The organism is Caproicibacter sp. (genome assembly GCF_046707225.1).
Classification (GTDB): domain Bacteria; phylum Bacillota; class Clostridia; order Oscillospirales; family Acutalibacteraceae; genus Caproicibacter.
Genome location: NZ_JBJKOP010000029.1, coordinates 113,462 through 171,132, shown reverse-complemented (window position 1 = coordinate 171,132; position 57,671 = coordinate 113,462). Strand labels below are relative to the sequence as shown.

Genomic DNA, 57,671 nt, shown 5'->3' with positions numbered 1-57,671 from the left:
CCCGGAAATGAAATTTCCCATTGCGAAAATCACAGGACATTTTGCCCCATCCGACGCTCTCGTGAGCAAAGTGAGCTTTTGCACCACATGCGGGTGGTTTCCGAATATAATATCAGCGCCCCAGTCAACCATATCCTGCGCCAGCTTTTTCTGCTTGTCCGTCAGGGTATAAGTGTCTTCCGTTCCCCAATGGACGGATATTACGACAACATCGGCCATGCTTTTCGCTTTTTGAATCAGGCTTTTGATTAATTCCGTATCGCTCGCGTAAATGATCCTGTAATTTGATCCTTTCGGCAGGTACAAACCGTTGGTCATTTCCGTGATTCCGATATGGGCCGTTTTAATCCCTTTTGCTTCCACAATCCGTATATTCTGAAGGTCCTCATCATTTCGATAGGCCCCGACGACCTTGACCGGCTGGGTATCCCAGTAATCAAGCGTTGCCTTGATTCCTTTCTCGCCCATATCCAGCAGATGGTTGTTCGCCTGATTCACGACGTCGAACCCTAAATGGACCAACTCGTCCCCAACTTCGGTCGGTGAATTAAAAAGAGGATAACCTGAAATCGGCGCAACCTTTGACGCCAAAACAGATTCCTGATTAATCACCGCGACGTCGGCGTTTCGTATGGTGCCGGCGACACGTTGATACATCGGGTCAAAATCGTAACCTTTTCCTCCCGCCAGCTTTTTGGCATGGTTGTACACAGAGCTGTGAATCAAATCGTCCCCGGCACCCAGAATCGTAATGGAAACCGGCTTTTGAACCGGTTTGGAGGAAGAGACTTCTGATGCCGCTGAGGAGGATACGGATGATGATGGCACTGCGGAGGACGACGACCGGGCACGGTTGAAGCCCGGAACTTGTCCGGAATAAACCGCGGCTGCTACGGCAACCGCGGCGCACAATATTACTGCAACGGATATGACCGCCGTCCGCCGGGACGCGGAATGTTTTTTTCTACGCATAAATCAATATACCTTCTTTGTATCACTATGATTGGGAATGATAACAGTATAACATATTGCGTTGGCAAAAGTCATGCAATTTCTGCCGCTGGCAAACTTATATCTTGAAAACATCGAGAAAAAGGTAGAAAAACTCGATCAAACTTGTTATTCTTATAATATAGTATTCTATTGGTAAATCCGAAGGAAGGTGATTGATTGAACCGCAAAAAAAGCCCCAAACTTGCCGCTGTCCTCGACATAGACTCTAATGCTCTGAAGATGCGAATTTCTCAGCTGAAAAAAGGAAAAATTGATGATCTCGAGACTCTCGAATACCCGCTGCACCTTGGCCATGAAGTTTTTACGGACGGAAAGATCAGCTTTGAAAGCCTGCGCGAATTGTCCTCCCTGCTGCACGGTTATGAAGACGTTTTGAACGGGTATGGCGTAACGGACTACAGAGCGGTTGCAACGACGGCTCTGAGAGAAGCGGAAAACCGATCGTTCATTATCGACCAGCTTAAAATTCAAAACGGATTGCAAATTGAAGTTCTTGAGGATGATCAGGAAAAGACCCTGATTTATTGGGAAATTTTAAATTATTTGAATAAAATTGAAAACAAACGGGGCGAAAGCGCTCTGATTTGTTATATCGGGGCCGGCACCATCGGCTTTTCGGTGTATGACGGAAAGCAAATGATTTTTTCTCAGAACATCCCGATGGGGTCTTTAAAGCTGCACGATATGCTTGGAAATATCCAAAATATGACGGAGGATTTTTATACCGTCGTCGAAGAATACTTAGATTCCATCCTAGGGCATATCAACATTCCGCTGGAAAACGGCAAGGCTAATAATCTGATTTTGACCGGCAGCGGGATTCGACTGATTGCGAAGATCTGCGGAATTGAGCAGGCGGACGGGAGATATGAACTGGATTCCCTGAGAATCAAGGATTTATTCCAACAAATACGAAAGATGCCGCAGGAACGGATCGGCCGCAAATATAATCTTTCCGAAGAAACGGCGGAACTGCTGTATTCTTCTCTTTCAATCGCAATGAAACTTCTTCATTACACGAATTCCGCAACAATTCTGTCGCCGGAAGTGGAGCTTTGGGACGCTTTAATCCGGCAAATGCTGATTGCGAAAAGCTCGGGGCAATATCAGGACCATGTGCGCGTCAGCGCAATCTCCTGCGCAAAGAAAATTTCCGACTCCTATCATTGCAGCAGAGCGCATACGGAATGTGTCAGAGGGTTTTCCTGTAAAATTTTTGATAAAATGAAGGGCCTGCACGGTCTGGGCAGAAGAGAGCGCCTGCTTTTGGAACTGGCTTCCATCCTGCATGACTGCGGACATTATGTCACGGTAAAGCAGCACCTTCAAAGCTCATTCGATATTATCAAGGACACGGATATTTACGGGCTCACAGACGAAGAAATGCTGCTGACGGCTTTTGTTGCACGCTATAATGAATACGACGTTCCCAGCCACCGGAACCACACCTTTGCGCTGCTGAGTGAAAACAACAGGCTGATCGTTTCAAAGCTGGTGGCAATCTTCCGGTTATCCAACGCACTTGACAAATCGCAGAAACAAAAGCTCTCCGATATTAAGGTCCGGCTGGAAAAGGACCGGATGACGATTTCGTCCCAGAGCGACGCGAATCTTTTTTTGGAGCAATGGGCGTTTGATCAGTGTGCGCCGTATTTTAAAGAGGTTTTCGGTTACAATCCCGAACTTACCATAAAATCTAACCTGCTGTGAAAAGGTTGTGTGACCATTGAGTGAAAAAGAAGAAAAACATGTTATCCCGTACATCAATCGGGAATTAAGCTGGGTCGATTTTAATTATCGCGTGCTGGAAGAATCCTTCCGAAAAGAAAATCCGATTATGGAACGAATGCGTTTTCTCGGCATTACGGCCTCGAACCTGGACGAGTTTTTCATGGTGCGCGTCGCAGGTGTGGAAGACCAGGTCGATTCCCATTATTTCATCCGCGATCTTTCCGGATATTCGCCTGCTGAACTGCTTATGACTCTATCTCAAAAAATTCACAGCTTTATTGAGAAGCAGTATTCCTGCTTTACCCGCTCTGTTTTACCTGCTCTGAAGAAAAACGGAATACGGTTTTTGAAAGCTGACGAGTTGAGTGAAAGTCAGAAAAAATACATCTCCGAATATTTTGACAAGATTTTGTTCCCCGTTCTTACGCCTTTGGCCGTAGACAGAAGCCGGCCGTTTCCGCTGCTCGCGAACCGCAGCCTGAATATTGCCGTCCGCCTGAAAGGCGAAGACGAATCTTATTTTGCGGTGGTTCAGGTTCCCGGTATTTTAACGCGTTTTCTAAACATTCCGTCGGATGGCGGAAACGACTACATTCTTCTTGAGAATGTCATTATCTATCAATTGGGGGAACTGTTTGAACTGAATGAAATCCGTTCGGCCTGTGCCTTTCGCATAACCAGAAGCTCGGATCTTGATATTGATGAAGACTCGGACGACCTGCTGATTGAAGTACAGAAATTCCTGAAAAAGCGTAAACGCGGCAAACCCGTTCGACTTGAACTTTCTCGGGGACATGACTATGAAACGGAATTGTTTCTGAAAGAAATGCTGGAGATTGAAGATCATCAAATTTATGAGATACCGGGCCCGCTGGATTTGACTTTCTGCTCCTCCTTTGCCTCGACGCCGAAATATGAGCAATTCTGCTACCGTCCGCTGCAGCCGGCTTATCCGCCGGGTGATTTTGCCGGCTGCGACGACATTTTTAAAGCAATCCGCGAACGGGACCGCATGGTTCATCATCCGTATGAAAGCTTTGAAACGGTCATCGATTTTGTGCGAACGGCTGCGGAGGATGAAAACGTCCTCGCGATCAAGCAGACACTATACCGCGTCAGCGGACATTCCCCCATTGTTGGGGCGCTGATACGCGCGGCTGAGAACGGGAAGCAGGTCACCGTTTTGGTTGAGCTGAAAGCCCGTTTTGACGAAGAAAACAACATTATGTGGGCGAAAAAACTGGAAGAAGCCGGATGCCATGTCATTTACGGGCTTGTCGGATTAAAAACACACTGCAAAATTTTGCTTGTCGTTCGCCGCGACGAAGACGGAATCCGAAGGTATGTCCACATGGCTACGGGAAACTATAACGATTCAACGGCGAAAGTATATACGGATATCGGCATTTTCACCTGCCGGGAACCATACGGCGTTGACGCTTCTTCCCTTTTTAATGTCTTGACCGGCTATTCCCGTCCCCCTGAATATAATCGATTTATCGTTGCTCCGGCAACCCTTCGCCCTTTTTTTATCCACATGATCCGAAACGAGATTGAGAACGCAAAAAAATCACTGCCCTGCGGAATTACCGCCAAGGTCAACTCTCTTGTGGACCCGGAGATCATTGATCTTCTTTATCAGGCGTCGGAAGCGGGAGTTCCTGTTCACCTGATCGTGCGCGGGATTTGCTGCCTGATTCCCGGAAAAGCAGGATTCAGTGAAAATATTACGGTAAGAAGCATTGTAGGAAGATTGCTGGAACACAGCCGCATTTTTGTATTTGGAAACGCCGGAAATACAAAAGTATTTCTCGGGAGTGCCGACTGGATGCAGCGAAATCTGGACCGCCGTGTGGAACTTGTCTTCCCTGTTGAAGATGAACATCTTCGAGGCAGAATCATGAAGATAATCGACTTACTGCTCAACGACAACGAGAACGCACGCACCATGGAAACCGACGGCACTTATTCCAGAGTAGACAGAAGAGGAAAAACGCCTCTCAGCTGCCAGGATGAGTTCGTAAAAATCGCTCAGCAGTGTGCGCACTGCCGAATGGATCATGAGGTTTCAGCACCTGAGACTGCGTACTCAATAAAACGGAAAGGAATCACGGAACCATGAAAAAAATAGGACTACTGACAAGTGGAGGCGACTGTCAGGGACTGAATGCAGCCCTTCGCGGAATTGCGAAATCTCTTTACAACCGAATGGGCCGCAACATAGAATTATATGGCATTCAGGATGGTTACCGAGGCCTGATGGAGGGAATCTGCCGCCGCATGGACGCGGATGATTTTTCCGGAATTCTGACTTTGGGGGGAACCGTTCTAGGAACATCCAGGCAACCGTTCAAACAGATGCGGACGGAAAACGATGATAAAGTCAAGAAAATGAAATCAAATTACAAAAAATGGGGATTAGACTGTCTTATCATTCTGGGCGGCAACGGTACGCATAAGACAGCCAACCTCCTTCGGGAAGAGGGATTGAACATTATTACTCTTCCCAAGACGATCGATAACGATCTGTGGGGAACGGACATGAGCTTTGGATTCCAGAGCGCTGTCGAAAACGCGGCTCACGTCATCGACTGCATTCACACTACCGCGACCTCGCACAGCAGGGTCTTTATCGTGGAAATCATGGGCCATAAAGTAGGCTGGCTGACTCTGTATGCAGGCATCGCGGGCGGAGCCGATGTCATTCTGATGCCGGAAATGCCTTACAATATTGAAAGCGTCGCGGAATCTCTTCGCAAAAGGAATCAGCAGGGAAAACGCTTCTCCATACTGGCTGTTGCCGAAGGGGCAATCTCCATAGATGAGTCCGGACTCAGCAAAAAACAGTTTAAGGCGGAACGGGTGAAGATGCCTTATCCATCCATTTCTTACCGCCTTGCAGATGAAATTGAAAAAATGACGGAGCAGGAAACAAGAGTAACCGTTCCTGGCCATTTTCAGCGCGGTGGAAGCCCATGTCCGTATGACCGTGTCCTTGCCACACGGTTCGGTGCGGAAGCAGCAAAATTGGTCGTTGAAGAAAATTACGGAAGCATGGTGTCGCTTAAAAATGAACGTATTGTTGCCGTACCGCTGCAAGAGATCGCCGGAAAATTAAAGGCCGTACCGCTCGACAGTGAATTAATCCTGACTGCTCAGGATACCGGCATCAGCTTTGGAAATTGATGAATCAGCAAAAGAATGCCCCCGGCGCACCTTCTTTAAACTTGCCTTTCATACAAAGCTCTTGAGCCGACGAGGGTTATTAAAATACAAAAACATGGCCCGGTGGGGGATTTCCCTCACCGGGCCATGCTGATTAAACAGTCTAACGACCGCTAATTACTCAATGATTTTGGAAACGACGCCGGAGCCGACCGTGTGGCCGCCTTCACGAATAGCGAAACGAAGTCCCTCTTCCATAGCAATCGGCGTAATCAGTTCAACCGTCATCTGAACGTTATCGCCAGGCATGCACATCTCGGTTCCTTCCGGAAGATCGATGGTACCTGTAACGTCTGTTGTACGGAAATAGAACTGCGGACGGTAATTGTTGAAGAACGGAGTATGACGGCCGCCTTCATCCTTTGTCAGAATATAAACCTGACCGACAAACTTGGTATGCGGATGCACACTGCCCGGTTTTGCAATAACCTGACCGCGCTCAATTTCTTCTCTCTGAATACCGCGGAGAAGCATACCGATGTTATCGCCGGCTTCTGCGAAGTCAAGGGATTTACGGAACATCTCGAGGCCCGTGATAACAGACTTCTTCTTTTCCGGAGAAAGACCGACAATTTCAACTTCATCGCCGATTTTAGCCATACCGCGCTCAACTCTGCCCGTAGCAACTGTGCCGCGGCCGCTGATGGTCATAACGTCCTCGACAGGCATCAGGAACGGAAGATCGGATTTGCGTTCCGGTGTCGGAATGAAGCTGTCAACAGCATCCATCAGTTCCCAGATGGATTTGTATTCCGGCGCATCCGGATCCGTGGAAGTGCATTCCAGCGCTTTCAAAGCGGAACCGCGAACAATCGGGGTATCGTCGCCGGGGAATTCGTATTCATTCAGCAGATCACGAATTTCCATTTCAACGAGGTCGAGAAGTTCTTCATCGTCAACCTGGTCAACCTTGTTCATATAGACGACAATATAAGGCACGCCTACCTGACGGGCAAGCAGAATGTGCTCACGGGTCTGGGGCATCGGGCCGTCCGCAGCGGAGACGACAAGGATCGCGCCGTCCATCTGTGCAGCACCGGTAATCATGTTTTTAACATAGTCGGCATGGCCCGGGCAGTCAACGTGAGCGTAGTGACGGGCTTCCGTCTGATACTCAACGTGAGCCGTATTAATTGTAATACCACGTGCTCTTTCTTCCGGTGCCTTGTCGATGTTTGCGTAATCGACGAAGTCAGCTTCACCCTTGAAGTTAAGAACCTTCGTGATAGCCGCAGTCAAAGTGGTCTTACCATGGTCAACGTGACCGATGGTGCCAATGTTTACATGAGGTTTCGACCTGTCAAATTTTGCTTTTGCCATTGGAGATCCTCCTTTTTATTTATCCGAACTGGAATGATAGATTTTACATTATGCTTAACATTTTAACAACAAAAAGGGTAAAAAGCAAGCATATTTTACGAGGTTATTCCGATTTTTTACTGCGGGACGTAATAATCTTTTCGGAAATATTCTTCGGCACTTCCGTGTAGCTGCCGGGCTCCATAACATACTGACCACGGCCCTGCGTTTTAGACCGCAGATCGGTAGAATAGCCGAACATTTCCGAAAGCGGAACCATAGCGCGAATCTGCTGCGCACCCGGGATTGCGTCCATTCCTTCGATCATTCCACGGCGGGAGTTCAGGTCGCCCATCACGTCGCCCATGTAATCTTCCGGAACGGTAACACTAACCTTCATAATCGGTTCCAAAATAACCGGATCGGCTTTTGTCATAGCTTCCTTAAACGCCATTGAACCGGCAATTTTAAACGCGAGCTCCGAGGAGTCGACTTCGTGGAACGACCCATCGTAAAGCGTGACCTTGGCATCTACAACCGGATAGCCCGCCATAACGCCGGACAGCATCGCGCCCTGAATTCCCTGGTCAACAGCTGGAATAAATTCCTTCGGAATCGCACCGCCCGTAACGGCGTTGACAAATTCATAGCCCTTGCCCGGATTCGGTTCCAGTTTAATCTTAACATGACCGTACTGGCCATGGCCGCCCGACTGCCTTGCGTACTTGGTTTCGACGTCGGCAAGACGGCGTACCGTTTCTTTATAAGCAACCTGAGGCTTACCGACGTTTGCTTCCACATGGAATTCGCGCAGCAAACGGTCGACGATAATTTCCAGGTGCAGTTCGCCCATGCCGGCAATAATAGTCTGACCGGTTTCCTCATCCGTGTAAGCCTTGAATGTCGGGTCTTCTTCCGCCAGCTTGGCGAGAGCAATGCCCATTTTTTCCTGCCCAGCCTTGGTTTTAGGCTCGATTGCAACACGGATAACCGGGTCCGGGAATTCCATGGATTCAAGCACGATTTTGCGCTTCGGATCGCACAGGGTATCGCCGGTCGTTGTGTTCTTCAGGCCGACCGCCGCCGCAATGTCGCCGGAATAAACCGTTTCAAGATCCTGACGGTGATTCGCGTGCATCTGCAGAATACGGCCCAGTCTTTCGTTATTGTCCTTGACGGAGTTATAAACGGTGGAACCGGCATCAACCTTACCGGAATATACGCGGAAAAATGCCAGCTTTCCAACAAACGGATCCGTGGCGATCTTAAACGCAAGCGCCGCGAAAGGCTCGTCATCGCTCGCGTGGCAGTCCTCTTCCTCCCCGGTGTCCGGATTGGTACCGCGGATTGCGGGAATGTCGGTAGGAGCCGGCATATACGCGATAATCGCGTCAAGCAGCTTCTGCACGCCTTTGTTTTTATACGAGGTTCCGCAGGTAACAGGTACAAATCTATTTGCAATCGTCGCCTTGCGAATCACCTTTTCAATTTCAGCTTTGGTCATTTCTTCGCCGTTCAGGTACTTCTCCATCAAGTCATCGTCCTGTTCGGCAACCGCCTCCAGGAGCTCGGCATGATATTTTTCGGCAAGTTCCTTCATGTCCTCCGGAATGTCTTCGACCTTCATGTCTTTGCCCATTTCGTCATAATAGACGTCGGCCTTCATGTCAATCAGGTCAATAATTCCTTTAAAGGTATCTTCGCTGCCGATCGGCAACTGAATGGGAACGGCGTTGCACTTCAGGCGGTCTTTCATCATCTGGACAGTGCGGAAAAAATCCGCACCCATAATGTCCATTTTGTTGACGTAAGCCATGCGCGGAACACCGAACTGTTCCGCCTGACGCCAAACGGTTTCAGACTGCGGCTCAACGCCGCCCTTTGCATCATAAACCGCTACGGCGCCATCAAGCACACGCAGAGCACGCTCAACTTCTACCGTGAAGTCAACGTGGCCCGGTGTGTCGATAATATTGATCCGGTGGCCCTTCCAAAAGCAGGTCGTGGCGGCGGAAGTGATGGTAATGCCCCGCTCCTGCTCCTGCACCATCCAGTCCATTGTTGCGGCTCCGTCGTGAACTTCACCGATTTTATGATTGATTCCAGTGTAATACAGGATGCGTTCGGTAGTGGTAGTCTTACCGGCATCGATGTGAGCCATAATGCCGATATTGCGGGTTAATTCAAGTGATACCTGCCTTGGCATAATTTCCTCCTAAATATACTGAAAATGTGCAGGCCGGCCATTACCAGCGGTAATGTGCAAATGCCCTGTTTGCCTCTGCCATCTTATGCGTTTCGTCACGCTTCTTGGCAGCGCCGCCAGCACCGTTCACAGCATCAAGGATTTCGCCGGCAAGTCTTTCCCTCATGGTCTTTTCGCTGCGCAGTCTAGAATAGTTGGTGACCCAGCGCAGGCCCAGAGTCTGCCGTCTTTCCGGACGGACCTCCATCGGGACCTGGTAGGTGGCGCCGCCGACACGGCGGGCCTTGACTTCCAGAGAAGGCATTACATTTTCCATGGCCTGCTCAAAAACATCCAACGGTTCTTTTCCCGTTTTGTCCCTGATAATATCAAATGCACCATAAACGATTTTCTGGGCAACGCCCTTTTTTCCGTCGTACATGATATTATTAATCAGTCGTGTTACAATTTTGGAATTATAAAGTGGATCCGGCAAAACATCGCGTTTCGCGGTTGAACCTCTTCTTGGCACTTTACTTCCCTCCTTCACAGAAATGAATTCATCGGTACTCGAAAGCGACATAACTCCCGTGGCCAGTACAGAGGCGCTCTATATGGTCAAACGCCGCTGCATTTCAGTTTTTCAACATGCAGCCGTCAGGTTTCTGTCATCGTTAAAATTGGCGTGCTGTTTATTTTTTAGCAGCACCGGCCTTCGGCCGTTTCGCACCATACTTGGAACGGGCCTGCATACGCTGAGCAACGCCCTGCGCGTCCAGAGTTCCGCGAATGATATGGTAACGCACACCAGGAAGGTCCTTGACACGTCCGCCGCGGATCATCACGACGCTGTGTTCCTGCAGGTTGTGACCAACGCCGGGAATATAGGCGCTGACTTCGATTCCGTTAGAAAGCCTGACTCTTGCGATTTTTCTCAAAGCAGAATTCGGCTTTTTCGGGGTCGCGGTTTTTACAACCGTGCAGACACCACGTTTTTGCGGAGAATCCTGATCGATGGAAACACGTTTCTTCGAGTTCCAGCCCTTCAAAAGTGCGGGGGCCTTCGCTTTCTTTTCGGATACTTCCCTGCCGGTATTGACCAATTGGTTAAAGGTTGGCATATGACACCTCCTAACAAAAATATTTATGTCAAGCCGCCCTTTTTTGGGCGGCGTGAACAACAAACTTTCAATCGGCTCTATTTTTAGCTGATGCCAAAAATTGCAGCCATCACAATTTTAAATTATAAGCCTAAACCGCATCATTTGTCAAGTTTTCTCCGGTCGGCTCGATTTCCACGTCACTATAGCATTTCATGCCGGTTCCTGCCGGGATCAGCTTCCCGATAATAACGTTTTCCTTGAGGCCCAGTAAAGGATCGACCTTACCCTTGATCGCGGCATCGGTCAGCACGCGGGTCGTTTCCTGGAAGGACGCCGCGGAAAGGAATGAATCCGTCGCGAGAGACGCCTTTGTAATACCCAAAAGAACCGGGGTCGCGGTTGCCTCCTGCAGATCGGTTTCCCCTGCGGCGATGCGATCGCGTACAATCTGATTTTCCGCTTCCAGTTCGCTCTTTTCAACCAGAGCGCTGGGCAGCAGGGTTGTGTCGCCCGCCTCGTCGACGCGAACTTTCTTCAGCATCTGGCGTACAATAACCTCGATATGCTTGTCGTTGATATCAACGCCCTGCATCCGGTAAACCTTCTGAACCTCTTCAATCAGGTAATCCTGGACGGCCTGAGTTCCGGTGATTGCCAAAACGTCGTGCGGATTGACCGAACCTTCCGTCAGACGGGTACCTGCCTTGATCTCATCGCCTTCACTGACGATAATGCGGGAACCAAACGGAATTAAATACGATTTGCTGTCTCCGGTTTCGGAGTTCGTCACAACGACGTGACGGCTCTTTTTGATTTCGTCAAATGAAACCGTACCGGCAATCTCGCTGATAATGGCAAGATGTTTCGGTTTTCTGCCTTCGAACAGCTCTTCAACGCGGGGCAGACCCTGTGTGATATCTTCCGCACTGGCAACACCACCGGTGTGGAAGGTTCTCATGGTCAGCTGCGTGCCGGGCTCGCCGATCGACTGCGCGGCGATAATTCCGACCGCTTCGCCGACCATAACAGGCATCCTTGTCGCAAGGTTTGCGCCGTAACATTTTTTGCAGACGCCGTGTTTCGCGCGGCATTCCAGGATCGAGCGGATTTTGATTCTCTTAACGCCCCTTGAGACGATGATATCGGCGTCATTCTCATCCATCAGTTTATCCTTGGAAACCAGCACTTCTCCGCTTTCTTTATCCACGAAGTCTTCCAGCAGATAACGTCCGATCAGGCGTTCGTGCATGGTCTCGATAATTTCCTTGCCCTCCTTGATATCAAAAATCTCAAGGCCCTCAGTTGCTCCGCAGTCTTCTTCACGAATAATGACATCCTGCGAAACATCGACCAGACGACGGGTCAGGTAACCGGAGTCCGCCGTACGCAAAGCCGTGTCGGCAAGGCCTTTCCGGGCGCCGCGCGAAGAAATAAAGTATTCCAGAATATTCAGGCCTTCGCGGTAATTCGCACGGATCGGAATTTCGATTGTTTTACCGGACGTATTTGCAATCAGGCCGCGCATACCGGCCAACTGGCGAATCTGGCTCATAGAACCGCGGGCGCCGGAGTCAGCCATCATGAAAATCGGATTGTAACGGTTCAGGTTCTTTTGCAGCGCGACAGACACGTCTTCCGTTGCTTTAGTCCAGGTTTTCAGAACTGCGTCATAACGCTCGCCGTTGGACAGCAAGCCCATTTTATATTGCTCGGAAACTTCGTCAATCTTCTTCTCCGCTTCCGCAATGATATCCTTTTTCTGCGGCGGAATCGTGGCGTCGCTGACGGAAACGGTGATTCCGCTGCGGGTGGAATACCGGTACCCCTGCGCCTTGATTGCGTCGAGAACCTCCGATGTTTTCGGCACGCCATGAACCTCTATGCAGCGGTCAATGATCTGACCCAACTGCTTTTTCCCAACCAGAAATTCAATTTCCAGCTTAAAACGATTTTCCGGCTTGGAACGGTCCACATAGCCCAGATCCTGAGGAACCGGGCGATTGAAAATCATACGCCCGACAGTCGTTTCAACCAACTGGGTTTCAGGCTTGCCGTCAAACACCAAAGTCCTGCGGACTTTGATCTTTGCATGAAGGCCGATTACATGCTCGTTGTAAGCTATGATTGCCTCGTCAAAGTCACGGAAGCATTTGCCCTCTCCCGTCTCCCCGGCCTTATCCAGCGTCAGATAATACGAACCCAGAACCATATCCTGCGTCGGCACGGTAACGGGGCGCCCATCGGAAGGCTTTAACAGGTTGCCTGCCGCAAGCATCAGGAAACGGGCTTCCGCCTGCGCTTCTGAGGAAAGCGGAACGTGCACAGCCATCTGGTCGCCGTCGAAGTCCGCGTTATACGCGGTGCAGGCCAGCGGATGCAGCTTGAGCGCTCTTCCCTCGACCAGAACCGGCTCAAACGCCTGAATGCCCAAGCGGTGCAGAGTCGGCGCGCGGTTTAACAGCACCGGATGGTTTTTTATGACGATTTCAAGTGCATCCCAAACCTCCGGTTTGGCTCGTTCGACCGCTTTTCTGGCCGCCTTGATATTGCCGGCAGCCTGTGTCTCAACCAGACGTTTCATGACAAAAGGCTTGAAAAGTTCCAGCGCCATTTCTTTGGGAAGTCCGCACTGATACATTTTAAGATCAGGACCGACAACAATAACCGAACGGCCCGAATAGTCGACGCGTTTGCCAAGCAAGTTTTGGCGGAAACGGCCCTGTTTGCCCTTCAGCATATCGGAAAGAGACTTTAACGGGCGATTGTTCGGCCCGGTAACAGGGCGTCCGCGGCGGCCGTTGTCGATCAGCGCGTCCACAGCCTCCTGCAGCATCCGTTTTTCATTGCGGACAATAATATCCGGAGCACCAAGCTCCAAAAGTCTTTTTAAACGATTGTTACGATTGATTACACGGCGGTACAGGTCGTTCAGGTCAGACGTTGCAAACCGGCCGCCGTCCAGCTGCACCATCGGCCGCAGATCCGGCGGAATAACCGGAATGGCGTCCATAATCATCCATTCGGGGCGGTTGCCCGAAAGACGGAAAGCCTCCACCACTTCAAGGCGTTTCAGAATGCGGACCTTCTTCTGGCCCGTTGCATTGACAAGCTCAGTTTTCAGCTCCGTCGAAACTTCGTCCAGATCGATTTCGGAAAGCAGCTTTTGAACGGATTCCGCTCCCATGCCCGCTTCAAAATCGTCCTCGTACTTCTCACGCATGTCGCGGTATTCTTTTTCATTCAGAAGCTGTTTTTTCTGAAGCTCCCTGACATCGCCCGGGTCCGTTACGATATAAAGGGCAAAATAAAGCACCTTTTCCAGCATTCTGGGCGAAATGTCAAGCATCAGTCCCATGCGGGAAGGAATCCCTTTGAAATACCAGATGTGGGAAACAGGGGCCGCCAGCTCAATGTGGCCCATCCGCTCACGGCGAACCTTCGCGCGCGTCACTTCAACCCCGCAGCGTTCGCAGATTTTCCCTTTGTAACGAATTCTCTTATACTTACCGCAATGGCATTCCCAGTCCTTCGTAGGCCCGAAAATGCGCTCGCAGAACAAACCGTCACGCTCCGGCTTTAAAGTTCGGTAATTGATCGTTTCCGGCTTTTTTACCTCACCGTGCGACCACTCACGAATTTTTTCAGGTGAAGCAAGTCCAATCTTTATGGATTCAAAGGTGTTAAATTCCATATTTCGACCCCTTCCTGTCAAATTTTATCTTCATTGGAACTCATATCGAACAGATCGTCTTTCCCAAGATCTTCGGAATCACCGGAACTTTCGTCTGTAAAACCATCGGAATCATCAAACAGACTTCCGTCATCCTCCGCTTCTTCCATGGAGAAGCCTTCAAAGTCGCCCTCAGCAACCGTCGGTTCATCAAAGTTTTCTTCCGTAGGATTGAATCCAATGTCGTCATCATCGTCGAAATTCTGCTTCAGGTCGATTTCATCATCGTTCACATCCAGCACCTTAACGTCGAGCGCGAGGGACTGGAGTTCTTTGATCAAAACCTTAAACGATTCCGGAATTCCGGGCGTCGGAATATTCTGACCTTTGACAATTGCTTCATACGTCTTCACACGGCCGACCACGTCGTCGGACTTGACGGTGAGAATTTCCTGAAGCGTGTAGGCGGCGCCGTAAGCCTCAAGCGCCCACACCTCCATTTCACCAAAGCGCTGTCCGCCGAACTGCGCTTTGCCGCCCAGAGGCTGCTGCGTAACAAGCGAATACGGGCCGGTGGAACGGGCATGAATTTTATCGTCTACCAGGTGGTGGAGTTTCAGGTAATACATATAGCCAACGGTAACGGGGTTGTCAAAGTACTCCCCGGTGCGGCCGTCTTTCAAAAGGATCTTTCCGTCCGGGCTCAGTCCCGCCTGCGTCAGGCACTCCACAATATTGTCCTCGTGCGCGCCGTCAAAAACAGGAGTCATGATTTTCCAGCCGAGTGCTCTTGCAGCAAGGCCCAAGTGAACTTCCAGCACCTGCCCGATATTCATTCGGGAAGGTACGCCCAAAGGATTCAGCACAATGTCAAGCGGAGTCCCGTCCGGAAGGAACGGCATATCTTCAACCGGCAGAATGCGCGAGACAACGCCCTTGTTTCCGTGGCGGCCCGCCATTTTATCGCCGACTGAAATTTTTCTCTTCTGCGCCAGATAGCAGCGAACCACTTTATTGACACCCGGGCTCAACTCATCATGGCTGTTTTCACGGGTAAAGACCTTAACGTCGACAACAATGCCGCTTTCACCGTGCGGAACGCGAAGCGAGGTATCGCGAACCTCGCGTGCTTTTTCTCCGAAAATGGCACGGAGCAGACGCTCTTCCGCAGTCAGCTCGGTTTCGCCCTTTGGCGTTACCTTGCCGACAAGGATATCTCCCGCACGGACTTCCGCGCCGATGCGGATAATTCCGCCGTCGTCCAAGTCGCGGAGCAGGTCTTCGTTGACATTTGGAATATCCCGCGTGATTTCTTCCGGACCAAGTTTGGTATCGCGGGCTTCCGTCTCATATTCCTCAATGTGGATCGAGGTAAAAACATCGTCGCGCACAACTTTTTCATTGATCAGGACGGCGTCCTCGTAGTTGTAGCCTTCCCAGGTCATAAAGCCGATCAGGGCGTTTTTACCAAGGCTGATTTCCCCATCCTTTGTGGCCGGACCGTCCGCGATGACGTCTCCCTCTGCCACGCGCTGGTTCATGTCCACAATCGGAACCTGATTAATGCATGTTCCCTGATTGGAACGCATAAATTTAATAACATGATAGACGTCGGTTTCCCCGTTGTCCGTAGTAATCTTAATTTCGTCGGCAGAAACGCTGCTGACGACGCCGCTGCGCTTTGCAAGCACACAAACTCCGGAATCCACGCCCGCTTTATATTCCATGCCGGTACCGACAATCGGAGATTCCGTCTTCAGCAGCGGTACCGCCTGCCGCTGCATGTTGGAACCCATCAGCGCGCGGTTCGCGTCATCGTTTTCCAGAAAAGGAATCATCGCGGTCGCGACGGAAACAACCATCCGCGGCGAAACATCCATGAAATCAGCGCGTTCCCGCTCTATTTCAACAAATTCGTCGCGATAGCGGCCGTTTACCTTCGGGTTTACGAAGCGGCCTTCCTCATCGAGAGGTTCATTCGCCTGTGCCACAATATAATTATCTTCAACATCCGCCGTCATATAAATGACTTCTTTTGTTACAACACCGGTTTTCTTGTCAACGCGGCGAAACGGCGCTTCAATAAATCCGTAATCATTGATTTTCGCAAATGTGGCCAAATAGGAAATCAAACCGATATTCGGCCCTTCCGGCGTTTCAATCGGGCACATGCGTCCGTAGTGTGTATAATGAACGTCGCGAACCTCAAATCCTGCGCGATCTCTTGAAAGACCGCCGGGGCCCAGCGCGGAAAGACGTCTCTTATGGGTAAGCTCCGCAAGCGGGTTGGTCTGATCCATAAACTGAGACAGCGGAGAAGATCCGAAAAATTCACGGATTGCCGCAACCACAGGGCGGATATTGATTAAAGAATGCGGTGTAAGAACCTCCAGATCCTGTGCCTGAAGGGTCATGCGTTCACGAATCACGCGTTCCAGGCGCGAAAAGCCGATGCGGAACTGGTTCTGGAGCAGCTCGCCGACGGACCGAATTCGCCTGTTGCCCAAATGGTCGATATCGTCAATAGTACCCAGACCAACCGCCAGGCAATTCATATAATTGATAGAGGCAAAAATGTCATCGATAATAATGTGCTTTGGAATCAGCTCATCAATTCTGGCAATGATTTTTTCCTTGATCTCTTCATCCGTGGAACTGGACTCAAGAATTTCATTGAGGATGGTGAAACGGACTCTCTCGTTGATACCGCATTCTGTTTTGGCGTCAAAGTTTACGAAGTTCTGAATATTAACCATGCCGTTGGAAATCACTTTGATTTCGCGGTCCCCGTCCTGTACATACGCGATGGAGACACCGGCATTGTCAATTTGTTCCGCAAGCTCATGGGACACGGCCACGCCTGCCTCCGCAAGCAGTTCCCCCGTGCGGGGATCCGCAATCGGCTTGGAAAGCACCTGACCGGAGATACGGCCGGCAAGATTCAGCTTTTTATTGTATTTGTAACGGCCGACCCGTGAAAGGTCGTAACGGCGCGCGTCAAAAAACAGGCTGTTGATGTGAGCCTGGGCGCTTTCTATGGTTGGCGGTTCGCTCGGACGAAGCTTTCTGTAAATTTCAAACAGGGCTTCCTCCGTGTTTTTGCACGGATCTTTGGCAATCGTTGCTTCCATCCGCTCGTCAATGCCAAAATAATCGCGGATTTCCTCGTCCGAACCAAGGCCGAGGGAACGGATAAATACGGTAACGGGAATTTTGCGGTTTTTATCGATGCGGACATAGAAGACGTCGTTCGCGTCGTTTTCATATTCCAGCCATGCGCCGCGGTTCGGAATAACGGTGGAACTGTAAAGCTCCTTGCCGGTTTTATCGTATTCCATTTTGTAATAAACGCCGGGCGAACGAACTAACTGTGAAACGATGACACGCTCAGCGCCGTTGATTACAAAAGTTCCGCTGTCGGTCATCAGGGGGAAATCCCCCATGAAAACTTCGGATTCTTTAATTTCGCCGCTTTCTTTGTTAAGCAGCCGTGCCGTGACCCGTAATGCCGCGGAATAAGTAGCATCGCGTTCCTTGCATTCTTCCACACTGTAATTCGGCTTGTCGACATCCAGTTTGTAATCGACAAAATCAAGTACGAGATTGCCCGTGTAATCCGTGATGCCGGAGACTTCCTTGAATACTTCCTTGAGTCCTTCATCGAGGAACCACTGATAGGACTTTTTCTGTACTTCGATAAGATTCGGCATATCAAGGACTTCATCAATACGCGCAAAACTCATTCGAGTATTTTTGCCAACCTTAACCGGTTTGACATTCACCATTGGCTCAATCACTCCATTCATAGATTTGACATTCCGCGGCATAAATTAAGCACAAAAAGTTTTCAAATATCTCACGATTTTATCATACTCCAGATAAACTATTGCCTTTTGAAAGGACTTGTGATATGATAGTTACAAATCATTTTGCGTATAAGTTGCCATGATGATGCAGTATATTATTTTATTACAATATATGGTGGTTGTCAAGTAATTTTTTAAAATAGCTGAAATATTTATATGTTCAACACAAAAGCCGGAGTGAAAGCTCCGGCTTTTGTTCTTTATTTCTAACCCTGCTTTTTTTTACAGTCCAGGGTTCCAAATGTATAGGAGTCGAGTTTTTCCCTTACGATTGTAGAAATTTCGTCATAAATCTCATGGAATCTGCAACAGTGATCATGCGTACAGCTGTAAGCATCCTGCTGGCAGCGGCTCAGCATATAAGGCCCCTCCACCGATTCAATGACCTGACGAAGCGTGATGGAATCCGCCGGGCCGGCAAGCATGTAGCCTCCATGCGCGCCTTTATAAGATACAATCAGCCCGGAGGCAACCAGCTTTCTCAGAATTTTCAATGCGAACCTCAAGGGAACCCTCGTATGTTCCGAAAGGGTGCGGGCGTCTACTTTTCGGTCCGACTGCGCGAGGTCGTCGACGATTCGGACCGCGTAGTCGGCCTCGAGTGTCAATACCATAATATGAACGCTCCTTAATCCAAAAAATCTTTCAGCTTTTTGCTTCGGCTTGGATGACGCAGTTTTCGAAGCGCCTTTGCTTCGATTTGACGGATGCGTTCTCTTGTTACGTTAAATTCCTTGCCCACTTCTTCCAGTGTGCGGGAACGTCCGTCCTCTAGGCCGAACCGCAGCCGAAGAACTTTTTCTTCTCTTGGCGTCAGTGTGTCGAGCACATCTGCAAGCTGTTCTTTCAAAAGCGTGTGGGAAGCGGCATCTGCCGGGGCCGGAGCGTCATCGTCCGGAATAAAGTCGCCGAGGTGGCTGTCTTCCTCCTCGCCGATCGGCGTTTCCAGCGAAACGGGTTCCTGAGCGACACGCATGATTTCACGCACTTTTTCAACCGGCATATCCAGTTCGTAAGAAATTTCCTCCGCCGTGGGTTCATGGCCGTTGGTATGCAGCAGCTGGCTCGAAACCTTTTTTACTTTATTGATTGTCTCGACCATATGCACGGGAATTCGAATTGTTCTCGCCTGATCCGCAATCGCGCGTGTAATTGCCTGGCGAATCCACCAGGTGGCGTAAGTGGAAAACTTGAAGCCCTTGGTATAGTCAAATTTTTCCACCGCTTTGATGAGGCCCAGATTGCCCTCCTGAATCAGGTCCAGAAATTGCATTCCTCTGCCGAGGTAGCGTTTGGCAATACTGACAACCAAACGAAGGTTTGCTTCCGACAGCCTTTTTTTCGCCGCCTCGTCCCCGCTGGAAATGCGGATGGCAAGGTCAATTTCCTCTTCCGGACTCAATAGGGGCACCCGACCGATTTCCTTTAAATACACCTTAACCGGATCATCGATCGCGATTCCTTCCGTACTCAGAGTGGTTTCAAGGTCTTCGCTTTCAGCAATTTTCGGGTCGATCTCAAGGTCTTCCAGCGGTTCCTCGCCGAAATCCTCAACAATTTCAACTCCCTGCGACTCAAGCGTATCGTAAAATTTTTCGATCTGTTCCGGGTCAAAGTCCAATTCGCCGAGCGCGTCAAGGATTTCCTTTGTAGACAGCTGCCCTTTTGCTTTTCCCTGTTCTATCAGTTCCCTGATCACCGTTTTCTTGTCAGGCATTGCCATAATGCGTCCCCCTATTTCTTTTGCTGCCTTAATTTTTGCAGGTAATCTTCTATTTCCTCAGCTCGTACCGAATCGGCCCGGCTTATCGTTAATTTATCATTTTCCTGGGAAATAATATTGATATATTTCAGCACGTCCGGCCATGTCAGTGTAATTCCGTCCTGAGCCGCAAGAATTCGTGAGACGGATGAAATTTCATCCATGGTAAATTCTTCCGAGAGATCGGCAAGGCCGACTGCATTTCCTTTTGTAATTCTGCCCACAATTATCGCATATACACGGCGGTTAAATGCTGTAATAAATTTTTCAGGCGGTAAAATCGCCGCTATTTTTTCGGAGGATTCAGGAAATTTCAGCAAATGCGCAATCAGGGCTTCCTCCGCGACCGCCGCGCGAAGATTGCCGGCTTTTTCGGGGTTTACACGATCCCTCAGGCCCGCGGCTTGTTGCTGAACCGCCTGAAATTGCTTTTTCATCTGCTTTTTCCAATTCCTTTTACTGTACGCTGAAATCTGATTCATGACCGTGGCCGTCGCGATTCCGGCCTCCTGTGCCAGCCGCCCCGCATAAACCTCCTGTTCAATGCGGTTTTCCAGGGTGGCAAGAATGGACACAGCCGCATTCAGGTACTCGACCCGCTGTTCGGGATTTTGAAGATTGCGGCCCTGTTTCGCCTTTTGCAGACGATATTCCACATCGTTGCCGCAGGCGTCCAACAACTGCTTAAACTTAATCGGCCCGTTCGTTTTTATGTATTCATCCGGATCCTTTCCGCCGGTAACGGTCAGAACCCGAACGACCAATCCGGCATCCCGAAGAATTGGGATTGCCCGAGAGGCCGCTTTCTGTCCCGGCTCGTCGGAATCATAGCAAACGACTACTTCTTTTGCGTACCGGGCCATCAGCCGTGCCTGCGGCGCGGTCAGCGAAGTGCCGAGCGTGGCGACTGCTTCCTGAAAACCCGCCTGATGCAGAGCGATCACATCCATATATCCTTCGCATAAAATCAGTCTTTCCGAATTGCGGTTTTTTGCAAAATTGAGAGCAAAAAGCATATTGCCCTTATTGAAAACGGGCGTTTCCGAAGTGTTCAGATACTTCGGCTTGTCGTCTCCAAGGGTTCTTCCGCCGAATGCCAACACATTGCCCCGCAGGTCGATAATCGGAAACATGACCCGCCCGAAAAAGCGGTCGACCGCCCTTCCGCTTCTGCTTTTAAAAGCCACATTTGCAAGAATCATTTCATTCTGTGTGTAGCCTTTCTTTTCTAGCATATCGACCAGAGCGAAGCGGGAAGCAGGAGAATATCCCAGTCCGAAGTGTCGGACGGTCTCCGGCTTTAGCTCACGCCGGTTAAAATATTCTCTCCCCTCGCGCCCGGCATCCGAATTCAGCGCGGAATAAAAAAATCGGGCGGTTTCCCGGTTGATTTCAAGAATCCGGGTACGCAGTTTCGCCATGCCGTCATCGACCTGCGCCTCCGGCACCTGCATTCCGGCCCGCTGGGCAAGGAAACGAACCGCTTCCATATAATCGAGATTCTCAATTCGCCGGACAAATGTAATCACGTCGCCTCCCGTTCCGCATCCGAAGCAGTAAAACGAACCGTTTTCCGGATAGACATTAAACGACGGCGACTTTTCACTGTGAAATGGACAAAGCCCGACCAGATTCCTGCCGCTGCGTTTCAGGCTGACATAGTTCGCGGCGATTTCAGCAAGATCACTGCGCGCCTTCAGTTCCTGAAGGAACGATTCCGGCAAGGGCATAAGGCCGCCTCCCTTTCAGATTCAGTTGCCGGCGCCTTATATTTTCCAGGATGCCGGAACATAAATGGATTTAAACAATTCGACCGCATAATGGTCCGTCATGCCGGCAATATAATCGCAGGCGGCACGGGCGCAGCCGTCCTGCTCCGCGATCAGACGCATATCCTCCGGCAGATTCTCCGGCTTTTGCAGATAGTCAAACAAAGCGCCGATCAGATGAGGGACTTTGCGCTCCTCTCCCTTTGCATAGGGATTCTCATAAACGCTCTGAAACATGAAGTCCTTTAACAAATCAAATGCTGCCTTAACTTCCGGGCCCATGCCAACGGTTCCCTTTCGGCTGCCCTTAATCACGGACCGAACCAGAGTATCAATCCGTCTCGATTTGCTGTGACCCAGCACCGATGTAATGCTTTCCGGGATTTCACCCTCCGCCAGCACTCCCGCACGTTCCGCGTCGTCAATATCATGATTCAAATAAGCAATCCGGTCCGCGACCCGTACGATGCGGCCTTCCATCGTCAACGCTTCCGTCCCGGTCGTATGGCACAGGATTCCATCCCGTACCTCTTTGGTCAGATTCAATCCTTTTCCGTTTTTTTCAAGACGTTCCACAACCCGCACACTCTGTTCATAGTGCCGGAATCCGCCCGGGAAAATCTGATTCAGCGCACGTTCCCCCGCGTGCCCAAAAGGGGTATGTCCCAAGTCATGGCCCAGGGATATCGCTTCCGTCAGATCCTCGTTCAGCTGCAGCGCCCGGGCGATTGTCCGCGCGATCTGAGCAACTTCGAGCGTGTGAGTCAGCCGCGTGCGGTAATGGTCGCCTTCCGGAGAAAGGAACACCTGCGTTTTATGCTTCAGGCGGCGAAACGCCTTGCAGTGTATAATTCTGTCACGGTCCCTTTGGTAGGGCGTTCTCAAGTCACAATCCATCTCCTGCGTGTCACGCCCCGCCGAATTTCTTGAAAGCATGGCATAAGGTGAAAGCGTCTGTTCTTCCAGATTTTGTATCCTTTCACAAACAGTCATAAAGAAACCCCTTTCCGTGCATTTCACTGCATTATACGCGAATTCCTCTCCCTTTTCCTTTCCCGTAACAAAAAAAGTTAATTTAAGTCAAAATATTTTTCTGAAACAAGCTCCGCGCCGCACTCCCCGCAGGTTGCATCCGATAAGGCATTGCGAAAATCCTTGAGGCTTTTGCTTTCCATATGGAACCGGATTCCGACCGCATCGGTATAATCGGTATGATCAATCACGCCGCCATACCGGGGTATCAGCGCGGCAACCGCGGAGTAGCGCGCATATCCGCAGCTGATATCCAGTACGGAACAGGGCTTCATCACCGCAACTCCGGATTGCTCCAAAGCAATTGCGGCCGTATGGGAATATGCCCTGACCAGGCCTCCGGTGCCAAGCAGCGTTCCGCCAAAATAGCGGGTTACAACAATCACCGCGTCCGTTATTTCCGATTTCAGGAGAACATCCAGCACCGGCAACCCTGCGGTGCCCTGTGGCTCTCCGTCGTCGGAGTGCCGGCATGTTCCTCCCTGTCTCAGGCTATAAGCGTAAACATGATGGTTCGCCTCGCGGTAGAGGGCCCTTTCTCCCTGCAGAAAAGAAATTGCTTCCTCTTCGCTGGCAGCGGGCGCGGCGGCACCGATAAACCGGGAACGGCGGTCTGTAATTTCCACCCGGGCGGCCGCCCTCAGTGTTCGATATTCTTTCATCCCCTGTCTCCCCCGAAAAAAAAGATAGACGGCGCTTTTCTCGCCGTCTATCCGTACAAAATCGCTTTTACTTGCCGATGCCGTAACGTTTTTTAAACATGTCAACACGGCCGCTTGTATCAATCAGCTTCTGTTTTCCCGTGAAAAACGGGTGGCATTTGGAGCAAATTTCAACACGGATGTTTTCCTTCGTTGATCTTGTATGAATTACATTTCCGCATGCGCAGGTAATCGTCGTATCCTGATACTGCGGATGGATCTTTTCCTTCATTCCTGTCACCTCTTTATCAACCATACTCCATACTGCGAAGATTATAACATACACGGCGGATAATTGCAAGGACTATTTCCAGCGCATTTTAATTTTGCGGCTGTTGAGCCAAATAGGAGACATATTCTTCCATGCACATGGAATACTCCCTCATTTTAACCGAATTTTCCGTACCGACATATCGGTAATGTTCCGGCTGGAATCCTATTCCCGTCAGCGATTCCTTGTCGCTGGGATAACGCAGAATAAAACCGTAGTATACGCTGTTTTCGGAAAGCCAATGATATTGTTTGGTTGCCGCAAAATCGGATCCCTTTTTCCCGTCTGCGGAAAACGTCACGGCCAAACCGGTCTGATCCTCATTGTACCCGCCCTTGCCCACGGTATTCTGCGCCTGATTTTCCGCGCGAACGCGGGAAAGATGTTCTTTCTGCATCAGACGCTGAACCTCGGCTTCGTAAAGACGGTTCTGCTCATCAGAATCCACATATCCCCCCGATAATGTCAGAGGACAGCCATCCGATTCCGCCTGAGTCATCATTTTTTTCAGAGCGGGCAGAATTCTTTGATCCACCCGATACCCGCCGTAATCCGTCAATTCCGCCTTGTATCCGGATTCCAGGGGATGCGATAAGTTCACCAGCATCAGATTCAGAGAATCGTCGTAGACGGGCAGACTGTCAGCCTCGGACGATGCGGAACCGGAGGCCTGCGAAGCAGTACTGTGCGCCTTCTGTTCAAAAAAGTCCCGCATCTGGGACCACGCTAAAAGTCCTCCCGCCGCCACAGACAGCAAAAGCGCAGTCAGGATTACCGTCATCACAATCTTGATTTTTTTCATCTGATTCTGACTGCGCCACTGGGCGCGCGATTTCATAACTTTTTCCCTTCGTTTCAGCATTTGCTCCATCCATTCCGTCCAGTTCCGCTTACTCTTCTTTTCCATTGTATAACTTATCTGAAATGAATGCAACTGTTGGAGCATTTTCGGAATCTCTGCCAATTTATCGGCGCCGAATTGATTTTTTTTCGTAATCCTAGTATGATGTAATAGATAAAATAAGGTAAATAATACAAAATAAGCAGTAATGGAATGAGGCTGCAAGAAAATGAGAAAAACAAAAATTGTCTGTACACTGGGACCCGCAACAAAAGAGGAAGAGGTCGTCCGTCAGCTGATGCTGTCCGGTATGAATGTCGCGAGACTGAACTTCTCACACGGGACAGGAGCGGACCAGAAGCCCTATGTCGATCTGGTCAAAAAGCTGAGGCAGGAGCTGGACCTCCCGGTTGCTCTTCTTCTCGACACCAAAGGGCCTGAAATTCGGATCGGCAAATTTGAGAAACCGTCCGTCACCTTGAATACCGGAGACAGGTTCACGCTGACAACACGCGACGTTGCCGGTGACGAAAAGTGTGTTTCCGTCACCTTTGAACGGCTGCCCAAGGAAGTTCACCCCGGCACAACGATCCTGATTGACGACGGGCTGATCGCGCTGAAAGTTGAATCCTGCACGGAAACGGACGTGCTCTGCACCGTTGAAAACGGCGGAACCATCTCTTCTCACAAGGGAATCAACGTGCCCGGGGCGCATCTTTCGCTCCCGTTCATCAGCGAGAAGGACCGGCAGGACCTTGCTTTCGGCGTTGAGGAAAATTTTGATTTTATCGCCGCGTCCTTTACCCGCAGCGCGCAGGATATCATCGAACTTCGCTCTGAATTGCAGAAACTCGGGTGCCACAATATCCGCATAATCGCAAAAATTGAAAATTCAGACGGCGTCCAGAATATTGAGGACATCATCCGGGTTTCCGACGGCATTATGATTGCAAGGGGCGATCTGGGCGTTGAAATTCCGCTGGAAGAGATCCCGATTATTCAAAAAAAACTGATTAAAAAGGCCTCCAACGCAGGCCTTCAGGTAATCACCGCGACGCAAATGCTGGATTCCATGATGAAAAATCCGCGCCCGACCCGTGCGGAAGCGACCGATGTCGCAAACGCGATTTACGACGGCACCAGCGCGATCATGCTTTCCGGAGAAACCGCCGCGGGGCTGTACCCCGTTCTCGCCGTCAAGACCATGGCGAAGATTGCGGAGCGCACCGAAAACGACATCAATTATATTGAGCGGTTCAAAAAGCGCGATTTTTACGAACAGCCGAATGTTACCTCCGCCATTTCGCACGCAACGTGCACAACGGCATACGACCTGGGCGCCGTTGCGATTATTACGGTGACGAAAACCGGCCGCACGGCCAGAATGATCTCCAAATACCGCCCGTCCCACCCCATTATCAGCGGCACGACGGACCCGACGGTTCTTCGCCAGATGAACCTTTCCTGGGGAGTGGTCCCGGTTCTTGTGGAAGAGAAAGACACTACGGACGAACTGTTTGATCACGTGGTGGAAACCACGAGAAAGCGCGGCCTTGTTCGGGACGGCGACCTCGTCGTCATCACCGCCGGAGTTCCTCTCGGCGTTTCCGGAACAACGAACCTTCTCAAGGTTCAGCTGGTCGGGGACGTTCTGGTCTCCGGCAGAGGCGTGTCCAAAGGCAGCGTGTGCGGCAACCTTTGCGTGTGCAGAGATGAAAAGGAAGCTCATGAGCGTTTTAAAGACGGAGACATTCTCGTTATCCCGGAAACGTCCAACGATATTCTTTCCATTCTGAAATCCGCCTCCGCCATTATCACGGAACGGGGCGGAATGAATTCCCACGCGGCAATCGTCGGACTGACGCTTGGAAAGCCCGTCATTGTAGCCGCGCAGAATGCCACCCAGCTGCTGAAAAGCGGCACCGCCGTTACGGTTGACGCAGGGCGCGGAATTGTCTTCAGCGGACAAAAATGCAAAAAAGGCTAAAGAAACAAAGACCTTTTTCGCCTCTTTTCCTCTGGGAAAGAGGCTTTTTTGTTTTCTGTTCTTCTCAAAATTACTATTTTGCCCCGCTGACACATAGATGTATTTCGGAGGTGGAAATATGTATTATGTTAATGTGGAACGCGGAGTGAAACTTGCGGTTTATGATTTAAATCCCGCGGGCAAAAAAACTGTTTTTTTGGTTCATGGCTGGCCCTTAAATCACATGATGTTCGAATATCAGTTTGACCTTCTTCCAAAGCTCGGTTTCCGGTGTATCTCGATTGATCTTCGGGGGTTCGGAAGCTCGGACGCCCCATGGAACGGCTATGACTACGACCGCCTTGCGGATGACCTTTACGAAGTGATCCGAATGATCGGCGTTTCGGAAATGACGCTGGTCGGTTTTTCCATGGGCGGAGCGATTGTGATTCGTTACATGTCGCGGTATAAAGAATATAAGATTTCAAAGCTGGCGCTGCTTTCAGCGGCGGCCCCCTGTTTTGTCAGCCGAGAAGGCTGCCCGGGAGGATTGCCTCTTGAGCAGGTTAATTCATTAATTGCACAAATCAGTCGCAACCGGCCGCAGGCGATCTATGATTTCGGGCAGGATTTTTTTGCGCAGCCGGTTACGCCGCCGTTCGCCGAATGGTTCCGTTCCGTTAGCCTTTCCGGCCCGGGATACAGTACCCTGAAAACCGCGGAAACGCTGCGGGATGCGGATCTGCGCGCGGACTTTGAACAAATCACGGTGCCAACAGGCATTTTTTACGGTGTTTTGGACAAAATATGCCCGAAAGAACTTCCGCTTACCCTGAACCGGAAGATTCGAAATTCCAAATTGTTCCCGTTTGAACAAAGCGGGCATGCCGTATTTTACGATGAGTTGGAAAAGTTTAATCAGGAATTTTCCAGTTTTCTCACCAGCTGAGCTGCCCGCAGTTCAGCGAGCGGAGACGGAGGAAACCGTTTATGACTGCACTGCTGGACCGAAAAAACTGTATCGGCTGCGGTTTATGTGCATATACCTGTCCCGAAGTATTCCGTATGGCTGACGACGGTTACGCGAAAATTATACGGGAAAAGGTGCCAAGAGAAGCCGAACGCACCGTCTTGGTCGCGAGGGACGAATGTCCCGTAACTGTTATTTCAGTTTCGAAGAAAGAAAACGATTCCTGATCCGGTGCGGACCAGGAATCGTTTTCTCGTTTTTATCAGCGGGGAAGCTCCAGGACCGCTCCGCGGTTGCCCGAAGTAACAAGCGCCGCATATCTGGCCAGATATCCGCTCGTGATTTTCGGCTTTCTCGGCCTCCATTCCTTTCTGCGTGCTTCCAATTCCGCGTCATCCACAAGAACATCAACCCGGTTATTCGAAATATCAACGCAGATTTTGTCCCCGTCCTTTACCAGCGCAATCGGCCCGCCGACCGCGGCTTCCGGCGATACATGTCCGATCGCCGCGCCTCTGGTCGCACCGCTGAACCGCCCGTCGGTAATGAGGGCGACGCTGCCGCCAAGGCCGCGTCCCATGATCGCGCTGGTCGGGTTGAGCATTTCACGCATCCCCGGTCCGCCCTTCGGGCCTTCGTACCGAATCACTACGACGTCTCCCTCGACGATTTTTCCGGAATTGATTGCCTCAATCGCGTCCTCTTCACAGTCGAAGACTTTCGCCGGCCCCTCGTGGGTCATCATTTCGGGCGACACGGCGGAACGCTTGACCACACAGGAATCCGGCGCCAGATTGCCGCGAAGAACAGCGATTCCACCGGTTTTACTGAACGGATTTTCGACCGGACGAATCACCTCCGGATTCCGGTTGACGGCGTTTGCGATATTCTCCCCCACGGTTTTTCCCGTGCAGGTCATCAAATCCGTTTTCAACAGCCCCAGCTTATTAATCTCGTGCATTACGGCGTAAACACCGCCCGCCTCGTTGAGTTCTTCGATATACGCATGCCCGACAGGCGCCAAATGGCACAGGCAGGGCGTGTGGTTGCTGACATCGTTCGCAAAATCAAGGTTCAGCTCGATGCCGCATTCGTGCGCGATCGCGGGAAGGTGAAGCATACTGTTGGTGCTGCAGCCGAGCGCCATATCAATGGTCACCGCGTTGCGGAACGCGCCCTCCGTCATAATATCGCGCGGACGAATGTTTCTTCGCAGAAGCTCCATCACCTGCATTCCGGCATGCTTCGCCAGCTGAATCCGTTCCGAATAGACCGCCGGGATCGTGCCGTTGCCGGGGAGCCCCATGCCGAGAGCTTCCGTCAGACAGTTCATGCTGTTCGCCGTATACATACCGGAGCAGGAACCGCAGGTCGGGCACCCCTTGTTTTCAAATTCACAGAGCGTTTCTTTGGAGATTTTGCCGGTATCGTATTCCGCTACGGCCTCCGACACACTGGAAAAGCTGACTTTTTTTCCGTTTACCTTCCCCGCCAGCATCGGACCGCCGCTGACGAACACGGTCGGAAGATTCAGGCGCGCCGCCGCCATCAGAAGGCCCGGAACATTTTTGTCACAGTTCGGGACCATGACGAGCGCGTCGAACGCGTGGGCAAGCGCCATGGATTCTGTGGAATCCGCGATCAGCTCGCGGGAAACAAGCGAATACTTCATCCCCTGATGCCCCATGGCGAGCCCATCGCAGACGGCGATCGCGGGGAAAACAAGCGGAGTTCCACCTGCCATGGAAACGCCCAGCTTGACCGCTTCCACAACTTTGTCCAGATTCATATGCCCCGGTACGATTTCGTTGTAGGAGCTGACAACGCCGATCAGCGGACGGTCGATTTCTTCATTGGTCAGCCCAAGTGCGTGGAGCAGGGCACGTTTTGGCATGCTTTTTGTTAATGCTTCGCTGTTCATTGATAACACCTCGCAGTTCATTATGTGTGGGACGGCGATTTCTCGCCGTCTGCCTGAAAATACACGTTAGGAAAATACTTTCTGTGCATATCGGACGGAGCCCATCGCGTCCGGCGAATAAAAATCCGCGTGAATGTGTTCCGCGTATTCCTGCGTCAGAACGGCGCCGCCGACCATTACCCTGCAATCGGGAACGGCTGTTCGCAGCTGACGGATCGTTTCCTCCATATTGACAACCGTGGTGGTCATCAGTGCGCTTAAGCCAACCAGGCGCACCTTTTGAGCGACCGCTGTTTCCACAATTGTTTCGGGAGCGACGTCTCGTCCGAGGTCGAGTACGTCGAATCCGTAATTTTCGAGCAGCACCTTCACAATATTTTTGCCAATGTCGTGAATATCACCCTTTACCGTGGCCAGAATGATTTTCCCCTTTTTCTCCGTCTGACCACTCTCACTCATTTTTGCCCTCAGAACCTCGAACGCGGATTTGGCGGCTTCCGCGCTCATTAACAGCTGCGGAAGAAACAGGGTTCCTTTTTCGAAATCCTTTCCGACCCGGTCGAGGGCCGGAATCATTTCGGTATTGATGATTTCAAGCGGCTCCCTCGACGCTAAAAGCCGGGACGCTCCGGAACCCGCGCTTTCTTTCAAGCCGCGAAGAATCGCGTCGCTCAGCGCAGCCTCTCCGCCGACCGGGGCCGCGGGTTTTATCTCCTCCTGCTGAGAATACCGTCCGATATACTCCATACAGCGGTCGTCCGCCCCGCTGAGTGCGCAAAATGAGCGATACGCGTCCATCATTGCCGCAGAACCCGGATTGAGGATCGCGGCGCCAAGGCCGTTCTGCATCGCCATGACAAAAAACGCCGCGTTGATTCGTTCGCGCCCGGGCAGCCCGAAGGAAATGTTGGAGACGCCGAGCGAAGTATGCGCCCCAAGGCGGTCCCGAATCAGACGAAGAGCCTCGAGCGTAACCGCGGCGTTCTGCTGCCCGGCGCTGATGGTCATGGCAAGCGGGTCAAACACCAGGTCTTTTTTCTCCAACCCGTATTCCCGGGCGGCGGAAAGGATTTTTTCGGCAATCCGGAACCTGCCCTCCGCCGTTTCAGGGATTCCGCTCTCATCCAGCGTCAGGGCAATGACCACGCCGCCGTATTTCCTGACCAGCGGAAAAATCGCCCTCATGGATTCCTCCTTGCCGTTGACCGAATTCACCAACGGTTTTCCGTTATAAACCCGCATGGCTGCTTCCATTGCCTGCGGACTGGAGGTATCGATTTGAAGCGGCAGGCCGGTGACACCCTGAATTTCCCGAACCGCACGGCTGAGCACCGCCGTTTCATCCAGCTCCGGCAGGCCGACGTTCACGTCCAGCACCTGGGCTCCGTTCTCCTGCTGGGTAACGGCTTCCCGAAGCAAATAATCCATATCGTTTTCCCGAAGCGCCTGTTTCAGCCGTTTTTTGCCGGTCGGGTTGATTCTTTCTCCGATCAGCACGGGCCGCTCCCTAAACATCACCGTGCGGGAATAAGAGGATACAACCGTAATCTCCTTTTTCGTAATCGGCTTCGGTACGACCCGCGCGCACTGTTTTGTCACCGCGCGGATATATTCCGGAGTCGTGCCGCAGCACCCGCCGACGACCCAGGCGCCGCTTTCCGCAATTTCTTTCATATCGGCGGCAAATTTCTCCGGGGTGACGTCATACACATTTTCTCCGTCGACGACACGGGGCAGTCCGGCGTTCGGGTTCACAACGACAGGAACCGAGCAGCATTCCAAAAGCCGAGGAAGAAACCTTTTCATCTGGTCCGGCCCGAATCCGCAGTTCAAACCCAGCGCGTCAACGCCGAGGCCCTCCAGCAAAGCGACAAACGCCGGAATATCCCCGCCGGTCAGCAGGCGTCCGGTTTCGTCGACGATCATGGTAGCGAAAACGGGCAGAGACGTGTTTTCTTTTGCCGCGAGAACAGCCGCCTTGCATTCCAGCGTATCACCCATTGTTTCGATCAAAATCAGGTCGGCGCCCGCTTTTTCCCCTGCGGCGGCGGCCTGCGCAAAAACCGATACGGCCTCTTCAAACGCAAGGTCTCCGATCGGCTTCATCAGTTTCCCCGTAGGCCCGATATCCATAGCGACCAGCGCGCCTGTTTTTTCTGCCGCCGCTTTTGCCAGTCTTACCGCCGCGGAGACGATTTCTTCCACCCCATGCCCGCTGCCGCGCAGCTTGATTCGGTTTGCGCCGAAGGTGTTTGTTTTTAAAAGATCCGCTCCGGCCTCAATATACTGTCGGTGAATGCCTTCGATCAAATCCGGCTTTTCAAGATTCCATAGTTCCGGCAGTTCCCCGGCCCCCAAGCCGTTTGCCTGAAGAAGAGTGCCCATGCCTCCGTCAAAAAAAATCATGCGCCGTCCCAGATCATGTTTCAGATTCATTTGTTCCCTCCGTTCTGAACGGGCAGTTTTGTGCGCCGCATTCCATGCACTTTCCAATGTGGCAGCTCGTTTTGTCCGCCGTTATCCCAATGACCGCCGTCACCGACTTGGTTGGTACCAGCAGAAAACTTTCCGTCATAGACAACCCGATCCGTTTCGGACAATCAAGAATCTGCAGAATGTCCCGCTGGTGGCGGATGGAAAAGTCCCCGTAGCCCGGACTGTGCCGCGGCCTGAGATGCAGGTCCTGTCCCGCCTCCTCCGCCAGAATTTCCTGCTGCCGGTCGCAGTAGCTCTCCATTCTTGCGGCGGCCGCGGCCTGAAAGACTGCCGCAAGGCTCATATCCGTTTTCGAATATCGCTCCAGCAGGAGGTCGGCCTGCGGCCCAAGCGTAGCGGCAAACAAATACGCTTCCGTGCATCCGGTCAGATGCCTTCTCAAATCACGGCTTTTGATTTCCAGCCGCCCGACCGTTAGGGAACCGTCCGAAAAAGCAACGGGAAAGCGACGGCAAATGCTTCTGCCGGGACATGTTTTCGTCAACTCGTCAAGGCAGTACCAAACTTTGCGGCGCACTTCTTCCCCTGCGGGACTTCCCCGGTAGCCAAGGTAGCGAAGCACTTCTTTTTCTTCCTTCCCCACAAAACGCCCTTCCCTTCCCAATTGCTTCTCGTCAGATAAACAAAAATCCCGTCTTCTCCTAAAAGAAGACGAGACTGTAATCCCGTGGTACCACTTCCGTTCACCCGCGCCTTACGGCATCGGGCCTTATCGGGTACGACCGCGCAGCACTTGCCCGCATACCCTGTTTCGTTAACGGGAACCCCCGTCGCAGCCTAAACGGAATCCGTCTCGGTGCGCCGCTCAAAAGTGATGTTCAATCTTACCCGCGCCAGCTTCCTTACAGCCCGGCTATTGCCGTGGAATGCTCTCTGTGTGACGTTCCGGGTGATTTACTTTCTTTGTCATCGCGTTTTGTACGATTGAATTTTCTTTATTATAACCGACCCGGTGTTTCAAGTCAATGCTTCCCTGTGAAAAGTTCTTTTCTTGCTTTCGCGCTTCCGTCCGTTTATAATTGACAGAGCTACAAAGAATCGCCTTCTATGAAAATACTGCTCGATCAATCAAGGGGAATTGTTATGAGAAAGAAAATTGGAATTTCAGCCGCGGTACTTGCCGTATGCGCCCTGATTTTTGTGGGGTATCTGACTTTTCTCGCGCCAAAAGCGCAGGGCGGACAAAAGTCGGTAAAAATCGAAGTAGTGATCCCGTCGAAAAGCATTGACCGCACCTTTCAGTACAAGACGGACAAATCCTACGTTTCCGAACTGCTGAACGATGAAAAGGGTGATTTGCAAACCGAAATGGAAGACAGCCAATACGGTAAATTTATCTCCGGAATGCTTGGAGTCAAAGCCGACCCCGCAAAAGAATATTTCAATCTTAAAGTGGACGGAACCGACGCGACGGTGGGAGTTTCCCAGCTGCCGCTGGAAAACGGAAAAATTTACACTTTCACCTTAACGTCCTTATGAAGCAGGGTACGCCCGCGATTCGGGACATTACGCTGATCGGCGTATGGGCCGCGCTGACTTTTGGGGTCAAGCTGGTGCTTGCCCCCGTCATTGGCGTGGAGCTTGTTTCGCTTCTCCTTGCCGTTTTCACCGTGGTAGCGGGGTTCGGCAGAGGCATTGCCGCCGCGTTGGTTTTCACCAGCATTACCGTGCTGGAAAGCGCATATTACGGGGCGGGTGACTGGATCGTCCTCTATTACATCAACTGGCCGCTGCTGACGGTTCTGACGCGCGTCTTTCTCAAAAAGAGTTCCGGGGAACTGCGTGCCGCCGTCCTGCTCGGCCTGTTCGGCCTGCTGTTCGACCTGCCCTCCGGCGGGATCAAACTGGTTTTGTTCGGACCGGTCTATGCGCTGACCTATCTGATCAGCGGAATCCCGTTCGACCTGGCTCACGGAGCGTCAAACTTTATCACCGCGTTATTTTTATTCCGGCCGCTGGCGGACAGGCTGGACCGTTTGAAAAGCGGAATCTGGAAAATATAAGAAAACAAGCGACCGCCGCCGGAGTGCATTTTCAGCAAGAGAACCTGGAAATTATCCAGAAAACAGTTGACGTCCAATCTTTCCGGCTCTATACTGGTATTCGGAATTCAAACCGATGGGAGCTTACCAATGTCTACAATCCGTTAATCAAAGAAATATGCCTTGTAAAACTTGCTGCGTGCTGCGCGGCTTGTTTGTGTTAGGCAATTTTAAGGGTTAATGGATATTGCCGGATTTTTGGTTTGGATTCAAAGCCGTTACTGGCTGTAATTTTTGAAAAACCGGAAGCCGCGTCAGGGTATCTGTGCCTTGACGCGGCTTTTTCTTGTTTGCAGGAGGAAAACTTATGAGAAATCTTTATGTTTACAGTCCGCCTTTTAGCTCCTTCCTGATGAAAACGCTCATTACAGGAAGGAAAATTAAATTTGAAAAAAATAACATGGACGGCGCGTTATCTCAGTACGCCGGCAGCGGTTAAGTACTGCAAGCATTGCGGTACCAAGACCGCCTTTGTCTCCAGCGGCCTTTTTCGGGTAAATGCTCAGCAGAAAGCGCTGGACGTCTGGCTGATTTTCAAGTGCCAAAACTGCGATACAACATGGAACTGTACGATCCTATCCCGCGTTCATCCCAGCGCGCTGGCGCCGGATTTGCTTCAGGGGTTTCACTCAAATGACGAAGACCTGGCAATGCGCTACGCGACAGACACGGCGCTGCTCAAAAAGAACGGCGCCGAGCCGGGAATTCCGGAAATTGAAATTCTTGGCAATGTGATTGATTTCACCGAGCCGGTTGACATCGAGCTGACTGCCGAATGGCCCTCCGAATCTAAAGCGGCAACAGCCATCCGTGAAAAACTCGGAGTTTCCAGAAGCCAATTCGATCATCTATGTGAAAGCGGAAGAATCCGCTGCACATCGGGGCAAAACCTGAAAAAGTGCAAGCTTGCGGGCAAAATTCTGATCGAAATCCGATAGGCATAAGAAAGGCGCGGGGTGAATTTTCATCTCGCGCCTTTCATTTTTGGCTCGACGCCCACCAAAGCTGCCGTCGATCGGATTCAGCCGCAAAGAGATCATCGCATAAAAACAGCCCCTGAGGTCAGTCTGAAAAGCCGGTTCGCCGGCCGACTTTTCAAGTACCTCTTTCGGGGCTGACAAGAATAGATGATGTCCCTTTTCAGACTACGTCGTATCCCTGATCCTCGATCGCATTGCGAATCTGATCCGGATTGACCTTTGCGGGGTCGTATTGAGTCGTAACTTTCTTCCCCTGTAAATCCACGGCGACGCTTTCCACGCCGTCCAGAGCACCCACCGCCGTCTTGACGGCGTGCTCACAGTGACTGCAGGACATTCCATTGACATTAAGAACCAATTCAGCTTTTGACATTTTGAATTCCTCCTTTAATTTTTGACGGACCGTTCCATCGGCCGAAACCGTTTCAGACTCAGCGAGTTGGTGACGACCGACACGGAGCTGAAAGCCATCGCCGCGCCGGCGATCATCGGATTTAAAAATCCGAAAGCGGCAAACGGAATTCCGATGGCATTATAGAAAAATGCCCAGAACAGATTTTGCCGGATTTTGCGCATCGTCCGTCTGGAAAGACGGATCGCAGCAGAAATGGTGCGCAGATCACCGCGCATCAGGGTAATATCCGCGGCCTCCATCGCGACGTCCGTCCCGGTGCCGACCGCCATGCCGATATCCGCCGTGGCAAGCGCGGGAGCGTCGTTGATGCCGTCCCCGACCATGGCAACCACTTTTCCGGACTTCTTGAGCTTTTCTACCTCTTCCGCCTTGTGTTCCGGCAAGACTTCCGCAAGGACATGCTCGATGCCGACCTGTTTTGCGATGGCGCCGGCGGTTCTGCGGTTGTCTCCCGTGATCATATAGACGTCGACGCCCATCTCCTGAAGTTCTCGAATTGCCTCTGCGGAATGCTCTTTCAGCGTATCCGCAACCGCAAATACCGCTGCCGCCTGACGGTCAACCGTCATCAGCATGGCTGTTTTCCCTTCATTCTCCAGCTTTTCCAGAACGGCCGCGACACCGGAAGCATCAATTCCGTTTTCTTCCAACAATTTGCGTGTGCCCAGAAGGACATTCTTTCCTTCCACAACGGCTCGGACGCCGCGGCCCGGAATCGTTTCAAATTGAGAAGGATCCGCCACGGATTCCGAATGATCTCTGCCGTACTCATAAATAGAAACGCCGAGCGGATGTTCCGAACGCTTTTCCGCTGAAGCCGCAAGCTTTAAAAGCTCCGTTTTATCTAAATCTCCGAGTACAACCAGATCGGTCACCTCAGGCTTGCCTTTGGTGATAGTCCCGGTCTTGTCCATGACAATGGCGTTCAGGCGGTACGCCGTTTCCAGATGCTCTCCGCCCTTGATGAGAATCCCGTTTTCCGCCCCAAGGCCGGTACCGACCATGATCGCCGTGGGCGTCGCAAGCCCTAGCGAACACGGGCAGGCGATGACCAGGACCGAAACCGCACTGACAATGGACTGGTTCAGGTCGCCGGTCGATAAAAACCATGCGAAGAACGTCACGACGGCAATCCCGATGACGGTTGGAACAAAAACGCCGGAAACACGATCTGCAATTTTCTGAATAGGCGCCTTGGAACCCTGCGCATCCTCCACCATCTTGACGATTTGGGCAAGAACCGTATCCCTGCCGATGCGGGACGCTTCAAACGTAAAGGTTCCGTATTTGTTGACGGTCGCGCCGATGCAGAGATCGCCCGGCTTCTTTTCCACCGGAATGCTCTCGCCCGTAAGCATGGACTCGTCAATGGAGGAAGAGCCCTCCACGATTTTCCCGTCGACGGGAATCCGTTCGCCGGGCCGGACAATGATGCGTTCCCCGATTCTGACTTCCTCGACCGGAATATCCGCTTCTTTTCCATTCCGGATTACCCGGGCGGTTTTTGCCTGCAGCCCCATCAGCTTTTTAATTGCTTCCGACGTTTTCCCTTTTGCAACGGCTTCAAAATATTTGCCCAAAAGGATCAGGGTAATCACAACAGCCGCGGCCTCAAAATAGAGGTCTTTATGGCCGTTTGCAGCCGGGGCCTCAAAGAAAACGTTATAAAGGCTGAAGAAATACGCGGCAGACGTGCCCATAGCGATCAGCACATCCATGTTGGCACTTCCGGAACGAAGCGCATAATACGCGTTGCGGTAATACCGAAATCCGATTACAAACTGAACCGGCGTGGCAACGATTAATTGAAAGTATTGATTTTGTAAAAGCGGCGCATGCAGTCCGATCATGGAAAAAATCATGGCCAACAGCAAAGGGGAACTCAGGATAACGGATGCAATCAGGGAATATTTCAGACTGTTTATTTCTTTTTCCCTGGCTTCTCTCTCGTGATCCTTAGAAACCTCTTCCGCCTGCTCCGCGCCGTACCCGAGGGATTCGACCGCGCCGACCAGGTCCGATATTTTCACAGCCGCCGGATCAAATTCCACTGTCGCCTTTTCCGTCGTCAGGTTCACGCCGGCATTTTTAACGCCATCCATTCTGCTCAGTTTTTTTTCAATTCTGGCGGAGCAAGCCGCGCAGGACATTCCGGAAATATTGAGGACGGTTTTACCTGTCTGCCGCTCCTGATCGCGGATGACGGAATATCCCAGCTTTTCGACCGTCCCATCCAGCCTTTCCGGGTCAACCTCGCCGTCGTCGTATTCCACGGTAGCTCGTTCCATCGCAAGATTGACGTTTGCGGACTTTACTCCGTCCACCCTTCGCAGCCCCTTTTCGATTCTTGTCGCGCAGGCCGCGCAGGACATGCCTGAAATTTTTATCGTTTCCTTTCTAACCATAAGTATCTTCCCTTCTGCACGGAAAATTACCGATTCCCCGGCTTATTGCCGCCCTGCCGGTTCATCTTGCAGCAATCGGGAACACCGTCGCCGAATTCTTTCTTATTTTCCTTTGCCATCTTTTCCAATGACCGATTGATTGATTTTTTTATTTTATTCCAAAATTTCATAACAATATGCTCCTTATGACATTAAAAAACAAAATCCGAATGAATCGCTACCGAACAGGATTCCCCTCTTCGTCGTTTTTATTTTCCTTCCGGTCGTAATCATCCAGAAAACTGTGCGTTTTTCCACCGCTTCGGTATCCGAGGACCGTATCCAGATTAACATTGTGAACACTGTGAAAAATATTTTGGTCGATCCCCGGATTTATCTTTCTGAGCCGTTCGACCAGCTCCTTTGTTTCCTTTCGTTTGGAGCTGCCGCCGTTCAACTCACAGTTTTCCGTAAAGCGGCAGGCACACCGGATAAAGCCGAGCTGATTGGAATCACGCCAGCTGATAATGTCCGCTTCATGAACCAGATACATCGGCCGGATCAATTCCATTCCCGGGTAATTCTTGCTGTGAAGTTTCGGCATCATCGTCTTGATTTCGGCCCCGTACAGCATGCTCATCAAGGTCGTTTCAATCACGTCGTCAAAATGATGCCCAAGGGCAATTTTATTGCACCCAAGCTCCTGCGCGTGCTTGTAAAGGTGTCCCCTGCGCATTCTCGCACAAATATAACACGGCGAGCCTTCCATCCGTGAAACGATGTCGTATATTTTGGTTTCAAAAATTTTAATCGGAAGATTCAGAAGCGCGGCATTTTCTTCGATCCGCCGTCTGTTTTCCTCGTTATAGCCCGGGTCCATCACCAAATATTCCGCCTCGAACGGGAATTCGCTGTACTTTTGTAAATGTTGCATGCACTTGGCGGTCAGCATCGAGTCTTTTCCGCCCGAAATGCAGACGGCAACCCGATCGCCCGGCTGAATTAACCGGTACTCTTTCACCGCGGTCAAAAACGGTATCCATATTCTTCTTCGGTATCTTTTAAAAATGCTGGTCTCAATTTCTTCACTCTTGTTCATTGGGACACTCCCGAATTTCTAATACATATCATTCAGATATATTTACCTTTTATTCTGTGATTTGATTATATACCTTTTTAGTCTCTTTTGTCAAGGCCGATTTGACGGCACTGTGATTTGTCACAGGATTTTTCATAATCAGGCTGAAATCGCTTATACTAAAGTCCAAGTGATAAAATGAGGAGATTGTATGCAAAGCGTTAAAAACAGCAACCGGGACACCGGTCCTCAGGAAAAAAAATTAAATACCTACAGCCTTGCGGGTCTTGGCGTCGGAGGAATTATCGGCTCCGGATTTTTTTTGGGCTCCGCAATTTCCATCCGACAGGCCGGCCCGTCCGTAATTCTTTCTTTTTTGCTGAGCGGGCTTGTTGTTTCTCAGGTTCTGGGCGCCATCACAAGCATCAGCATCAACCGGCCTGTGACCGGCTCTTTTAAAGTGTATGCGGAACAGTTTTTGGGGAAATACGCCGGATTTACAATGGGCTGGGTGCTCTATATCGCCAACCTGCTGGCAATTGGGTCGGAAGCTGTGGCGGCGGGTATCTTCATACGGTTTTGGCTCCCAAAAGTAAGCGTTGCCGTATCCGCGTTTTCCATTACGATTCTTGTAATTTTAATCAACAGGCTGAATACGAATAAATTCAGTCTGGTGGAATCCGTAATGGCCGTGCTGAAAATCTCCGCGCTTCTGTTTTTTATTATCGCCGCCATTCGATTTGTCGCATCAAACGGAATAGCCGTGAAAACCAATCCCTTTTCTTCCTTGCAAGCATTCTTTCCCACCGGAATCTCCGGCTTCTTTCAATCCATGCTGATCGCCGTATTTGCTTACGCGGGAATCAGCACGGTCGCTATGGCAACCGCAAAGGTGAAAAAGCCCAAAAAAGAAATTCCGGCCGCCACCATTCTGATGATCGCGAGTATCATCCTGTTTTATGTGGCGGCAATGTTCCTGATCATCTGTATTGTGAACTGGAAAACTGTCAACACCGGAATTTCCCCGCTTGTCCAGTCTCTTTCCGTGATCGGTCTGGGATGGGCGTCGGCGATTATCAACGCCGCCATTTTTATCGCTGCCGTTTCCGTCATGCTTGGAACCTATTTCGGGAGTGTACAGATTCTGCTTTCTCTTTCCGACGCCGGAGAAGCCCCGAAAGCCTTTGGAAAAACAAACCGAAAGGGTTTTTTCCGGAACGCCTGGATTTTGACCGGCCTGCTTTCCCTTTCCGTGGTCGGACTTTCCTTTGTACTGAGCTCGAAGCTGTTCAATTATCTGATCTCCGCCTGTTCCTACTTTTCCTTTTTCAGCTGGACGATTAATCTGATTATCTTCCTTTTGTGGCTGAAACGCCGGCATCCGGAAGAACAGTTTACTTCTCCGATGATTCTGGGCAAAGGCGGGGCTTATATGTCTCTTGCGGTCATCGCCGTTCTTATCTTTTTCAGTCTTGGGGTAGGGGATTACAGAATCGGCTTTTTCACGGCCGCCGGCCTGATCCTTCTGATTTCCCTCTCCTATCTCTTCTATCAAAAGGAACGCAGGCACAGCCGATAACCCAGGAACCGTCCGGCATCAACAAAGAAGCCGGACGGTTCTTAAATTTATTAAATATATACAACATTATTTGTTGAAATATTAAAATTATGTGATATTATAATATTCTGGAATGGTACATAGATATAGAAAAGACCGCGCCGGTATTTGCCGGTTTTTTGCCATACATTAACCCGTACCGATGAAGCGGTCAAAAAATGAATCTGTTCATGTACAGGGAGGAATTCGAATGCAGGAATTTGTGATCTTCGCCTTGCCGTCGATGCTGGTTGCCGCTGTTTCATATCTTTTGGGAAGCATCAGTTTTTCCATTCTCTTTACAAAACTGTTTTGCGGCCGTAAGGACATTCGAACCCTTGGCAGCGGAAACGCCGGTTTGACAAACGTGCTTCGCTGTGTCGGCGTCAAAGCGGGAATTCTCACGTTCATCTTCGATTTTTCAAAGGGCGCCGCTTCGGTGCTGATCGGCAGGACCGTGTTTCAACATCTCTGCCTTCAATACCATTTGCCGGAGTATTTTATTCAGTACGGCGCCTATCTGGCAGGCATTGCGTGCGTCGTGGGGCATATCTACCCGCTTTATTTTCATTTTCGGGGCGGCAAGGGCGTGCTTGCTTCCGCCGCCATCATTGCTTTTCTGGACTGGCGGTATTTTCTGATCGCGGTTTCGATTTTCGCCGTTGTCTTTTTCTTTACAAGGATTGTTTCCATCTCTTCCATCTGCGGCGCTCTGTCTTTCCCGCTGATTAATTTCCTGTTCTCTTATTTCCGCGACTGCAAACCGGGTGCCGCGCCGCTTTCCTACGTATGGATTACAACCGCTTTTTCCATGCTGTTTGCCGGGCTTTTGGTGTATAAACACCGGGCAAATCTGGAGCGGCTAAAAAACGGTACGGAGAAAAAGTTTTCCATAAAACACTCATAGCAAAGAGAACCCCCGCGGAAAGAACCTTTTCTTTCCGCGGGGGTTCTCACATCGGTCAGAAAACCTCTCTGGTCGCCACAATATCGGCCTGTGTCCCGCAGACGTGGGAAATGATGACGTCGCCGATCTTAACGGGCGGCGTGATTTCGCAGGCTCTGATTTCCCTGAGACAGTCGAAGATTTTGCTCTTTTCAATCGGAGCGGATGTTCTGACCGGCAAAGGCCGGCTGCTGCCGCGAACATGGGCCAAAGAAGTGACCATTCTTTTCGGAACAGTCAGCTCTTCCTGCGCGTATTTTTTCCCGACGTTGCAGGAATATCCTTCCACCGACAGAATTTTGCCGTTTTCCACCTCGGCCGTCATCCGGCAGCCCATCGGGCAGCCAATACAAGTAATTTCCTTCCGCATCTGTCAGGCCTCCACTTTCACCGTAAGTTCTTTTGCTCCGGCAGCCCTGCTGAGAAGCTCCGGCCCAAGCTCCAGACTGACCATCTCGCCGGGAGTCAGAATACGGTATTTTCTGGAATACAGTTCCGTGCCTTCCGCGCTTACGCCGATTTTAGCGTTCCGGTAAACCCCTTTCGGGCGAAACATCAGTGTAACCGGGCTGTCGCCGGATCCGGCATGAAGAACCTGCGGCACCGCTCCGGCCACGCCGAAGCCCCCCGTGACGGGAATCCGGGCTCCGTTTTCCTCCAACTGCCCCTGGACAAACTGAAAGGCTCTTTTGCCCGCCTTCTCCGCCTCCTGAGACACAAAGTCCACCAGGTCATGCACATGAAGCACATTGCCGCAGGAAAAAATCCCCGGGACCGATGTTTCCAGATTTTCGTCGACCTCCGCTCCGCCCGTTGCCGGCGAAATTTTCACGCCCGCCAGCTTGCTGAGTTCGTTTTCCGGAATCAGCCCGACGGAAAGGAGCAGCGTATCGCATTCATAATATGTTTCCGTCCCCGGAATCGGCTGTTTCGTCTCGGGGTCAACCTCCGCAACCGTCACGCCCTCCAGACGTTCGCTGCCGGAAATATCGACGACCGTGTGATTCAAAAGCAATGGAATCCCGTAATCATCCAGACACTGTACAATATTTCGCTTGAGTCCGGAGGAATACGGCAGCAGTTCCACGCAGGCAAGTACTTTCGCCCCCATAAAGGTCATTCTGCGGGCCATGATGAGACCGATGTCGCCGGAGCCGAGAATCATCACCTTTTTGCCCGGCATGATTCCCTCAAGGTTTACAAATTTCTGCGCCGTCCCGGCGGTATAGATTCCGGAGCATCTCCAGCCCGGTATGGCGAGCGCGCCGCGGGGACGCTCCCTGCAGCCCATTGCCAAAATCACGGATTTTGCCTGAAATTGCTGCAAGCCGTTCACATTGCTGACCGCAGTGACCACCCGTTCTTCCGTAATATCCAGAACCATGGTGCAGCACTGATAGGAAATCTGGTACTCGACAACTTTGTCGATGTATTTCTGGGCATATTCCGGGCCGGTCAGCTCTTCGTGAAACGTATGCAGTCCGAAGCCGTTATGAATGCATTGTTTCAGGATTCCGCCAAGAGCCTCTTCCCTTTCCAGAATCAGGATGCTCCTGCATCCGCTTTCATAGGCGGATACCGCCGCGGCAAGACCGGCCGGGCCGCCGCCCACAATCAGGATATCGACCGTTCTCATTCCGCCTCATCCCCCTTTTGAAACAGATTGCCGGAAAGCAGCTTTGAGTTTCCACCGAACTTTGTCACTTCCAGCGGAGAAATATGCAGCTCCTCACTTAGAATTTCAACAGTCCGCGGCGTACAGAATCCGGCCTGGCATCTTCCCATTCCGGCTCTGGTCCGGCGTTTGATCCCATCGATGGTTCTGGCTCCCACAGGCCTGCGAATCGCTTCCCTGATTTCCGCCTCCGTAACAGTTTCACACCGGCAAACGACTTTCGCATAGTCCGGGTTGGAGGCAATCGCCTTTGCCCGTTCCTCATTGGTCATTTCCCTGAATTTGGGGATTCCTTTACGAATCGGATTGTAATTCGGATTCACCTTCGCATGGAGCTTTTCCGCGACTAAATCCGCCAGATAACGGCCGATCGCGGGCGAAGAGGTTAATCCGGGAGATTCCACTCCCACAGCGTTAAAGAACATCGGAGCGTCAGGGGCCTCCCCCAGGACAAAATCATCCCGGTCGCAGTGTGCGCGAATGCCGGAGAACGTCGTAATGACGTCCCGCATCGGAATATGCTCCCACGTAAGACTACCGAACCGAATCGCTTTTGCCAGTCCTTCCGAAGTTGTGCGGGTGTCGTCCCGCACGTCGAGGTCCTCCGCCGTAGGACCGACTAAAATCGTTCCGTCCACAGTCGGCGTGACCAGAATACCCTTTCCCATTTTCGTAGGCAGCTGAAAAACAGAGGCATGAAAAACATCGGCATATTTTTTATCGAGGATATAATATTCCCCTCTGCGCGGCAGGATGTGAATCTTGTCCTCAGAAACCATATTATTGATCTCATCAGAGTAAAGCCCAGCACAGTTCACAACCGCTTTTGCGGTAAAAGTTCCCGCGCCGCTTTGCACAATCCAGCAGTCTTCCCCTTTCTGGATTCCCGTAACCGGCGCATTGCGATAAAACCGGACCCCGTTTTCCGCCGCGTTTTCCGCATTTGCCACCGTCAGTTCATAGGGGCATACAATGCCTCCCGTTTCTACCAGAAGCGCGGCACAGGCCGCGGGGCTGATATTGGGTTCCCGTTTTCTGAGTTCCTCTCTGCCGATCACGCTGAGGTTTGGCACGCCGTTCATTTCCCCTTGATGCTTCAGTTCTTCCAGTTTGGGGATTCCATCCTCTGAAAAAGCGACGACCAGGGATGTGTTCCACTTCAGCGGCACGTCCAGTTCAGAGCACATTTTTTGAAACATGCCGTTTCCCATAACATTATATTTTGCTTTCATCGTGTGGGGCTTCGCATCATATCCGCCGTGGACGATCGCCGTATTGGCCTTGCTCTCCCCCTCGCAGATATCGGAAGCCTTTTCCAGCAAAGCTGTTTTCAGTTGATACCCGGCCAGCATTCTCGCCGTTGTGCATCCCACAACCCCGCCGCCGATAATCAGTACATCCAGCATGACCATGAACACCAACCTTTTTTTGTTTCGCTCTGATGCGAAATACTGTTTCATTTTCTAAAAAACCGCAAAAGAATGCAGGGGTAGACAGGACGATGTTTGCCCCTGCTTCTTTCACTGTTACCGGACGGAAGTAATACGAATTACCAGGGAATCACTTTAAACAGCAGGCACGCCAGCAGGCCGCCCACAATTGGCCCAAAAATCGGGACGATCAAACCGTAGCTCCAGTTGGAGCCGCCCTTATTCTTAATGGGCAGCACCGCATGCGCCAGACGCGGACCAAGGTCACGTGCAGGGTTGATCGCGTATCCGGTCAGGCCGCCGAGGGACATACCGATTGAAACGATGATTCCGAAAACCAGCAGATAATTCAGGCCGACGCCGCCCGCTCCCTTTACGTTGCCAATTCCCATAATGGTAAAGACAAGAAGGAAGGTTCCGACGAGTTCCGAAAGAAAGTTGCGGGGAAGGTTGCGGATAGCCGGGCCGGTCGAAAAACATCCCAAAATGGTGGCCTGGCTCTCGGTCTCGTCAAACTGGTCTTTAAACAGCGCATAGACAATCAGTCCGCCGCAGAAACCGCCCAAAATCTGAGACACGATATACCCCGGCACCATGCTCCAGGCAAAGCTGCCTGCCGCGGCAAGGGCAATGGTCAGCGCGGGATTAAAATGCGCGCCGGACGCCGCGCCGAACACGAACGCCGGAAGCATGACGGCAAGGCCCCATGCAATGGTGATCTGTACGGATCCGCCGCCCTTCATGCCTGATTTATTCAGGGTAACATTGGCAACGACGCCGTCGCCCAGAATGATAAGAATTGCTGTGCCGACAAATTCCCCAATATACGGTAACATTATCATACACCTCAATTTCAATCTATTATATTTTCGAATGAATCATTTAATCTTTTGCCCAGCCGAGAGAACATTTTACCGCCTTATGCCAACCTTTAACCAATTCGTCACGCTCACTGTCTTCCATAGCGGGTTCAAAGACTTTGGAGATGCGCCAGTTCTGAATCACTTCTTCTTTTCCAGACCAGTATTTTACTGCGAGTCCCGCCAGGTAGGAGGCTCCCATCGCTGTCGTTTCCACGCATACCGGGCGGCGTACCGGCGCGCCGATCATATCGGACTGGAACTGCATGAGGAAGTCGTTTGCGCAGGCTCCGCCGTCCACCTTGAGCGAATTCAGTTTGATTCCTGAATCCTGTTCCATTGCTTTCAGCACGTCCAGCGTCTGGTAGGCCAGCGATTCAAGCGTCGCACGGATCAGGTGGTACTTGTTAGCTCCTCTTGTCAGCCCGACAATCACGCCTCTGGCATATTGATCCCAGTAGGGCGCCCCAAGGCCTGTGAACGCCGGAACCACATAGACACCGTTTGTATCCTTAACCTTTTTCGCCATGTATTCCGAATCCGGAGAGCTGTCAATCAGCCGCAACTGGTCGCGAAGCCACTGAATGGACGCGCCCGCGACAAAGATGGAGCCTTCCAGCGCGTAATTGACTTTTCCGTCAAGCCCCCATGCAATGGTAGTGACCAGCCCGTTCTTGGAATAAACCGGCTTTTCCCCCGTGTTCATCAGCAGGAAGCAGCCTGTTCCATATGTATTTTTAGCTTCGCCGGCCAAGAAACAGGTTTGACCAAAAAGAGCTGCCTGCTGATCGCCCGCCGCGCCTGCAATCGGAATCGGGCCGCCGAAAATCGTGGGATCCGTTTCCCCGTAGACACAGCTCGACGGCATGACCGCCGGCAGCATGCAGGCCGGGATATTCAATTCCTTTAAGATTTCCTCGTCCCACTTCAATTCCTGTATATTAAACAGCATGGTACGCGACGCGTTTGAATAATCCGTTACATGTACTTTCCCTTTGGTCAGATTCCAGATCAGCCAGCTGTCCACCGTCCCGAACAGCAGTTCTCCCGCTTCCGCCCTTTCGCGGGCACCGGGCACGTTTTCCAGAATCCACCTTAACTTGGTTGCCGAAAAATAAGCGTCGATGACAAGGCCGGTTTTTTGGCGGAAGATGTCCGTCATGCCCTTTTCTTTCAGACTGTCGCAGTATTCGGACGTGCGCCTGCACTGCCATACAATGGCATGATAGACCGGTTCGCCTGTCTTTTTGTCCCAGACGATGGTTGTTTCACGCTGGTTTGTAATTCCGATGGCCGCAATGTCCTTCGCGCTTGCGTTGATTTTGTACATTGCCTCCTGGGCAACCCCGATCTGCGTGGACCAAATTTCCATTGCATCATGTTCCACCCACCCTGGTTTTGGAAAGTACTGCGTAAACTCCTTCTGAGCCACGCTGATCATCTCGCCCTTTTCGTTAAACAGAATGCAGCGAGAGCTGGTCGTTCCGGCATCCAATGCCATGATATACCGACCCATTTACAATTCCTCCCTTTCTATCCGCATAGAAGAATTCAATTTTATGCAAATTGCATAAAATATCTTGACATCATCCTAGCATTGAATCTCGCTTCTGTAAATACACAATATTCCGCGTTTGTCTATACGAATAAAGGAATTTGTCTAATTACTTCTCTGCCGATCTAGAGTATTATATGATTGTGGGATGGAAACAAGCATGAAAATTATTGATAATGCCGACAGAAAGCTCATCGTTAAGTAATGAAAAAGACTACTTCGTAATAAAATATACAGGGCTTAAAAATCAATCTATTTCGTATGTTTACCAGAAAGGACTGTTTATGATGAAAGGCTCATTAAAAGGCGCGATGGAAGAAATCGCAAGTGCCATCAAGGCCAATAAAGATTATCTGACGGATCTTGACCGCGAAATCGGCGACGCCGACCACGGAATCAACATGGCGAGAGGCTTTGACGCCGTCATGGCCAAGCTGAATTCCGCTGAACCGGCCGATTTGTCCTCCGGGCTCCGGCAGGTAGCTTTAACGTTGATTTCAACGGTAGGCGGCGCCTCCGGCCCGCTTTACGGGACGGCATTTCTGCGCGCCGGTAAGACAGTAGGGGAAGGCGACATGCTGAATCCCGATCTTGCGCTCTCCATGTTTCGTGCGGCTGTTAACGGAGTGGAAGAGCGCGGCAAGGCAGCGGAAGGTGATAAAACCATGGTGGACGCTCTGGAACCCGCTTATCGCGCCTTTGAGGATACCCTGAAAAACGGCGGAGATTTTCCGGAATGCCTGGAAGCCGCGCGCGACGCAGCGAAAAGGGGCGTTGAATACACCAAAACCATCCCGGCCAAAAAAGGACGTGCCAGCTACCTGGGGGAAAGAAGCATCGGCCACCAGGACCCCGGGGCCACATCGGTGTGGATTATCCTGAACGCCCTGCTTCAATACGCTCAAAAGAATCACAAGGAGTAATAAATATGGTAGGACTTGTTATTGTGTCACACAGCGAAAAGATCGCGGAGGGCGTGCGCGACCTTGCAAAGCAGATCGCAGGAGAGGCTGTCAGGATCGAAGCTGCCGGCGGCGTCGCGGACCACAAAATCGGCACGGACGCATTACGGATTGAGCACGCCATCCGGCTGGCGGATACGGGAGACGGTGCCGTTGTCCTCCTCGACCTTGGCAGCGCCGTTCTCAGTACGGAAACCGCGCTGGAATTTCTGGACGACGAGCAGCGCGGCCGCGTTTTGATTGCAGACGCACCTCTGGTAGAAGGAACCATGACCGCGGCCATATGCGCTTCAACCGGCGCTTCTCCAAAAGAAGTCGTCTCGGCCGCGAAAGAAGCCTGCAATGCCAATAAGCTATGATCATTTTACGTAAAAAATCAACGCGGCCAAGGCCGCTCCGGTGCGAGCAACCTGCATGTTAAAAGGATTTGCGGCTCTACGCCGCGGAATAAAAGAAAGCGAGGTTGAACTTTATGAAGAAGATTATCAATCATCCCGCGGATGTTGTGGATGAAATGCTGGACGGCATGGTGTGCGCCTATCCGCAGTACGTTCGTCGACTGGAAGGCCTGAACGTGCTCACGCGGACAAAAGCTCCGGCTGAGAAGGTTGCCCTCGTCAGCGGAGGCGGAAGCGGCCACGAACCCGCGCACGGCGGTTATGTCGGGCGCGGCATGCTGGATGCCGCCGTGGCCGGAGCCGTTTTTACCTCCCCCACACCGGATCAGATTTACGAAGCCGTCAAAGCGGTAAACGGCGGCAAGGGTGTTCTTCTGATTATCAAAAACTACACGGGAGATGTTCTGAACTTCGAGATGGCGGCTGAAATGGCCGACGCCGAAGGCATCCGTGTGGAAAAGGTCGTGGTCAATGACGACGTGGCGGTGGAAAACAGCACGTTCACCAGCGGACGCAGAGGGATCGCCGGAACGCTTTTCGTCCATAAGATTGCCGGAGCAAAAGCAGAATCCGGCGGTACACTGGACGAGGTAAAAGCCGTCGCTGAAAAGGTAATTGCCAATGTGCGTTCCATGGGCATGGCGATTTCTCCCTGCACGGTACCGGAAGCGGGCAAACCAAGTTTCGTGCTGAAAGAAAACGAAATGGAAATCGGCATGGGAATCCACGGGGAGCCAGGCATTCAGAGGGAACCCCTTCAAACAGCCGACCGGATTGCCGACCGCCTTCTTGAAAAAATATTCGACGACCTGCAGCTTTCCCCAGGGGATGAGACGGCGGTATTGATCAACGGCCTCGGCGCGACACCGCTGATGGAGCTGTTTATTGTGAACCGGAGGGTAGCCGAAGTTCTTGCCGAAAAAGGCATCAAAATTGTAAAAACTTACGTCGGAAACGGCATGACTTCCCTTGAAATGGGCGGATGTTCCATTTCCCTCCTGAAGCTGGATGACGAACTGAAACAACTTCTCGGCGCGCCGGCGGAAACTCCCGCCTTTGTACAGTTTTAATTTAATCGTCCATATCCGTCCCGTCCGCTGTACACGGCTGACGGGACGGCATTTCCTGTTATATCCCAAAAAGCAGTCGGCATCAGGAGGAATTTAATGGAACGTATGACTCACACCAAGCAACTGCTTGCAAGCTCCCTGAAAGACTTAATGAAAACCACACCGTTTCGAAAAATAACCGTTCAAAATGTTACCGACCACTGCGGATTGAATCGTCAGACCTTCTATTACCACTTTAAAGACATCTATCAACTGCTGGAATGGATTTATCAAAATGAAATTTTCAAGCAGGTGAACGGGGTCAATCGCTACAGCTGGAAAAACGCCCTGATCGACGTGCTGCGCTACTCCAGGCAGAACAAGGCCTTTCTGCGAAATATTAACCGTTCGCTGCGGAAAGAGACGGTGGAAAAATTTCTGTACCCCATCCTTTATCGCTGGATCGGCATGATCTATGAAGATGCGTGCTGCGGTCTCTCCGTAAATCCGGAGGAAAAGCAGTTTCTGCTCGATTTTTTCACGAACGCGTTTGTCAGCTACATCATTCGGTGGATTGGCAACGGAATGCAGGAAAGCGAAGAGGAGCTGCTAAAGAAAGCCGAATGGATCAAGGAAATGTTCCTCGGTATGGGGGTCATACATACCGCTCCCGAGCAGTTCACGGATTCCTCCGGCCTTCCCGTATTTGATCTTACGCGGCGGTATTCCGCGGCGATGCAGGCTGAAATCTATTAAACCTCTGAGCTATCTTTTCCATGCAGTTCGGGCAAAACAGGAAATCGCTTTTCAATGTTCGCCGGAAGTGGTACAATAGGGCCAATAAAGGAGGAAAGTTCATGGATGCGATTTCCTGTATAGAAGAACGACAAAGCGTGAGAAAATTCCTTTCGAAACCGATTGACAGGGACCTGATTACGAAACTGGTAGACTTGGCCGGCCAGATTCCGTCGTGGAAAAACGCGCAGCCTACAAGATATGCCGTCATTGACAGCAGAGAAATTCTGGACAGGCTCGCCGAAGAAGCGACGCCTGATTTCAATTCCAGGATTCTGCGCGGCGCACCTGCGGCAGTTGCTGTGACCGCCGTGAAAAAAAGAAGCGGGTTTGAGCGCGACGGTTCTCCTTCCACAAAATACGGAGACGGCTACACCTTTTTCGACTGCGGAGTTGCCTGCCAGACTTTTTGTCTGGCCGCAAAGGATCACGGGATTGGAACCGTCATTCTAGGCGTATTCGACATCGACAAAGCCTCTGCCATTCTGAACGTTCCGCCTGAGGAAGAGCTGATTGCCCTGATTGCTCTGGGCTATCCCGACGGTGAAACACCGAAAGTGAAAAAGAAGGACCATGAAAAACTGCTTCGCTGGCTGTAAGTCCGGCGTCGGCTGACAAAGCCCCGGTGGAGTCCGAAAGGATTCCGCCGGGGCTTTGTTTCACGCGCGGGAAATATTAAAACTTCTCATAAGTGTCATAGACGCTCCTGACCGACAGCTCTTCGGCAAGCCGCGCCGAATTCAGCGGAACGTCGAGTTCCGTTTTCTTCAAAGCGATGATCCGGTCGGTATGGGCGGAGAGATCAAAATAATTGTCGCTGAAAACCGCGTCGCAGTGCTTCAAATCGAGTTCCACAAATTTAGCGAACGCATCAGCCCGGAGGCGAATGAAAAATCGGCCTTCCTTCTCCGTGATGTCCGTTTTAATTGCGGGATTATGGAAATGAAAGTGTTTTGCTTTGCAGAACAGAACGGTTCCCCCGCTCACCCGCTTACCGCCAACACTAAACAAATACTCCAGATAAACATCGTACTTTTTCTCCTCCGTCGTAAATTGCCGTGAAAAGTCCAGGCTTGCGCATTGCTTTGAGGAAAGGGGTTCCGAACAAACAGTCATTTCACCGCTCTCAAGCACCGCTGAATCCGGCGTCATCAGCTTCCATTCCAAACAGCCTGTTACGGAAGTTTTCGATTCATTGGAAACATGAAGAGAAACCCGCGTCCCTTCCTCACAGGCGCTGGCAAGAACCGGAGCAAAACACCGTTTCACTGTGTAATGCAGTGCCTTCCACCGGCCGCATCCGTCGATGCCGGACCACGAGGCGACAGGCCAGCAGTCATTCAGCTGCCAGTAAATCACGCCCATGCACCTTCCGCGGCTGCGTCGCCAGTGTTCCACCCCATACCGAATTCCCTCCGCCTGAATTAACTGGGAAAGGTAAAGCAGCGAATCAAAGTTGCCGGGATACCTGAAATACTGAGAAATATAATAGAGTATTTTTTCATTGCCCGTTCCGCTTTTCTGATGCGATTCCATAACACGCGAAAAAATGTTCCACTCCTCCGAAGAAGCAAACGTTTTTACGGTTTTCAGGCTTGGGAAGGATTGGAGGCCGAATTCCGACATGAAGCGCGGAATAACCGACCGGTAATCCGTAAACGGCTTTTTCCCGTGCCAGACGTCCCAGTCATGCATATCTCCCCTGTTCTCATCATTAGGATTATGAAAATCACCGCCTGACGACGGCGAAGATGGCCAATACGGGGTATCGGGATCCAGCCGGGAGACAAATTCCGGCAGACTCTTTTCAAACTGCTCCTGATACTCCATCCGATACCGTTTCAGCGACGTCTCGTTTTTCCAGTTCTGAACCCACATCCATTCCATTTCGTTGTTGCCGCACCAAAGCGCAAGCGACGCATGTCCGCGAATCCGTTTGATATTGTCCTCCAGCTCATGTCTGACACTGTCCCGAAATTTTTCGTCAAAGTCATATACCCCGCACGCAAACATAAAATCCTGCCAGACCAGAAGCCCGTAACGGTCGCACAGCTCGTAAAAATAGTCGTCAGGATAGATTCCGCCGCCCCAGACGCGGATCATATTGAAATTGGCGCGAACGCAGCTCCGGATCAATTTCTCAGTTCGGGCTCTGTTCCTGCGGGAAAGAAGATTGTCCTCCGGAATATAGTCCGCTCCCATTGCAAAAATCCTTACGCCGTTGATTTCAAATGCGAATGATGTTCCCCACTGATCCCGCTCCCTGACCAGCTTCAGCGTCCTCAGCCCGAGCCGAAACTCTTTTTCGCCCAGCTTGCGTTTCTCCTCATACAGGAAAAGAGAAACCCTGTAAAGCGGTTGTTCGCCGTAGCCGTTGGGCCACCACAGGCGCGGTTCCTTCACCGAAAGGGGAATGGAATTGCTTTCGCCCAAGCTGACCGTCCGCTTTGCCAGAATACTCCCCTCGGGGGATGTCAGCACGGCTTTGACTTGGAAATCATCCCCGGCCCATTTTTCAAGGGATACGGAGATGTTCAGCGCCACGCTTGAACTTTGATGAACCTGAGAAACGGAATAATCCCTGATATACGCATGATCGCGGCCGATCAGCATAATATTCCGCCAAATTCCCATGTCCGGAATCATCGGGCCCCAGTCCCACCCGAACATATAATGCGCTTTGCGCAGATGCGAAATTCCGCCGCTGTAAGCCTCTTCCGAATTGCGAAGCGGCTGCTCCCGCTGCTTTTCCGCAACGAACCGGGTCGGGGAATGGAAAATAACGTCGATTATATTCTCCCCTAACCGGAGCATCTTCTTACAGTCAAACTCATAGGTTCTGTGCATATTGTCGGTGTTCGCCAAAAGGCAATCGTTGACAGAAAGCGTGCAAAGGGTATCCAGCCCCTCGCAGCAAAGCTGTACCCTGTCATGCCGAAGCAATTCTTCGTCGACAAGAAACGAGCGCCGATATTCAAAATCGCCGTCGAAAATGTTCAGCGTGTCAGATTCGTTGGTTCCGTAAAACGGATCTTTTATGAGACCCGCGTCCAGCAAATCGGAACAAACCGAGCCGGGAACCCGGGCGTTCCTCCATTCGGGCTGCCCCACCCTGCGCATCCTCCATGAACCGTTTAAATCCAGCACCATGTTACCACCACCGATTCCTTCATTCTGAATCCGGGAGAGAAAAAACATCAGAGTCATTGACAAAAAGCCTCAAAACCACTAAGGTTTTGAGGCTTTCAAATCATTTTGGAGGCGTCACCCGGATTCGGACCGGGGATGAGGGTTTTGCAGACCCTTGCCTTACCACTTGGCTATGACGCCAAAAATGGAGCGAACGACGAGGCTCGAACTCGCTACCTCCACCTTGGCAAGGTGGCGCTCTACCAGATGAGCTACGTTCGCATTTTGGTGCCTCCGGGCGGAATCGAACCACCGACACGGGGATTTTCAGTCCCCTGCTCTACCGACTGAGCTACAGAGGCAAATATGGCGACTCGGATCGGGATCGAACCGACGACCTCTAGCGTGACAGGCTAGCGTTCTAACCAGCTGAACTACCGAGCCATCTGAAATGGTGGGAACAATAGGACTCGAACCTATGACCCCCTGCTTGTAAGGCAGGTGCTCTAACCAGCTGAGCTATGCTCCCGACTGTTCGCACCGTTTCATCAGCGACGTGTTATATAATACAATATTTATCCGCAGTTGTCAACAGGAAAAACTACTTTTTTTCAAGTTTTTTACCATTTTATTCATTATGCTTCTAAGAAAAAATTCATCCGTGCCAATACTCTGCGCAGGACCTATTTTACTGCAGCGATAACCATTCGGTCCGTCTTATCCGACGGAGGCAAAAAGCTTTGATCCGCCCAGACGCCCGCAACATGAAGCCCCGCGCGTTCCAGGAGAGAACACAGCGTCTTGGAATCATAAGCACGCTCATAAAATCGTTCGGAAGAGCGCTCATAGGCGCTTCCGAACCGCTCGAAAAAATCCAGTGAAACGGCAACCCGGTTTGTCTTGGCCTCAAACGCGTTCTGCCACACGCAGAACAGGCTGCCTAAATCATACACAAACGTGTGGCTGCCGAGGATTTCCCGGTGCTTGTACACGGTATTCGCGTCAAAAACAAAGCATCCGCCCGGGTTCAGGCAAGCTGAGACCCGGCGAAACGTTTCAGAGACCTGCTGCTGCGTTTCCAAATGATTGACGGAATCGAGAGAGCTGACAACCGTATCCACCGGGCCGCAGAGCTCCAGTTCTTCCATTCTCTGATTTAACAGCAGCACGGAATATCCCGCCGCGGAAAGCTTTTGCTGCGCAAGCGTCAGCATGTCGGCGGAAGCATCCAGACCGACGACATCAACACCGCGCCGGGCCAGTTCCAAAGTCAGGCTGCCCGTACCGCAGGCAAGGTCAAGCGTAAGACCCGGCTGATGACCAAGGCGGCCGAAAATACTGAAAAGGTAATCGGCGCGTTCCCCGTAGGAAACTCCCGCAATCAACGAGTCATAATAACGCGCAAATGTCGCATATCCCATCTTATTTGGCTTTCTCGCTGTCTTCCAGCTTCTGAAAAACCATATTGTAACCGTCGCAGCCGTAATGAAGGGAACGGTTTACACGGCTTATCGTGGCCGTTGAGGCTCCCGTAGTCGCAACAATATCGCTGTAAACCTTTTTATTGCTCAGCATGTGCGCGACCCACAGCCGCTGCGACATCGCCTTGATTTCCGGAACCGTGCAAAGGTCTTCAAAAAACGCATAGCATTCTTCCGGCGTCTTCAATGTAAGAATTGCGCTGAATAAAAAATCGACGCTGTCGTCCTTCAACTTTGAGTTCAATTCAACCACTCTCCCAACTTTATCAGAATATCATTTCAGCGCATAAAAGTCAAACAGGATCGATCCTTATCATTGCTTATCCGCAATATCACAAGCCGACAAAATCCTTTCAAGAATCGCATCGACGCCCTCCCCGTTCACGGCGGAACAGGGTACCACCACGATTTCAGGACGGGCGGCAAACTCGCTGCGATACATCTCTTCCTGGGTTCTGCGTCCGGTTTTGTTGAGCTTGTCACACTTTGTGGCGGCTATCAGGCAGGGAATGCCGCTGTCGGTCAGAAAGCGGACCATTTGAAGATCGTCCTGCGTCGGTGCGTGCCGGAGATCCATCAGCTGCACAACCAGGCGGATATCCCTCGTCTGATGAAAATAGCCTTCCGCCAGTTCCGCCCACCGAAGCTTTTCGGATTTCGAAACCTTTGCGTAACCGTACCCCGGAAGGTCGGCAAACCGGCAGAATCCCAGATTGTAAAAATTAATCGTGGCTGTCTTGCCCGGAGCCGAGCTGGTCCTCGCCAGCGACTTTCGGGAAAGCAAGCGGTTAATCAAAGAAGATTTTCCCGCGTTCGACCTGCCGGAAAAAACAATTTCCGGCAGGGTTGAAGCTGGGAGCTGATCCGCGCGTCCGGCGGATAATTCAAAAAATGCTGTTTCAATACTCATATTTCAATTACCGTTACTGAGGAATCGAGGCCGCGCCGGTGGATGGGCGGTCCATGTTTTTCGGCGCCGAAAGCTGCATCGCATCCGGCGTTCCCGAAGCCTTCTGCGGGATCGGCATCTTCGTCAGCGCAATCTTCAAAACCTGATCGATTTTATCAACGGGCTCAAACTGAATGGAGTTTTTGACCACCGTATCGATCTCTTCCAGGTCGGATACATTCTCCGCCGGAATAATGACGGTTTTGATGCCGGACCGATAAGCCGCCATTGTTTTTTCTTTCAGGCCGCCGATCGGCAGAACGCGGCCCAGCAGCGTAATTTCGCCGGTCATGGCGACGTCGTGCCGAATGGGAATATTGCAGAGCGCGGAGGTAATCGCCGTGGCCATTGCCGTACCGGCAGACGGACCGTCCTTCGGAATCGCGCCTTCAGGCGCATGAATGTGAATATCGTATTTTGTGTAGAAATCATGGCTGATTCCAAGATTGCCGGCTCTGGTTCTGATGCAGCTGATCGCAGTACGCGCGGATTCCTTCATAACGTCGCCGAGCGAACCGGTCAGTTCCAGTTTGCCGGTCCCGTCCATAACGGCGACTTCAATCGGCAAAAGGGTTCCGCCGACGCTGGTCCATGCCAGGCCGTTAACCAGACCGACCATATCCTGCTTACTTGCGTTTTCCGGCTTAAACTTTTCGGGTCCGAGAAGCTCCTCGAGCTTTTTCGGGCTGATCGTGATTTTCTTTTTCGCGTCCTCAACAAAATATTTGGCGCATTTCCTGCACAGGGACGCAATGCGGCGTTCCAGAGTTCTGACGCCGGCTTCCCTTGTGTAGCCGTCGATCAGTTTGTGGACGGCCGTCGGGGCAATCTTCAGCTGCGAAGGACTGATTCCGTGCTTCTTCAGCTGTTTTGGAATCAGGTGCTTCACTGCAATATTATATTTTTCCAGATGCGTATAACTGCCCAGAGTAATGACGTCCATACGGTCGAAAAGAGGTTCCGGAATTGTGCTCGCGTCGTTCGCAGTCGTGATAAACAGCACGTTGCTCAAATCAAAGGGCATATCGATATAGTGATCGTAAAAAGCGTTGTTCTGTTCGGAGTCCAGAACCTCCAGCAGTGCGGAGGATGGATCGCCGCGGAAATTATTCCCCATTTTATCGATTTCGTCGAGCAGGATCAGCGGATTGTTGGTTTCGGCCTGTTTCAGTGCGTTGATAATCCGACCGGGCATGGAACCAATATAAGTGCGGCGGTGCCCCACAATGTCGGATTCGTCCCGGACGCCGCCGAGCGAAACACGAACATATTTGCGCCCGATCGCTTCCGCGATCGAATGGGCAATCGACGTCTTGCCGACGCCCGGAGGGCCTACAAGGCAGATAATTTGTCCCTTGATCTCCGGAGAAAGCTTTTTGACGGCCAGAATTTCAAGAATACGCTCTTTTACCTTTTCCAGACCGTAATGCTCACGGTCAAGAATTCTTCCGGCCTTTTTCAGGTCGATGTGTTCCTTACTCGAAACGTTCCACGGTAATTCCAGACAGGTTTCCAGATAGCTGACAATCACGCTTCCCTCGTGAGAGCCCTCCGGCATTTTAGAGAGACGGTCGCATTCTTTCATCAGCTTGTCGTGCTGTGCTTTTGGCAGACCGAGTTTTTCAATGCGGTCTCGTAGATCGTCCGCTTCCTGCTGAGGATTGTCATCTTCCCCAAGTTCATAGGAAATGGCTTTCATCTGCTCGCGCAGAAAATATTCCCTCTGATTGCGGTCGATTTGTTCTTTTGCCTTTTCACTGATCTGCGTTTCGATGGAAAGAACCTGCGTTTCCTTCTTCAGAATTGCGGCAAGCTTCTCCAGCCTGCGAACAGGGTGCAGTTCCTCCAGAATCGTTTGCTTTTCTTCAAAGTCAAACATGATATTGGATGCAATATAGTCCGCCAGTTCCCCGCAATCCTTCTTCTGAACCACGCCGATAACAATATCCGGCGGAATGTGGGTATAGTTCTGGATGAACTGTTCAAACAGGTTTTGCGTATAGCGAATCAGCGCCTCCGCCCTGCGGGTAGGACGGAACGGCAGCGTTTCAACTTTATTTAAATTGACCAGCAGGAAAGGACTCACCGATTCATAGGACGAAACGGAAGCCCTGTAAAGTCCTT

At 51.3% G+C, this 57,671-nt stretch carries 47 protein-coding genes and 5 tRNA genes (2 of these 52 running past the window's edge); 16 read left to right on the top strand and 36 right to left on the bottom strand.

Translation table 11 applies throughout. The annotated features are described in order from the left end of the window. Positions 1-972: the 5' portion of a CapA family protein gene (locus ACLQ3M_RS05750; RefSeq protein WP_411676739.1), read on the bottom strand. The gene continues 279 nt to the left of window position 1, outside the view; 972 of the gene's 1,251 nt are visible here — the first part of the coding sequence; it begins with the start codon at positions 970-972; its stop codon lies off the left edge, out of view. 198 nt (positions 973-1,170) lie between these two features. Here ACLQ3M_RS05750 and ACLQ3M_RS05745 point away from each other — a divergent pair, with 198 nt between their 5' ends. Genes ACLQ3M_RS05745 through ACLQ3M_RS05735 form a run of 3 tightly spaced genes read left to right on the top strand, consistent with a single transcriptional unit; the run spans position 1,171 to position 5,931 of the window. Continuing rightward, positions 1,171-2,724, top strand: coding sequence for a phosphatase (locus ACLQ3M_RS05745; RefSeq protein ID WP_411676738.1), 1,554 nt, complete (start codon positions 1,171-1,173; stop codon positions 2,722-2,724). 16 nt (positions 2,725-2,740) lie between these two features. After that, complete coding sequence (locus tag ACLQ3M_RS05740; RefSeq protein WP_411676737.1) at positions 2,741-4,867, top strand: RNA degradosome polyphosphate kinase; 2,127 nt, start codon at positions 2,741-2,743, stop codon at positions 4,865-4,867. After that, on the top strand, positions 4,864-5,931 hold the full coding sequence (locus ACLQ3M_RS05735) for a 6-phosphofructokinase (RefSeq protein ID WP_411676736.1): 1,068 nt from the start codon (positions 4,864-4,866) through the stop codon (positions 5,929-5,931). The genes ACLQ3M_RS05740 and ACLQ3M_RS05735 overlap by 4 nt, the downstream gene beginning before the upstream one ends. 156 nt (positions 5,932-6,087) lie before the next feature. Here ACLQ3M_RS05735 and tuf read toward each other — a convergent pair whose 3' ends face one another. The 13 genes from tuf to ACLQ3M_RS05670 form a co-directional block, all read right to left on the bottom strand. Beyond that, positions 6,088-7,290, bottom strand: coding sequence for an elongation factor Tu (gene tuf, locus ACLQ3M_RS05730; RefSeq protein WP_411676735.1), 1,203 nt, complete (start codon positions 7,288-7,290; stop codon positions 6,088-6,090). A 103-nt stretch (positions 7,291-7,393) separates the two neighbouring features. After that, a complete protein-coding gene (fusA, locus tag ACLQ3M_RS05725) occupies positions 7,394-9,475 on the bottom strand; it encodes an elongation factor G (protein WP_411676734.1) in 2,082 nt (693 codons plus the stop codon). 40 nt (positions 9,476-9,515) lie between these two features. Beyond that, the gene (gene rpsG / locus ACLQ3M_RS05720; protein WP_411676733.1) at positions 9,516-9,986 is read right to left on the bottom strand and encodes a 30S ribosomal protein S7; all 471 of its coding nucleotides are present in this window, start codon (positions 9,984-9,986) and stop codon (positions 9,516-9,518) included. A gap of 160 nt (positions 9,987-10,146) precedes the next feature. Next, on the bottom strand, positions 10,147-10,575 hold the full coding sequence (rpsL, locus tag ACLQ3M_RS05715; RefSeq protein WP_411676732.1) for a 30S ribosomal protein S12: 429 nt from the start codon (positions 10,573-10,575) through the stop codon (positions 10,147-10,149). A 130-nt stretch (positions 10,576-10,705) separates the two neighbouring features. Continuing rightward, positions 10,706-14,248 carry a DNA-directed RNA polymerase subunit beta' gene (rpoC, locus tag ACLQ3M_RS05710; protein WP_411676731.1) on the bottom strand — a complete coding sequence of 1,181 codons (3,543 nt, stop codon included), beginning with the start codon at positions 14,246-14,248 and terminating at the stop codon, positions 10,706-10,708. Positions 14,249-14,265: 17 nt separating this feature from the next. Then, complete coding sequence (rpoB, locus tag ACLQ3M_RS05705; RefSeq protein WP_411676730.1) at positions 14,266-18,012, bottom strand: DNA-directed RNA polymerase subunit beta; 3,747 nt, start codon at positions 18,010-18,012, stop codon at positions 14,266-14,268. Between the two features lie 287 nt (positions 18,013-18,299). Beyond that, the gene (locus tag ACLQ3M_RS05700; RefSeq protein WP_411676729.1) at positions 18,300-18,707 is read right to left on the bottom strand and encodes an RrF2 family transcriptional regulator; all 408 of its coding nucleotides are present in this window, start codon (positions 18,705-18,707) and stop codon (positions 18,300-18,302) included. Between the two features lie 14 nt (positions 18,708-18,721). Then, positions 18,722-19,810, bottom strand: a complete 1,089-nt coding sequence (gene rpoD / locus ACLQ3M_RS05695) for an RNA polymerase sigma factor RpoD (protein ID WP_411676807.1) — start codon at positions 19,808-19,810, stop codon at positions 18,722-18,724. Positions 19,811-19,827: 17 nt separating this feature from the next. Further along, on the bottom strand, positions 19,828-21,585 hold the full coding sequence (gene dnaG, locus ACLQ3M_RS05690) for a DNA primase (RefSeq protein WP_411676728.1): 1,758 nt from the start codon (positions 21,583-21,585) through the stop codon (positions 19,828-19,830). Between the two features lie 36 nt (positions 21,586-21,621). Continuing rightward, positions 21,622-22,617: a deoxyguanosinetriphosphate triphosphohydrolase gene (locus ACLQ3M_RS05685; protein ID WP_411676727.1), complete on the bottom strand. Its 996-nt coding sequence runs from the start codon at positions 22,615-22,617 to the stop codon at positions 21,622-21,624. A gap of 77 nt (positions 22,618-22,694) precedes the next feature. Then, on the bottom strand, positions 22,695-23,318 hold the full coding sequence (locus ACLQ3M_RS05680) for an IMPACT family protein (protein WP_411676726.1): 624 nt from the start codon (positions 23,316-23,318) through the stop codon (positions 22,695-22,697). A 67-nt stretch (positions 23,319-23,385) separates the two neighbouring features. Then, positions 23,386-23,589, bottom strand: coding sequence for a 50S ribosomal protein L31 (gene rpmE, locus ACLQ3M_RS05675; RefSeq protein WP_066644153.1), 204 nt, complete (start codon positions 23,587-23,589; stop codon positions 23,386-23,388). A gap of 88 nt (positions 23,590-23,677) precedes the next feature. Continuing rightward, positions 23,678-24,535, bottom strand: a complete 858-nt coding sequence (locus ACLQ3M_RS05670; RefSeq protein ID WP_411676725.1) for a D-alanyl-D-alanine carboxypeptidase family protein — start codon at positions 24,533-24,535, stop codon at positions 23,678-23,680. 163 nt (positions 24,536-24,698) lie between these two features. Between ACLQ3M_RS05670 and pyk the strand changes: the two genes are divergently transcribed. The 3 genes from pyk (at position 24,699) to ACLQ3M_RS05655 (ending at position 27,632) form a co-directional block, all read left to right on the top strand. Beyond that, the gene (gene pyk / locus ACLQ3M_RS05665) at positions 24,699-26,456 is read left to right on the top strand and encodes a pyruvate kinase (protein WP_411676724.1); all 1,758 of its coding nucleotides are present in this window, start codon (positions 24,699-24,701) and stop codon (positions 26,454-26,456) included. Between the two features lie 118 nt (positions 26,457-26,574). Continuing rightward, entirely contained in the window at positions 26,575-27,384 is an 810-nt protein-coding gene (locus ACLQ3M_RS05660; RefSeq protein ID WP_411676722.1) for an alpha/beta fold hydrolase, read from the top strand. Positions 27,385-27,425: 41 nt separating this feature from the next. Further along, positions 27,426-27,632, top strand: a complete 207-nt coding sequence (locus ACLQ3M_RS05655; protein WP_411676721.1) for a ferredoxin — start codon at positions 27,426-27,428, stop codon at positions 27,630-27,632. Positions 27,633-27,667: 35 nt separating this feature from the next. On the opposite strand, the gene ilvD is transcribed toward ACLQ3M_RS05655, so the two are convergent. From ilvD to ACLQ3M_RS05640, 3 genes are all read right to left on the bottom strand, one after another. After that, entirely contained in the window at positions 27,668-29,326 is a 1,659-nt protein-coding gene (ilvD, locus tag ACLQ3M_RS05650; protein WP_411676720.1) for a dihydroxy-acid dehydratase, read from the bottom strand. A gap of 66 nt (positions 29,327-29,392) precedes the next feature. Continuing rightward, positions 29,393-31,762 carry a homocysteine S-methyltransferase family protein gene (locus ACLQ3M_RS05645; RefSeq protein WP_411676719.1) on the bottom strand — a complete coding sequence of 790 codons (2,370 nt, stop codon included), beginning with the start codon at positions 31,760-31,762 and terminating at the stop codon, positions 29,393-29,395. Further along, positions 31,746-32,405 (bottom strand): vitamin B12 dependent-methionine synthase activation domain-containing protein, encoded by a 660-nt coding sequence (locus ACLQ3M_RS05640; protein ID WP_411676718.1) that lies wholly within the window; start codon positions 32,403-32,405, stop codon positions 31,746-31,748. The genes ACLQ3M_RS05645 and ACLQ3M_RS05640 overlap by 17 nt, the downstream gene beginning before the upstream one ends. A gap of 500 nt (positions 32,406-32,905) precedes the next feature. On the opposite strand from ACLQ3M_RS05640, the gene ACLQ3M_RS05635 reads away from it, so the two are divergent. From ACLQ3M_RS05635 to ACLQ3M_RS05625, 3 genes are all read left to right on the top strand, one after another. Continuing rightward, positions 32,906-33,301, top strand: coding sequence for a hypothetical protein (locus tag ACLQ3M_RS05635; RefSeq protein ID WP_411676717.1), 396 nt, complete (start codon positions 32,906-32,908; stop codon positions 33,299-33,301). Next, a complete protein-coding gene (locus tag ACLQ3M_RS05630) occupies positions 33,298-33,825 on the top strand; it encodes a hypothetical protein (RefSeq protein WP_411676716.1) in 528 nt (175 codons plus the stop codon). The genes ACLQ3M_RS05635 and ACLQ3M_RS05630 overlap by 4 nt, the downstream gene beginning before the upstream one ends. Before the next feature lie 425 nt (positions 33,826-34,250). Beyond that, positions 34,251-34,802 (top strand): DUF1062 domain-containing protein, encoded by a 552-nt coding sequence (locus ACLQ3M_RS05625; RefSeq protein WP_411676715.1) that lies wholly within the window; start codon positions 34,251-34,253, stop codon positions 34,800-34,802. A 202-nt stretch (positions 34,803-35,004) separates the two neighbouring features. Here the strand turns inward: ACLQ3M_RS05625 and copZ are convergent, their stop codons facing one another. Genes copZ through ACLQ3M_RS05605 form a run of 4 tightly spaced genes read right to left on the bottom strand, consistent with a single transcriptional unit; the run spans position 35,005 to position 38,742 of the window. Then, positions 35,005-35,217: a copper chaperone CopZ gene (copZ, locus tag ACLQ3M_RS05620; RefSeq protein WP_066644141.1), complete on the bottom strand. Its 213-nt coding sequence runs from the start codon at positions 35,215-35,217 to the stop codon at positions 35,005-35,007. A gap of 14 nt (positions 35,218-35,231) precedes the next feature. After that, positions 35,232-37,664 carry a heavy metal translocating P-type ATPase gene (locus ACLQ3M_RS05615; RefSeq protein WP_411676714.1) on the bottom strand — a complete coding sequence of 811 codons (2,433 nt, stop codon included), beginning with the start codon at positions 37,662-37,664 and terminating at the stop codon, positions 35,232-35,234. A gap of 26 nt (positions 37,665-37,690) precedes the next feature. Further along, positions 37,691-37,834 (bottom strand): LDCC motif putative metal-binding protein, encoded by a 144-nt coding sequence (locus ACLQ3M_RS05610; RefSeq protein WP_411676713.1) that lies wholly within the window; start codon positions 37,832-37,834, stop codon positions 37,691-37,693. Between the two features lie 47 nt (positions 37,835-37,881). Continuing rightward, positions 37,882-38,742 carry an ATP-binding protein gene (locus ACLQ3M_RS05605; protein WP_411676712.1) on the bottom strand — a complete coding sequence of 287 codons (861 nt, stop codon included), beginning with the start codon at positions 38,740-38,742 and terminating at the stop codon, positions 37,882-37,884. 190 nt (positions 38,743-38,932) lie between these two features. Between ACLQ3M_RS05605 and ACLQ3M_RS05600 the strand changes: the two genes are divergently transcribed. Both ACLQ3M_RS05600 and plsY read left to right on the top strand, forming a co-directional pair. Further along, complete coding sequence (locus ACLQ3M_RS05600) at positions 38,933-40,300, top strand: amino acid permease (RefSeq protein WP_411676711.1); 1,368 nt, start codon at positions 38,933-38,935, stop codon at positions 40,298-40,300. Between the two features lie 229 nt (positions 40,301-40,529). After that, positions 40,530-41,225 (top strand): glycerol-3-phosphate 1-O-acyltransferase PlsY, encoded by a 696-nt coding sequence (gene plsY / locus ACLQ3M_RS05595; protein WP_411676710.1) that lies wholly within the window; start codon positions 40,530-40,532, stop codon positions 41,223-41,225. Positions 41,226-41,280: 55 nt separating this feature from the next. Here plsY and ACLQ3M_RS05590 read toward each other — a convergent pair whose 3' ends face one another. From ACLQ3M_RS05590 to glpK, 5 genes are all read right to left on the bottom strand, one after another. Further along, entirely contained in the window at positions 41,281-41,634 is a 354-nt protein-coding gene (locus tag ACLQ3M_RS05590; protein ID WP_411676709.1) for a DUF1667 domain-containing protein, read from the bottom strand. A gap of 3 nt (positions 41,635-41,637) precedes the next feature. Continuing rightward, positions 41,638-42,900 (bottom strand): NAD(P)/FAD-dependent oxidoreductase, encoded by a 1,263-nt coding sequence (locus tag ACLQ3M_RS05585; RefSeq protein ID WP_411676708.1) that lies wholly within the window; start codon positions 42,898-42,900, stop codon positions 41,638-41,640. Beyond that, positions 42,897-44,345 (bottom strand): NAD(P)/FAD-dependent oxidoreductase, encoded by a 1,449-nt coding sequence (locus ACLQ3M_RS05580; protein ID WP_411676707.1) that lies wholly within the window; start codon positions 44,343-44,345, stop codon positions 42,897-42,899. Before ACLQ3M_RS05580 ends, ACLQ3M_RS05585 begins: the two co-directional genes overlap by 4 nt. Before the next feature lie 143 nt (positions 44,346-44,488). Then, positions 44,489-45,205, bottom strand: a complete 717-nt coding sequence (locus ACLQ3M_RS05575; RefSeq protein ID WP_411676706.1) for an MIP/aquaporin family protein — start codon at positions 45,203-45,205, stop codon at positions 44,489-44,491. A 46-nt stretch (positions 45,206-45,251) separates the two neighbouring features. Continuing rightward, the gene (gene glpK, locus ACLQ3M_RS05570) at positions 45,252-46,745 is read right to left on the bottom strand and encodes a glycerol kinase GlpK (RefSeq protein ID WP_411676705.1); all 1,494 of its coding nucleotides are present in this window, start codon (positions 46,743-46,745) and stop codon (positions 45,252-45,254) included. Positions 46,746-47,068: 323 nt separating this feature from the next. Between glpK and dhaL the strand changes: the two genes are divergently transcribed. From dhaL to ACLQ3M_RS05545, 5 genes are all read left to right on the top strand, one after another. Continuing rightward, on the top strand, positions 47,069-47,707 hold the full coding sequence (gene dhaL, locus ACLQ3M_RS05565) for a dihydroxyacetone kinase subunit DhaL (RefSeq protein ID WP_411676704.1): 639 nt from the start codon (positions 47,069-47,071) through the stop codon (positions 47,705-47,707). Between the two features lie 5 nt (positions 47,708-47,712). After that, on the top strand, positions 47,713-48,105 hold the full coding sequence (gene dhaM, locus ACLQ3M_RS05560) for a dihydroxyacetone kinase phosphoryl donor subunit DhaM (RefSeq protein WP_411676703.1): 393 nt from the start codon (positions 47,713-47,715) through the stop codon (positions 48,103-48,105). 113 nt (positions 48,106-48,218) lie between these two features. After that, entirely contained in the window at positions 48,219-49,214 is a 996-nt protein-coding gene (gene dhaK, locus ACLQ3M_RS05555) for a dihydroxyacetone kinase subunit DhaK (protein WP_411676701.1), read from the top strand. A gap of 96 nt (positions 49,215-49,310) precedes the next feature. After that, positions 49,311-49,949 (top strand): TetR/AcrR family transcriptional regulator C-terminal domain-containing protein, encoded by a 639-nt coding sequence (locus ACLQ3M_RS05550; RefSeq protein ID WP_411676700.1) that lies wholly within the window; start codon positions 49,311-49,313, stop codon positions 49,947-49,949. Between the two features lie 101 nt (positions 49,950-50,050). Next, positions 50,051-50,587, top strand: coding sequence for a nitroreductase family protein (locus ACLQ3M_RS05545; protein ID WP_411676699.1), 537 nt, complete (start codon positions 50,051-50,053; stop codon positions 50,585-50,587). 76 nt (positions 50,588-50,663) lie between these two features. Here ACLQ3M_RS05545 and ACLQ3M_RS05540 read toward each other — a convergent pair whose 3' ends face one another. From ACLQ3M_RS05540 to lon, 10 genes are all read right to left on the bottom strand, one after another. Beyond that, on the bottom strand, positions 50,664-53,195 hold the full coding sequence (locus ACLQ3M_RS05540; RefSeq protein ID WP_411676698.1) for a beta-mannosidase: 2,532 nt from the start codon (positions 53,193-53,195) through the stop codon (positions 50,664-50,666). A 49-nt stretch (positions 53,196-53,244) separates the two neighbouring features. Then, positions 53,245-53,318 (bottom strand) — tRNA-Cys (locus ACLQ3M_RS05535). A gap of 5 nt (positions 53,319-53,323) precedes the next feature. Then, a tRNA-Gly gene (locus tag ACLQ3M_RS05530) sits at positions 53,324-53,399 on the bottom strand. Positions 53,400-53,403: 4 nt separating this feature from the next. Further along, positions 53,404-53,479, bottom strand: a tRNA-Phe gene (locus tag ACLQ3M_RS05525). Between the two features lie 5 nt (positions 53,480-53,484). Beyond that, positions 53,485-53,561 (bottom strand) — tRNA-Asp (locus ACLQ3M_RS05520). Between the two features lie 8 nt (positions 53,562-53,569). Continuing rightward, positions 53,570-53,646 (bottom strand) — tRNA-Val (locus ACLQ3M_RS05515). Positions 53,647-53,800: 154 nt separating this feature from the next. Further along, entirely contained in the window at positions 53,801-54,538 is a 738-nt protein-coding gene (locus ACLQ3M_RS05510) for a class I SAM-dependent DNA methyltransferase (protein ID WP_411676697.1), read from the bottom strand. 1 nt (position 54,539) lies between these two features. After that, on the bottom strand, positions 54,540-54,842 hold the full coding sequence (locus ACLQ3M_RS05505) for a YerC/YecD family TrpR-related protein (protein WP_411676696.1): 303 nt from the start codon (positions 54,840-54,842) through the stop codon (positions 54,540-54,542). A 69-nt stretch (positions 54,843-54,911) separates the two neighbouring features. Beyond that, complete coding sequence (gene yihA, locus ACLQ3M_RS05500) at positions 54,912-55,508, bottom strand: ribosome biogenesis GTP-binding protein YihA/YsxC (RefSeq protein ID WP_411676695.1); 597 nt, start codon at positions 55,506-55,508, stop codon at positions 54,912-54,914. A gap of 13 nt (positions 55,509-55,521) precedes the next feature. Then, positions 55,522-57,671 carry the 3' portion of an endopeptidase La gene (gene lon / locus ACLQ3M_RS05495; protein ID WP_411676694.1) on the bottom strand. Its footprint extends 283 nt past the window's final position, so only the last 2,150 of its 2,433 coding nucleotides appear in the window; its start codon lies beyond the right edge, outside the window — the gene reads right to left on this strand; it ends in the stop codon at positions 55,522-55,524.

Bases quoted from the DNA above. Each gene is read 5' to 3' on its own strand.
- tuf (WP_411676735.1), bottom strand. From the start codon at position 7,290: ATGGCAAAAGCAAAATTTGACAGGTCGAAACCTCATGTAAACATTGGC.
- dhaK (WP_411676701.1), top strand. From the start codon at position 48,219: ATGAAGAAGATTATCAATCATCCCGCGGATGTTGTGGATGAAATGCTG.
- ACLQ3M_RS05600 (WP_411676711.1), top strand. From the start codon at position 38,933: ATGCAAAGCGTTAAAAACAGCAACCGGGACACCGGTCCTCAGGAAAAA.
- ACLQ3M_RS05655 (WP_411676721.1), top strand. From the start codon at position 27,426: ATGACTGCACTGCTGGACCGAAAAAACTGTATCGGCTGCGGTTTATGT.
- ACLQ3M_RS05700 (WP_411676729.1), bottom strand. From the start codon at position 18,707: ATGGTATTGACACTCGAGGCCGACTACGCGGTCCGAATCGTCGACGAC.
- ACLQ3M_RS05545 (WP_411676699.1), top strand. From the start codon at position 50,051: ATGGATGCGATTTCCTGTATAGAAGAACGACAAAGCGTGAGAAAATTC.
- ACLQ3M_RS05630 (WP_411676716.1), top strand. From the start codon at position 33,298: ATGAAGCAGGGTACGCCCGCGATTCGGGACATTACGCTGATCGGCGTA.
- ACLQ3M_RS05645 (WP_411676719.1), bottom strand. From the start codon at position 31,762: ATGAATCTGAAACATGATCTGGGACGGCGCATGATTTTTTTTGACGGA.
- ilvD (WP_411676720.1), bottom strand. From the start codon at position 29,326: ATGAACAGCGAAGCATTAACAAAAAGCATGCCAAAACGTGCCCTGCTC.
- ACLQ3M_RS05615 (WP_411676714.1), bottom strand. From the start codon at position 37,664: ATGGTTAGAAAGGAAACGATAAAAATTTCAGGCATGTCCTGCGCGGCC.
- rpoC (WP_411676731.1), bottom strand. From the start codon at position 14,248: ATGGAATTTAACACCTTTGAATCCATAAAGATTGGACTTGCTTCACCT.
- rpoD (WP_411676807.1), bottom strand. From the start codon at position 19,810: ATGCCTGACAAGAAAACGGTGATCAGGGAACTGATAGAACAGGGAAAA.
- rpsL (WP_411676732.1), bottom strand. From the start codon at position 10,575: ATGCCAACCTTTAACCAATTGGTCAATACCGGCAGGGAAGTATCCGAA.
- ACLQ3M_RS05635 (WP_411676717.1), top strand. From the start codon at position 32,906: ATGAGAAAGAAAATTGGAATTTCAGCCGCGGTACTTGCCGTATGCGCC.
- ACLQ3M_RS05590 (WP_411676709.1), bottom strand. From the start codon at position 41,634: ATGCGGAAGGAAATTACTTGTATTGGCTGCCCGATGGGCTGCCGGATG.
- ACLQ3M_RS05735 (WP_411676736.1), top strand. From the start codon at position 4,864: ATGAAAAAAATAGGACTACTGACAAGTGGAGGCGACTGTCAGGGACTG.
- ACLQ3M_RS05670 (WP_411676725.1), bottom strand. From the start codon at position 24,535: ATGGAAAAGAAGAGTAAGCGGAACTGGACGGAATGGATGGAGCAAATG.
- ACLQ3M_RS05685 (WP_411676727.1), bottom strand. From the start codon at position 22,617: ATGACTGTTTGTGAAAGGATACAAAATCTGGAAGAACAGACGCTTTCA.
- dhaM (WP_411676703.1), top strand. From the start codon at position 47,713: ATGGTAGGACTTGTTATTGTGTCACACAGCGAAAAGATCGCGGAGGGC.
- rpmE (WP_066644153.1), bottom strand. From the start codon at position 23,589: ATGAAGGAAAAGATCCATCCGCAGTATCAGGATACGACGATTACCTGC.
- glpK (WP_411676705.1), bottom strand. From the start codon at position 46,745: ATGGGTCGGTATATCATGGCATTGGATGCCGGAACGACCAGCTCTCGC.
- ACLQ3M_RS05610 (WP_411676713.1), bottom strand. From the start codon at position 37,834: ATGAAATTTTGGAATAAAATAAAAAAATCAATCAATCGGTCATTGGAA.
- ACLQ3M_RS05510 (WP_411676697.1), bottom strand. From the start codon at position 54,538: ATGGGATATGCGACATTTGCGCGTTATTATGACTCGTTGATTGCGGGA.
- rpoB (WP_411676730.1), bottom strand. From the start codon at position 18,012: ATGGTGAATGTCAAACCGGTTAAGGTTGGCAAAAATACTCGAATGAGT.
- ACLQ3M_RS05575 (WP_411676706.1), bottom strand. From the start codon at position 45,205: ATGTTACCGTATATTGGGGAATTTGTCGGCACAGCAATTCTTATCATT.
- copZ (WP_066644141.1), bottom strand. From the start codon at position 35,217: ATGTCAAAAGCTGAATTGGTTCTTAATGTCAATGGAATGTCCTGCAGT.
- ACLQ3M_RS05585 (WP_411676708.1), bottom strand. From the start codon at position 42,900: ATGAGAACGGTCGATATCCTGATTGTGGGCGGCGGCCCGGCCGGTCTT.
- ACLQ3M_RS05605 (WP_411676712.1), bottom strand. From the start codon at position 38,742: ATGAACAAGAGTGAAGAAATTGAGACCAGCATTTTTAAAAGATACCGA.
- ACLQ3M_RS05660 (WP_411676722.1), top strand. From the start codon at position 26,575: ATGTATTATGTTAATGTGGAACGCGGAGTGAAACTTGCGGTTTATGAT.
- fusA (WP_411676734.1), bottom strand. From the start codon at position 9,475: ATGCCAAGGCAGGTATCACTTGAATTAACCCGCAATATCGGCATTATG.
- yihA (WP_411676695.1), bottom strand. From the start codon at position 55,508: ATGAGTATTGAAACAGCATTTTTTGAATTATCCGCCGGACGCGCGGAT.
- ACLQ3M_RS05680 (WP_411676726.1), bottom strand. From the start codon at position 23,318: ATGAAAGAATATCGAACACTGAGGGCGGCCGCCCGGGTGGAAATTACA.
- dnaG (WP_411676728.1), bottom strand. From the start codon at position 21,585: ATGCCCTTGCCGGAATCGTTCCTTCAGGAACTGAAGGCGCGCAGTGAT.
- dhaL (WP_411676704.1), top strand. From the start codon at position 47,069: ATGATGAAAGGCTCATTAAAAGGCGCGATGGAAGAAATCGCAAGTGCC.
- ACLQ3M_RS05550 (WP_411676700.1), top strand. From the start codon at position 49,311: ATGGAACGTATGACTCACACCAAGCAACTGCTTGCAAGCTCCCTGAAA.
- ACLQ3M_RS05540 (WP_411676698.1), bottom strand. From the start codon at position 53,195: ATGACTCTGATGTTTTTTCTCTCCCGGATTCAGAATGAAGGAATCGGT.
- pyk (WP_411676724.1), top strand. From the start codon at position 24,699: ATGAGAAAAACAAAAATTGTCTGTACACTGGGACCCGCAACAAAAGAG.
- plsY (WP_411676710.1), top strand. From the start codon at position 40,530: ATGCAGGAATTTGTGATCTTCGCCTTGCCGTCGATGCTGGTTGCCGCT.
- ACLQ3M_RS05580 (WP_411676707.1), bottom strand. From the start codon at position 44,345: ATGCTGGATGTACTGATTATCGGCGGCGGGGTTGTGGGATGCACAACG.